We start from the raw sequence: 57,671 nt of genomic DNA, 5'->3' as shown, positions 1-57,671 counted from the left end.
CGTTCTGTGATTTCTAACAATATTTGTTTGGGTGAAACAGAATAATGTCGCACGAGCTTATAAAAGCGAGGGAAAAAGTTATCATCAGTAAAATGCAGTGCGCAAATGTTAAATGATAAATAGAAGGTAGGTTTGGTTTTTAAGATATTCTTAGCTTCTTTAAATGCTGTTTCAATAATTTGTAATGTTATTGGAACAATTAAGCCGGTGTTTTCTGCTTCTTCTATAAAAAGATCGGGCATAATGATTTCATCTTGATTATCTTGCCACCTTAAGAGAACCTCGGCACCAGAGCAGGAATTACTTTTTGCATCAAATAACGGTTGATAAACAGGGTAAAATTGACCGCTTCTAATCGCTTGCTTCATTGCTCCATGCAAAGAATAATACCGGTTAAATAGATTCCTGATTAAAAAATATAAGAAAGTTGAAAATACTAAAACATAAAGAAGAACTAAGATTTGGTTATGCCAAAGGTTATTAATTATGGTTTGATCGGGTTCTGTAACTGTAAGTAAAACACCATTAAGGCTGTTTAATTTTGCTGTAGCAAATATTTTTCTAAATGGATAGGATGAATCAAGAAACAATTTATCTATCCAAGAAGCTCCTTCTATTTTTCCTATTTGGATAATTTCCTTTTTCTGATTGATGTCATATAAGGTGATTATGCGCTGAGTATTTTCTGGGACATTCAATATGTTTTCAAGTGTTGATGTCATAATAATTATTTCTACCTGATAATCACCAATTTTTTTTTGGATGGCAATAACTGGGTGATTAAACATGGCTATTTTTAATGGTCCTATAATCGTCCGATGTATATCCTGACTTAAGAGAAAAGTTTGATTATGAGGCAGGGTAGAACATATAATCTGATGTTTTTTATCGCGAATTGCCAATCCAGAAATTTGTGCATGATTGATAATCATGTATTGCAAAAAAGGAAGAAAATTATCTTTACATGTTAGGGTTTCCTTCTGATAGGAAGGAATTTGATGCAAATCCTGAAGAATAACGTTAATAAAGTTATCAAGGTTATATGCGAGTTTATTGCTTACCTCGGTAACTAAAATAAAAGAGTTTTTAACGTTATTATGCCAATTAATGTAAGAAAAAATAAAAAGTAAAAAAATGGTGAAAAATATCCAGAATAATTTGAATTGCTTGTAGACAAAAAATGTCATGTTGCTGAATATTTTTCGCATGATTTAAGGTATTACATAAGCTCCCTTTATAGAGTGTAGTGTTATTTCCGCTAATTTCCCAATTACCTCATAATCCGTATTTAGTGGGGGAAGCCAATACAGCGTATTCCCTATAGGCCTAATTAAGGCTCCATGGTCTAATGCATGTTGATATACCTTATTGCCTATTCGGTATTGTCCTGTATCCTCGAGATCAGCGGCTACAACCGCTCCAATGCCTCGAATATTGCTTAATTTACCTGAAAGTTGAGCAACCTCAGTTAAAGCAGAAAGCATGTATTCACCTAAATTTTTTGCTTGTTCAATTATTTTTTCTTGATGCATAGTGCGGATGGTTGCTAATGCAGCGCTGACTGCCAGTGGGTTTCCGCTATATGTATGTGAATGTAAAAAGGAGTTACCCGGTGCATAATCTGCATAAAAAAGCTCAAAAATAGAGTTGTCGATCATCACACAACTTAAAGGAATAGAGCCAGAGGTTAATCCTTTGGATAAACAAATAAGATCAGGTTCAACTTCTGCATGATTTGAAGCCAACCATGTACCTGTTCGCCCCATTCCGGTCATTATTTCATCGGCAATAAGATAAATATTGTTGCTCTGAGCCCAGGATGATAACCTTTTAAGAAAATCAGGACTGTAACATAACATTCCTCCTGCTCCTTGAAGCAGGGGTTCAACAACAATGGCACAGACTTTATCCTTAATTGCTTCTAATTCTTTTTCAACAGTGGACCAATATGAATCACAATTGTGCCATAAAGAATCTTCTTTGCCGGAAATGTAAGGAATATTTTGTATGTAGTGGCAAGTCAGACCAAATGGGGTATAGGGAGCTTTATAAAGTCCCAAATCACTCACACTCATTGTGCCCAATGTTTCCCCATGATATCCATTTTTTAGAGCAATAAACTGTTTTTTATCTGTAAAACCCCTAATCTGATTGGCATGGATTGCCAATTTCATCGCAATTTCCACAGCACTGGAACCATCACTGGCAAAAAAAACGTGTTGTTTTTTAGTAATTTTCGCTAACTCTTCTGCCAACTCAACAAGAGCTGGGTGCGTAGTATTTGCTGTAATGACATGTTCAAAGCAATCCAATTGGTCTTTTATCGCTGCAATAACTGCAGGATGGCCATGACCCAATGATTTACACCACCAGCTGGAAATAGCATCAATTAATGGACCTTTATTGGTATAAAGATAACTTCCTTGCGCTTTTTCAATAATCAAGGGAGGACATGTTTCAAAGTCCTTCATTTGGGTACATGGATGCCAAAAATGTTTTAAATCCCGGCTGATTAATTGGTGTGTGTTGACCATTTTAAAAATTTTGGTTGACAAGATGGAAGGGCACTTTATCATGTCCATTAATTAAATAAAATGTGGATTATAAAAATGTATCTAATTTTCTTTAGAACAATTAGGCTACTTTTTAATATCTTAAATTAGGAGGTACTGTTGTGACTCAAGTTAAGAAACATTGGTCTGTTTCTGAAATTACAGCAATTTATGAACAACCTTTTAATGATTTATTGCACCAAGCCTCTACGGTGCATAGAGCAAATCATCAACCCAATTCTTTGCAATTTGCTTCTTTACTTAGCATTAAAACAGGCGCATGTCCTGAAGATTGCGGATATTGTTCGCAAAGTGGTCATTATAAGACTCATGTTGAAAAAGAAAAATTGATGTCTGTAGAAGATGTCTTGAAGAGTGCCAAAGAAGCCAAAGAAGGGGGGGCACAACGATTTTGTATGGGGGCTGCGTGGCGTTGCCCGCCAGATAAGGTCATGGGTGAGTTGAAAGAAATGATCCAAGGAGTTAAGGCATTAGGATTAGAAACCTGTATGACTTTAGGGATGCTGAATCAAGAACAAGCAGTTTCTTTAAAAGAAGCTGGTTTGGATTATTATAATCATAACATTGACACCTCGCCTTCATACTATGAAAAAGTAGTTACCACACGCAAGTTCAGTGATCGTTTAGATACATTAAATCATGTTCGAGATGCCGGAATTAACGTATGTTGCGGTGGCATTCTAGGTTTGGGTGAGACACGTGAGGACCGGATTGAATTCTTGTTAACTTTGGCAAATATGGAATCCCCTCCAGAAAGTGTCCCTATTAATCGTCTAATCCCAGTTGAAGGAACTCCTCTTGCAAAGGCAGCGGAGGTTGAAGGAATTGAATTAGTTAGGACTATTGCGACTGCACGAATATTAATGCCCAAAAGCATGATTCGACTATCAGCTGGTAGAGTTGGAATGAGTGATGAACTACAAGCTTTATGTTTCTATGCAGGAGCAAACTCTGCGTGGTTAGGTGATAAACTTTTAACTGAAGAAAATCCACAGCGGACTAAGGATAAGGTTCTTTTTGACAAACTTGGTTTAACTGAGATGGCCTAAATGCCTCTAAGTAATAAAATTAGAGATTATACGAATCAGCTGGCACATGAGGGCCTGCTAAGACATAGATTGGTGGCAGCTGAAAATTCATCTTTAATTCATTTTGACAGCAACGATTATTTATCTTTAACTCGAGATAAACGTATTTCTGAAGGATATCAACGTGGATATGCCTTGTACCCTAGTGGTAGCGGTGCATCTATGTTGCTCAGTGGTTATCATGCCAATCATCGTGCTGTGGAAGAAGCATTTGCTTATTTATTAGATGTAGATGACTGTATTTTATTTTCTTCAGGCTATGCTGCAAATCTTGCAGTGACAGCGTTACTTGGCAAATTGGAAGCTCATTGTTTTATTGATAAAGAAATACATGCTTCAATTTATGATGGTTTGGCTTTATCACAGATAAACTATACACGTTATTTGCATAATAATTTGGATGACTTAAGACGTAAATTAACCTCACATTTTGAAAGCGCGGCATTAATCACCGAAGGTATCTTTAGTATGAGTGGCCAATTGGCTCCCTTGGCAGAGCTATTTTCTCTTTGCAATATGAATCAAAGCGTACTGATAGTAGACGAGGCTCACTCTTTTGGTGTTTTAGGCAGTCAGGGGAAGGGAGCAACAGCCTATCATGGATTGACTCAAAATGAAGTGCCATTACGAATTATTCCATTAGGAAAAGCTTATGCGGCTCAAGGGGCGCTTGTGGCAGGGAAAGCAGACTGGATCGATGCATTATTACAAGCAGGTCGTTCTGTTATTTATTCAACTGCCGTAAGCCCGGCTTTAAGTTATGGCTTATTGAAAACTTTGGAATTTGTTGTAAATGCAGAAGAGCGGCGATTGAAATTAACGCAATTGATTGCTTTATTTAGATCTTATATTGAACAATCCCCACTAAATTGGAGTGATTCGATTAGTCCAATTCAGCAACTTCAATTAGGATGTCCGCATTTGGCTTTATATTACGCTCGCGAGTTAAAAAAACACGGTTTTAGTTGCTGTGCAATAAGAAAGCCTACAGTGAGCCTCAAAGCATCGGGATTGCGTATTATTTTAAATTATAATCATACTCCCGAACAAATTCGTGGGTTATTTGATATGTTAAGTGTAATTTATGAATATAAACATCCGTAGTTATGGCAAAGGTTTCCCTCTTGTTTTCTTTCATGGATGGGGATTTGATAGTCAGATTTGGTTACCACTGATACCCAAACTTTCTAGGGATTATCAGCTGATATTGGTAGATTTGCCAGGGTTTGGCCACAGTCCACTCATGAATTGGGATTCATTTAAAGAGCTTTTATTAGCCCAATTACCGAATCAATTTGCACTGGTCGGGTGGTCTATGGGTGGGTTATATGCCATGCGTTTGGCAATAGAGGAGGTGGGCAGGGTAGATTATCTTGTTAACATAACTTCATCACCGCGATTTTTAAACTCTGATCTGTGGTCAGGTGTTTCTCAGGATGTTTTTAAAAGGTTTTATAAAAATCTATCGGAAGAACCACATACAACTTTAAAAGAATTTTTGGAGCTTAATGGATTGGCCAGTAATGATAAACTGCACCATCTACCTGATAAACTCCCATCGCAAGAAGGCTTGGAGTTAGGCCTTAAAATTTTAGAAACATGGGATTTACGCGAGGAATTAAAACAGTTTGATAAACCTTCATGTTTTATGTTTGGTCGGCTTGATCCCATTGTTCCGATTAAAACGATGAATTCCATGCAACTATCATATCCAGAGTTTAACTATGTATTATTTAAACGAGCTGCACACATGCCATTTTTATCTCATGTGGATTTATTTATTGAAGAACTACGGGGATTCATCAGATGAAGCGTTTTTTTGTTACGGGTACCGATACTGATTGCGGTAAAACGTATATAACTACGTGCCTAATAAATTACTTTTCATCAGCAGTTGCAATTAAACCTGTAGCAAGCGGATGTATGGAAATAGAAAAAAAGCTGGTAAGCAGCGATGCACAAAATTTGCAAAAAAATAACCTCAGCTTGGATGTAATAAATCCTTGGCGATTTAAGCTGCCTGTATCACCTCATATTGCTGCACATAGAGAAGGAGTTTGTTTATCCATTGCCGAAATTGCAGAGTATTGTCTTAATTTACAATTAGATGGAATAGAAAAATTGTTTATTGAAGGTGCGGGTGGATTAATGGTTCCATTGAATGACCATGAAACCTGGATTGATTTTCTGCAGATTACCAAGATACCTGTCATCCTGGTGGTTGGAATGAAATTGGGGTGTATTAATCATGCTTTGCTGACGGAAACGGTTTTGCGCGCAAATAATATTCAGTGCGCAGGATGGATTGCCAATTGTATTGATCCCAATATGCAAGAATTATCAGCTAATATTACTACATTAAGCCAGCAACTTACTTCTCCACTTTTGGCAAAAGTACCCTTTGCAAGTGACCTTTCATCGAGTGATTTTTTCCTATGAGTAAGCATTAATATTGCTTTTTAATCTTTCACTTGTTGTTTTAGTAACTCTATTGTATTTTAAAGAAGAATTCATTTAATGTAAGGGAAAACAATGTTCACACGCGATAAGTTGATACAATCAGTAATGACTGCTTTTTTTGTTCTTGTTGCAACTGGAAGTTCAGCAGCAGACAATGATACTTCTGCTGCAACTGAAAAGTGTTATGGAATTTCTAAAAAAGGTATGAATGACTGCGCTACTGCTACTGCTTCATGCGCGTCTTCTGCTACTAAAGACAAACAAAAAGATGCTTTTATTTTGTTACCTAAAGGACTCTGTGATCGGATTGTCGGCGGAAGTCTCAAACCTGAGTAAAATATTAATATTAAAATTGATGTAAACTAATATTAAACATAAGGAAATTTATTATGAAGCAAATTCTAGGAAGATGGCTCTTATTATTGCTTGCAGCAATTACTTTTTCTGCTCCAATGTATGCTGCACCTGAAACATATACTTTGGATAAAAGTCATACTTATGTATTGTGGAGTGCTGACCATTTGGGTTTTACAACTCAATATGGAAAGTGGTATGCAACAGGACAGTTGATTCTTGATAAAGACAATCCAAGTCAAAGCAAGGTCAATGTAACAATTGATGTTAAGGATATGGTTACGGGTATTCCTGAGCTGGATAAACATCTGAAAAGTAATTTATTTTTTGATGCCGAGCATTATCCTACAGCAACCTTTGTGAGCACTAAAGTAACGCCGCAAGGGGATAATAAAGCAACAGTGGAGGGTACCTTAACATTACGCGGAGTAAGTAAGCCAGTCACGTTGCAAGTTACCTTAAATAAAGCGGGAATGAACCCGATTAGTAATAAAATGTCCGTTGGTTTTACTGCTACATCCTCTATAAATCGTTCTGATTTTGGAATCAATGCGTTCTTGCCTTCAGTGAGTGATAAAGTAAATCTTTCTATTGGAGCTGAGGCGTATCAGGATCAGAATAAAAAGCAAGAACAAGATAAAGGACAGGTGCAGGGTAAAGAATAGGATATCTTATGCAAATCAAAAACAGCTCAACTCATTTTGGTATCATTACCATAATATTCCATTGGGTAATCGCTTTATTAATTATAGGATTATTGGCACTTGGTTTGTATATGGTTTCTATACCCTGGAATGCCCAAAGGCTAAAATACTATGGCTGGCATAAAGAGTATGGTTTTTTAGTTCTGTTTTTAGCTATTTTAAGAATCATTTGGCGATTAGCTAATGAAAATCCTGAACTGGCTTTACCTTGGCTGGAAAAAATTGCTGCACGCAGTATGCACTGGGCATTTTATATATTTATGTTTGCCATGCCCATTACGGGTTGGCTCATTACATCAGCTGCAGGATTGCCTGCATCATTTTTTGGCTTATTTACTTTACCTGATCTTATCGCTCCAAATGAAAGTAATAGGGTTTTATTTGAATGGATCCATAAATGGTTAGGTTATGCTCTTATTGCAGCAATCTGTTTGCATGTAGCTGCTGCTCTAAAACATCATTTTATTAATAAGGACGATATATTACGGAGAATTTTCCCATGAAAATAATAAAGTATTTTTTCTTTCTATTTTTCTTGAATAGTATCTATGCAAATGCGGCTTCTTTACCTGAGTGGACGCTTGTTCCCAATGAAAGCAGTATAAGCTTTACAGCCACACAAAATAATGCGCCTGTAACGGGTACTTTTAAAGAATTTACCGCCACCATAGCCGCAGATCCCCAGAATTATCAAGACAGTACGGTTGTTGTAGTAGTGAACATGAATTCACTTACTACCTCCTATGCAGAAATAAGTTCAATACTCCTTGGTCCTGACTGGTTTAATGCTAAGGAGTTCCCAAAAGCTGAGTTTAAGTCGACTAAATTCACTAAAAAGGATGATAAAAATTATGAAGCTGCAGGGACACTAACCATAAAAAATAAATCAGTGCCTGTAACACTTACCTTCACGGCTGTTGAATCGCCTAAAAATCGTCTGCTTGTTGAAGGACATACTACAGTAAAACGGTTGGATTTTGGTATTGGCCAAGGTGATTGGTCGAGTACGAGTGAAATAAAAGATGAGGTAACTATAAATTTTAAAGCAGTTGCCACACGTAAGTAGTAATGCATACAATTGTTAATGAAAACTAACTATAGTCTGGTGGATTTGCTCCAGACTATACTTCATTCAACGCGAGAAATCGTTTTGAAGTCTTTTGATTAGCTGGTTTCTTTTGCGCGATAAACTCCATTCATTACTTAATTTTTAAATCATTATTGCCAATCGCTTGATAAGAATTCCTGATAGGAATTAATTATTATTTTGCGTCGAGTGCCAAAAACTATTGTTTTGCCTGGGAGATGAATATCAATAACAAATAGGCTAATTATGTATATTTTCACCCAATAAGATCACCAATTGGTCATTTTGCATATCTATAAAAGTGACCCTATACTTAGAAATGCATTTATTGTGACCGATCCCATAAGATTATCGAGTGCTTCAATATAATATAGGAGGTAACCATGCAATCCAAATCAGAAAATCGCTCAGTTATTTTCTCATCTGAAGTGAGTGCTTCAGTGGCTTGTTCGAAACTGGAAAAAAAAGGGGCAGCCGATAAACCTGACAAGTATGTGTGGCTCTTACGTGAAAGCTCTGTTCCCGGACTATTGACTATTACCTCTTATAATAATGAAAAAAACAACTATGTTCATCAAAGGATTGGCTTCGTAGGAGGAAAATGGGAGTTTGGCCCCAAGGACTTTCTTAAGGCTCAAGAGTTTGCAAAACGAGCTGAAGCTTCTTTTAGTCAAGCAATTCCTGAAAATAGTTTTGATAGTTTAGTCAAATTATTAACGGACAATGGTTTTAATATAGGAAGGCAGTTGTTGCCAAAATCAAATGAGTCTACCCAAAATAAAGTACTTTTGTCCTATACTGAGGATGTGTTTGAAGAATCAGCGAATCCTAATTCTGCGAAAAGATATACTGATTATGACCAATAACGAATAACCAATACATCATAAAGATGCAAAATAGAGTGGTTCGATATTATAAGCTAACAATTTCTGCCTGTTTTAAGGACAAATATTGATGGTCTACCTATTGCTGTTGCAAAAACCATTTTTCCTTTAATTCAAGAAATTTGGCTTTTTGTTGATTATTTAAAAGTGTAAACATTTGATGTTGTATCATTATTCTCGTTTTTAGCATAGAACCTCTTATTTTATTTACTTTTTCTATTAAAGCATCAAGTTTTGCTTCATCAATTTTCTCATTTTTTACTAAAGAATTTATTTGACTACGTAGTAATCTAAGCTGAGCATAGTCTTCTTTGAGAGAAGCTCTGGCTTTTTCTCGATATGCTTTAAGTTTGGCTTTTTGATCCGCATTAAGATTGAGTTCTTTTGCTAACCTATCAAATTGATGGTGGGAATTACACTGTTTTGAATCACCAATACAAGCAAAACTTGGTTGACCGAAGATTAGTGCCAATACAATTGTTGATAGCAAGATAAATTTTTTATTCATTTTCTATTCCCATAAGCATTTTGAGCAGCGTTCTTATTTTATTTTTTGACATCAGTACGGATCTCTAATGGAGTATAGACTATAGAATTAATAAATACAGTCCCTGACTAATTTTATCTTAACCATTTGAAAATTCGTAAAATATTTTAAGATTGTCCTATGTGAGAAGGGCGGTTTAATTTTATTTTTTTATCTTTTGCCAGGCTAAAAATTATTGCCTCATGGCAGAGATTTTCGAGATCTTCGATCAATTTTTGCGTATATTCATCGTGATGATGGATACTAAGTAAAATTTTTTTAAATTGGAGAATATTAAATTCATTTGTTTGACTAAAACAGCTTAATATAAGTTTAAGATCTTCTGTTAATTCGTGTTTTTCCTCGCTTGAAAAAGATTGATGAGGAATTTTTGTTATTTTGTGGATGTATTTTTCCACATCATTTTTTATTGCGGAAAAAGAAAGAGGCAAGCTCATCGCAAGTTCCTTTTGACGTGTAGTAAGTAGTTTTGTCCTTGAAGCCTGCAATTTTTTCCCGGAATCCAACCACGAAGAGTCATTTAATTCACCTTCATTAACACCAAGAAATTTGAGCATTCCTAAAACATTCTCATGCAGAGGAATAGAATTTTGTGAGCGAAAGGCATGCTGCAATCCATAATGATTAAATGAGAGAGGCTGAATTTCTCTAATAAATTTATCCGTATCTACCACATAGCCATTAAATAATGCATTCGATATTTGTATTGGACCTGTAGTGCATACAACGATTGATTTAAGATAAAGATCACACTCTTTTTTCATTAAATAAGTTAAAAACCTATCATCATTTTTTTCTAGAATTCGTTTAATTAAAGAATATTCTTTACTAAAAAAAAGATATTTTACCAAGTTTAGCTGTGCTTGGAGGTCTTTTCGCAATCTCTTTATTACCTCCTCATGAGTTTCTTGAGGAGTGATTTTGTTAAAATTCAAAAATTTGTTTTTATCAGTCATCACCTCAATAAGATATGCTCTAATTTTTAAGGAGGAATGCGCTATATCATGAGGAATAATTTCTTTGGATTTTGCTATATAAAGTGATTCAGAACGATTTTTCATAAATTTTAGTAGATGACGATTGATAAAGCTGTCTTCATTTAATTCAGTTTCAGTTCGCTCAATAAAATCGGTGTCATAATGGGTTAGTCTGGTGATAAGCCCTCTTTGCACCCGCTCGATTTCCTTTTTGGCTGCGATTGCGTCTATAATCGCGACAAAATCATTATTTGCAAGTATGAATTCTTTTCTACCCATTTTTAAACTGCCAATGTTAAGTAATATAGGCATTTCAGTGGTAATGAATTTGGGAAGAGAGGATGTATCAATTGGAAAATCAAAGTCTGTATAAGTACCTTTTTTAAATATTGGTGAAAGCCATCTTAAAATATCACTTGCAACAGCCAGATTCCCACCTGTTTTTAAATTATGAATTTCTTCTTTATAAAAACTATATAATTTTCTTTCATTTTCTGATTGGAGTAATGTATCGATTGCGTGTGCATCAATGGAAATAATTTGATGTTCTTTGCAAAATTCATGAAGCGTATTTACTGAGGTCTGGACCAGTAATTTAGAGTCATAGACCAAATGAATCGTGTCGTTAGGATTTTTTTCACGCATTTCAATAAGGCGAATTTGATTTTCCAAATTCATAAATACATTTGGATTATTGCTTAACCAGATTTTTACATGTAAGTTTGGATTATATTGATACATTTTTTTTCTTTATTTTGGTTTCAATAAATTACCGCACATAAAAAGCCAGTTCTTGTATGCTCCTAACCAATTAATTGGAGCACCTATAAAAAGCTTAGCACATTATAAAAAAAATGATTTGATGCTAAATTGATTGATGAATTTCATCTAATATGGTATAAAGGTCGCGCTTTAAATACACACACGTCTCGACACATACGATAGGGTCCCTGAAGGGGTTTCGTATGGGAGGCGTGGAGGAATAACCCTGGAGACAAATAATGAATATAAGTATGCGTGAGTTACTCGAAGCAGGTGCTCATTTCGGACACAGAACACGGTTTTGGAATCCTGAAATGGGTGAGTATATTTTTGGATCTCGTAACAAAATCCATATTATCAATCTTGAAAAAACGATGGTGATGCTAAATGACGTAATGAATTATGTTGGCAGATTGGCATCAAACAAAGCAAAAATTCTATTCGTAGGTACCAAAAGAGCAGCACAAGACAGTATTCGTGAACATGCGAAACGTTGTGGTATGCCTTATGTTGATCATCGTTGGTTAGGTGGTATGTTAACCAACTATAAAACAGTACGTCAGTCCATTTTTCGCTTAAAAGAATTGAAAGAAATGCAAGAAAAGGGACTGTTCAATGGTATGATCAAAAAAGAAGCACTGATGCTCACGCGTGAACTAGAGAAATTAGAAAGAGGTTTAGGCGGTATCGAACACATGGGTGGTTTGCCTGATGCTCTATTTGTTGTTGATGTTGGCTTCGAGCACATTGCTGTTGAGGAAGCTCATCGATTAAGAATTCCTGTTATTGGTATTGTCGATACCAACAACAGCCCAAGAAACATTGATTATATTATTCCTGGTAATGATGACTCCATGAGAGCAGTTGATATTTATCTTCGTTGTGTTGCTGATGCAATTTTAGATGCTAAGGGCAGTAACACAGTTGGAGTAGGTTCATCTGATGCTGAATTTGTAGAAGTAGTTGAACAAACTGGTGATGCAGAAAAATCAGGGGAATAATTAAAATTTAAAATACAGGGGGCAGGTGTCTGAACACCTAAATTTGCCCCCTTTTTGCTATACGGAGAAATGAAATGTCAATTAGTGCAAGTTTAGTCATGCAGTTACGTGAGCGCACCGGGGCTGGCATGATGGAATGTAAAAAGTTTCTAATAGCAACCAATGGTGATATAGAGGCTGCAATCATTGAAATGCGTAAAGCAGGTCAGGCAAAAGCAGATAAAAAAGCGGATCGTGTTGCTGCTGAGGGCGTAATCGTCATTGCACGTTCTATCGATGGACGTAGTGCGATAATGCTTGAAATTAATAGTGAAACAGATTTTGTTGCTCGAGATGAGAACTTTACTAACTTCGCTAATACAGTTGCAGAAACTGCACTAAACAGTTCGGCTACTACAATTGAGGCGTTGTCTGCCACTACTCTTTCTTCGGGAAGTACTGTAGAACAAGCACGTCAAGAATTAGTAGCGAAAATTGGTGAAAATATTAAACTAAGACGTCTAGAACGCATGCAGTGTGATTCTGGAGTAATTGGTTGTTACTTACATGGATCACGAATTGGTGTTATGGTTGCTCTTAAAACTGGTGATGAAGAGCTTGCTAAAGACATCGCAATGCATATTGCAGCAAGTAAACCAATTGTTGTAAGTAAGGATCAAGTATCTACAGAAGCAATTGAAAATGAGCGTGAAATTTTTACTGCCCAGGCAAAAGAAAGTGGCAAACCGCAAGAAATTATCGATAAAATGATTGAAGGTCGAATTAATAAATTTATTGATGAAGTGAGCTTGTTAGGCCAGCCATTTGTCAAAAATCCTGATATCAAAGTAGGACAGCTTTTAAAAGAAAAAAATACTGAAGTTCTGTCTTTTATTCGTTATGAAGTTGGTGAAGGAATAGAGAAAAAAGAAGATAACTTTGTTGAAGAAGTGATGGCTCAGGTTCGTACATGATGAATGAAAGTCACCCATTAAAATATAAACGTATTTTATTAAAATATAGTGGCGAAGCCCTAATGGGCAAGTCACAATTTGGTATTGATCCCTCGGTCTTAGATACATTAGCCAAGGATATTGCCGAATTAATCAAGATGGGCGTTGAGGTTGGGCTCGTTTTAGGTGGTGGTAATCTATTTCGTGGTAAAGCGCTTTCTCAAGCAGGGGTGGGGCGTGTAACTGGTGACCATATGGGAATGTTGGCTACAGTCATGAATGCTTTAGCGGTACGAGATGCTTTGGAACGCATTGATATGCCTGCACGTATTATGTCAGCCATTCCTATGCTTGGTGTAGTTGATCCTTATCATCGACGTAAAGCAATCACACATTTGCGAACTGGGCAGGTTGTAATTTTTGCAGCAGGAACGGGAAATCCGTTTTTTACTACCGATACGGCCGCTTGTTTAAGAGCTATTGAAATAGGCGCTGATGTGGTTTTAAAAGCAACTAAAGTAGACGGTGTATATTCGGAAGATCCCTTTAAGAATCCTAATGCCAAACGTTATGATTATTTAACTTACATAGAAGTATTAACTCAAGGTTTGGAAGTAATGGACTCAACTGCAATATGTCTTTGTCAAGATCAGGGTATGCCTTTGCAGGTTTTTGATATGACAGCCCCTAATGCATTGAGACGAATTGTATCTGGAGAACGCGTAGGAACTATAGTCGGAGCTAATCATGATTAATGAGATTAAGCAAGATTCAGAAAAGCGAATGAAAAAGACCATTGAAGCATTACAGACGGATCTAACCAAAATTCGCACTGGAAGAGCGAATGTTGGATTACTGGATCATGTGCAAGTGGATTATTATGGAACTATGACCCCTTTAAATCAAGTTGCCAATGTTTCTGCCAGTGACTCACGAACCATTTTAGTGACTCCTTGGGAGAAATCCCTAGTACCCGCCATAGAAAAGGCGATTTTGAATTCTGATTTGGGTTTAAATCCTGCTACAGCAGGCACTGCTATTCGTGTTCCTATGCCTCCATTAACTGAGGAACGCAGAAAGGAGTTAATCAAAGTCGTTCGTAATGAAGGCGAGCAGGGAAAAGTTTCCGTTCGTAATATTAGAAGGGATGCAAATAATCAATTAAAAGATTTGGTTAAAGATAAAACTATTTCTGAAGATGATGAGCGTAGAGCAACTGAAGTCATTCAAAAGCTGACTGATAAATATATCCAAGAAATAGATGCATTATTGGCCGAAAAAGAAAAAGATTTAATGGAAATTTAAGTCAAATTAATGCCTGAGGCAAAATAGCCTCGGGCAACAATCATCCTTTTGTATTTTTTTATCCTTCAAAGTAATAAATAGTTCATTAAATTTTCCAGCTTATTTATAAAGCTAAATAGGAGAATTTGTTGAAGATTTTCATTAGATTTAAGCACAATACAAATAATTTTTGAGGTTTCCCATGCAATACAAGGTTGTTTTTTTTGGTACACATAGAAGTGGTAAAACCCAGCTTAATCGTCGAATCGCTCTAAAAAATGATTTTGAATTTGACGAAAAATCACGTTCCACTGTAGGTGCTGAGTTTTTAACTCGAAGAATTGATTCTGACAATACTGCAATCTTATGGGATACAGCAGGGGCTGTGCGATACCAAGCGTTAAGTCAGGTATTTTATGCAGGAGCTGCGGTAGGTGTATTTTGTATTGATCTGACTGATGAAATTAATGAGCAGGAAATTATTAAAAGTATTCAAGAGTTTCGTCAATATGTCCCAAAGGCTCCTATTGTTTGCGTTGGAACAAAATCAGATTTGCCTGAGGCAGATCCGAGTAAACTGAACCTACTTAAATCCAAAGATTTATTTGTTCACTTCATTACTACTTCAGCAAAACAAGGAGATAATGTTGATGAACTTTTTGCAATAATTACTAAACTTTGCAAAGACAAACAAAATTCTCTTTGGAGCGAAGCGAAAGCTAGACTCATGGAAAGTTTAAAAGAACTGCCAAAAGAAAAAAAGCAATCAATTGAGAAGAAGTTGACTAAGTTATCAGATGTCTTATTAGTGAAAGCTGATAATCCCAGCGTTACTCCTTTACAAAAGGCAAAGGCAATTGAGGACTTTACCACGAATTGTAAAATTATTTTGGATGAGCAACATCCTAATGTTCTTAATGCAGTACTTTCGGTTGCCGCAGCAGCAATTGTACTCACTGTAACAGCCTTAATTGGTTTTGCAATTGGCGTTGCATGTAGCTGGTGGACAGGTCCAGGTGCATTTTTTGCTGGACTTCTAAGTGGTTATGCTGCTGCAGTAGCGGTTGCTTCAACAAGTACGGGATTAGGTAGCGTAGCTGGTGGTCTCACCGCGTATGGCTTATTTAAACCTTCCAAAGAAATGAATGCTCTTAATGAATTCGCTGCAGAAGTATCATCGTTGAATCCAGGAATTATTTTGTAGTCGGTTGAAGAATGTAGTTTAAAAAAAAGTTGCTCTGTTTCTGCCAGTTTTATTGAAGGTCGACCGGGATTTTGACAAAAAATGTTTTCTGTTTCTCACTCAGTTTTTCTCTATCCTTTAGGAGTAAGGTGATTTTCCTTTTCCTCATCATCACTTTCCCCCCAATCTATTTCGTCCAGTTCTTCTTCTTTTCTTTGTACAGGACGAGCAAATGTAGTATCTTTAATTTCGTCACATTTAAATTCAGCACTACACTCTTCCGCTTCTTTAGGAGAAATTGCTGATAATTGTTTATTATTTAAAAAATTTACTATTTCTGGATCATTATAGCTTAGTGTCTCACTGATATATTTTACATCTTTATATATACTGTGAGCTGCCGAATGTACCAAATCCATCTTCGAAACATCACTTTTTTTTAAAGCTAACAGTTCCTGCTCTTTAAAGCCTTTTTTTAAATCAAACAATTCCTGCTCCGAAAGATCACTGGAGAGCAGTTTTTTCTTCACACGCTCACGATCTTTTGCCACAGAAACAAGGGTCTCCAAATTACTAATAAGTTTATCAAAAGTTAGCATGAACATTGTGGCATTACTATTTGGAGATGCTTTGAGATCTTTTAATTTCTCTTTAAGAATATCTTTTAGCTTTACTAATTCCGAGACATCAACGGTAACCGTATAGTCAGTATATTTAGCTTGAGTCATGTTATTCTCCATCGACATTGATGATCTCGTGAAATACTTCGAGACCTCCCAGTCTTTGAAATCGACTTGATGCGATGTAAACTTCCTTGCTATATAATAAATCCGATATTTAATTAGTATAGATCATAAACAATCAATTTGCATTTAAAATGACCATACTTGGGTTGACTGGGACATGACTTCGATCTGTTTGAGACGTAGTAGTAGGTAACAAAAAAACCATTCTAGTCTTATTTTTTACGCCATTAATAACACAAAGAAATAAGTTCAAATAGGTCGATGGTTTTTGAAAAATACTCATTGGTTTGGTTGTGGAAGAATATTAGAGGGTATTACAAAAATCAATATTTGATTTGAAAACTTTAACCGACCTTATAATATTTTAGGACTTGAAAAAGATCGCAAAATCCATTTTTAAATATCCTTATTTTTTCCTAAAGATTTTGCCAATCGTTGCCAAATGCCTTCTTTATAATCCCCTACATAACCCCAGGAATCAACCCAAATAATTCGCTTAAAGGCTCCTGTTTCATTTATTTTATCCATGAATAGTTCTTTACTTTTACTTTTTGCGGCAATAATAACCATGTTCGCACTGTTTCTTATTGGAATAACCAAAGTATGTTTAAATTGATTTTTAACTAGTTGAAAAATTGGATACTGTTCTTTTATATTGGCTAAATTGATAGCTAAAAATCCATCTTCAGTGAGTATCCTATCGCATAAGATAAAAAAATGAGCATTAGCACATTCCGGTGGAAAATGATTCGCATTATAGAGATCAACAATGAGATGACTGAAATGTGACTCACACTTTTGTACATAATCCATCGCATTTTCATGGATAATTGTTAAATTTTTTAAGCGGTCTATCATAAAAAAACGCTTGGCTATTTCGATAACCTCTTCGCTGTTGTCTACAGCAACTAAAGGAGAGTCATTCAGCATTAATGCAATTCCTGCACCACCTAATCCTAACATACAAATAGTTCCTGGATTTGTACGGGCCATTAAAGTGAGTGCAGGAAGATAGTATAAAACGGGTTTATGAGGCTTATGACGGTTAATAACAGTCTGTAGTGCTTTACTACCCAAGGTTAACCAACGATAACACGCATTTTGATACACTTTATAACCTGAGGGTGAAGTATAGATGCAGGTTCCTAATTTTGTTTTCCACATTTTAATGTGTCGTCTCTAATTGGAAGGGATAAATTGATCCAAGCTTTAAAATTTGAGTTAACTCATCCAAAGCTGAAAAACTTTCATCAAGCAACTGAGGATCAGCCAAGTCTGTTGCAACTAACTCCGTACGATAGTGCTTTAATACCCACTTTTCCAAAGTGCTTAATAGTTCATTATCTATTAATACGCCTTGATGCATCGCTCGTAGTTCTTCGTCATTTAAGGGAACACGCAATCTCAGGCAAGCAGGACCACCCCCATTGCGCATGCTTTGTTTCAGATCAAGGAAGTAGACTGAGTTAATGGGATTGGATTCATCAGAAAGTATTCGCTCAATACACATATGAACTCGAGGGTTATTTTGACACTCATAAGGAGCAATGAGGATCATTGAATTTTGATTGGTTAAACTGATAACTTGTGAATTAAAAAGATAAGTTTCAACTGCATCGACTATACTAAGTTCTTTTTGTGAAATCTGAATAATATTCAAAGGAAAGGGGGCTTTTTCGCCTAACTCTTTAAGCACAGAGCTTTGTTGATAAAATGCTTGTTCATGAACTAAAAAAACTGATTCATTGCCTACAGATATAACATCATTATGAAAAACTCCCTGATCAATAGCGAAAGAATTTTGACAGGCAAATACAACTTGATGTTCCGGTAGTTGATGTTGACGAACGATTGCTTCAGATGCTTCGCGTGTCTGTCGGGCTGGATATTTAGTCGGTCCAATGTGAGTTTGACTTTTCCCTAAAGCTGTTTTCCCATAGACAAAAAGATGGATTCCAGATTGACTATGTTTTTGACAAAGGCGACTGTGGTTTGCAGCCCCTTCATCCCCTGTAATAATGGACCGAGGCAAAATAGGATGATGATGAAAATAATTTGGATTAGCGAATATAAATTCCAGTATTTTTTTGGAAAAATCAGCTTCATGGTGCCGGTGCAAATTACTTACAAGATTTGCAGCAGTAAAGTGAACTTTATGATCTTGGGTATCAATGCTTGGGGAAACAGTAGCTGCATTGGCAGACCACATGCTGGATGCTGAATAACAAGCCCCAAGAAGTTCTGGGGCTGTTTTAAATGCTTTATTAATTTGCTCTTTAGGTGTACCACAAAAACCTAGTTGATGAAGTAATTTAAGATTAGGACGTTGATGGGGTGGAAGTAAACCCTGTTTTAGCCCCATTTTATAAAGTAGGTGCATTTTTTCTAATCCTTGCAGGGCAGCCGCTTGGGGATTGGAAATTGCTAAAGCATTATAAGAAGATGCAATATTACCAGGTGCAAGGCCCGCGTAATTATGAGTAGGGCCAACTAGGCCATCCATGTTTAATTCATAAACGTTCATTTCAATCTTCCGTTATACATTTTACGCTAGAACGCCTGAGCGTTATAAGTCATATCCTGAGCAGGGCGAGACATCTCGTTTTTTTAGTCATACCCCCCAATAGTTATTCCAATACAATACCTGGCAAAATTTGTTCAGGCATCGTTAAAACAGGTTGCTCCATACTGGCTACCGGATAAGCGCAATAATCCGCAGCAAAATAAGCGCTCGGCCTATGATTCCCACTTAATCCGACTCCACCAAAAGGAAGGCTACTGGCCGCACCTGTAGTGGGTTTATTCCAGTTAATTAATCCTGCACGAACTTGTTCATAAAATTGGTGATAATGTTGCTCATCATTACTAAATAAACCTGCAACCAAACCATAGCGGGTTTGGTTGGCGAGATCAATCGCTTGTTCAAAACGAGTGTAACGATATATTTGTACTAAGGGTGCAAAAATTTCCTCATCTGGAGGGTTTTTAACGTGGGTCATATCAATAATGCCTGGCGAGAGCAGGCCTGTATGATCAGCAAGTAAGTTCATGTCTAATAAGGAAACGCCGCCCAATTCAATAAGTTTTTTTTGACTATGGATATGTTGAAGAGCTTGTGTATGACTAATAACCGGACCTATGAATGGTTCCGGTTTTTGATCAAAAGGGGCGACTTTAATTGATGCGCATGTTTGGATGAAACGATTTAAGAATTCATCACCTTGCTGTGAGTCAGGAATAATGATACGTCGCGCACATGTACAGCGTTGACCTGCAGTAATCACAGTTGACAGTAAGGTATGATAAACTGCGGCGTTAAGATCAGTAACTTTATCAATGATTAAAGGATTATTGCCTCCCATTTCAAGAGCTAAAATTACTTCAGGTTTGCTGCTAAAATGTTGGTGGATGCGCAAACCGGTCGCATAGCTTCCTGTGAAATATACACCTTGGACGTCTTGTGTCAGTAAGGCTTTCCCACATGTGGCATCGCCTTGCAAACAATTAATTACTCCAGGAGGTATGTCACTCTCATGCCAGCACTGCATGATCAATTCCGCCACTGCTGGCGCGTGTTCACTTGGTTTATAAAGTACGGTGTTCCCTGCCAGCAGAGCAGGAACTATATGCCCATTGCTTAAGTGAGCTGGAAAATTAAATGCACCAAGGACAACTACAACTCCTTGAGGTTTAAAGCGAAGGCAGGTATTTGCTTCAGCCGTTTGGGTTGTTTTTGTCCAAGTTCTTTCATGATAGGCTTGAATTGATAAATTGATTTTTCCTATAACAGCCTTGACTTCCGTATGTGCTTCCCATAAGGGTTTTCCTGTTTCTAAAGCAATTAAGTGAGCCAATTGCTCATGATTTTTTTCAATTTGCTGGGCAAATCTTTTGGTATAATTTGCACGCTGCTCGAAATCAAGAAAAGACCAAGAGAACAGTGCTTGTCGTGCTGCATGGCATGCAGCAGAAACATCCTGTTCTGTGGCACTCGTACCCTTCCAAAGTAACGTACCATAACCCGGATTTATGGATTCCAGGGTAGTTCCGTTTCCTTTTGTCCATTGGCCATTAATATATTGTCCTTTACCATCAATTACAGGTGATTTAGTCATTCAGCTCTCCCTCATCAAGCTCTAAAGGAGCAACACGCAATTGATCGCCGCATGTGACTTGCAAAAGATTGGCTGTATTTTTGCTGATGATACAGGTGCTTTTTTCCTTATTAACTAAAGCGCTATTAATAGTAGCTCGGAAGTCCAATTGAGTATTTGCTAATAAGTAATTCGTACTGCTTACTTCATCGCTAATATTTTTAATTGTTACAACGTGACTTTGTTCTATGGTTTTGATTTTTAGTCGGGGCACTTCAAGTGTAGGGCCAGCATCAAAAATATCAATGTACTTATTATAACGAAATCCTTCTTTCAATAAAATTTCCATGGCTGTTTGCGTAGAAGGATGAGGTTGACCAATTGCTGCTTGGGCTTGAAGGGACAGCAATTTAATATAGATAGGGTTACGGGGCATTAAGTCTGCTATAAACTGTTTATCAGTTGTCAGGGTCAGCCGATCTGCTTCTGCAAAAGACATATGAAAAAAATGACTTCCTACATTTTCCCAAAAAGGTGACTGACCATTTTCATCAGAGATTCCGCGCATTTCAGCAATTATTGTCGAAGTAAAGCGCATAGGATGCTGGGCGATAAAAAGAAAACGGGCTTTAGAAAGTAATAAACCATTTTTGTGTTTTCTATACTTAGGTTCTAAAAAAAGAGTACAGATTTCACTTCGTCCCTGATTATCATTTACAAGACTTAAAACCTCATAATCACTTCGTATATTTAATGAACGAGAAATTCGGGTACGTTTGGAGATTTTGTAAGAATAAAAGGGGGCCTCATATCCTGTACATGATTCAATTCCTGAAACACCTATTATTTTTTTATTCTTGGGATTTTCTAAGACAAATAAATAATATTCATTATTGGCTTTTTCCACATTTTTATGAAATGACTCAGTGGCCCAATGAAGTCGTTTTGCCAATATTTGTTTATCTTTAGAAAGCGTTGTTATTCCTACGCCGCTTTCTTCAGCTAAATGATGAATAGCATCTAAATCTGTATTGCGAGCGCTACGAAATAACATCATTTTTTAGATCCTCTAGACCGCCCTGAGCCAGGTCAAGCAAAAGTAAGGTACTTAGTGATGCACGTTCAGACAAACTATCAAGCAATATATATTCCTCTGCGCTATGAATATTACCACCCCTGACTCCAAGTGTGTCTATAACGGGTAAACCATGTTGGGCCAAATTATTTCCATCGCAACAGCCTCCACTATCTTTCCAATCTATTGCTAACCCAAGCTCTTGTCCCAAATGTTTAATACGATGAAATAGACGCTCTGTGCCCAAGCATACACGCTTTACTGGCCTCCCAAAAACACCATGGACATTCAAAGAATAACCCGTACGTTTTAGTTGGCGAATGATTTTATCCAATTCAGTTCGCACCCAAAATTCATCTTCCGGCAAACTAATTCGGATATCAAGCTGTGCTACTGCTCTGTCTGGAACTACATTGAGCGCCTCACCACCCGCAATTTTTCCTACATTAATTGTAACTCCATCATGTTTCCCATTAAGGGCATGTACAGCACATATCGCTTCAGCCAGGTAGGAAATCGCATTTCGGCCTTCTGAAAAATCTCGTCCTGCATGAGCTGCTTTTCCTGTTGCAATAAGCGTCAATTTGCCACTGCCTTTGCGATTTTTAGCTAAAGTACCATTAGGTGTCATAGCAGGCTCATAAACCAAAGCTGCTTGATAATTAGCTGCCAATTCATCGAAAAGCATGCTGGATGCCGGTGAACCAATTTCTTCATCCGCATTGATTAAAACATCCCAACCCAGTTCTGCTGCAAATTTACTTTCCTCAAAAACGGATAAGGCGTGTAACATCACAATAAGCCCGCCTTTCATATCAGTAACACCAGGGCCATTAATACAATTATCATTAATGTACTTTAATTTTTGAAATGGATTATCCGCAGAATAAACAGTATCCATATGTCCGCAAAGTAAAACTCGTCGTTTCAAGTGGGGTCGTTTTCTGATGAATAGAGCATCGCCACAGTTTTGCACTATCGTATTACCAGCCATATCAATAACAGATAAAGGAGCGGGTTTTCTTTTCTGCATTGTGTCCGCTATAGGCTTATAGATGGTTTGCAATAGATTGGTAATTTGTGCTAATCCAGCCAAATTGTTTGTGCCAGAATTTATCTCACACAATTGGTGGAGTTGCTTCACCATTGTTGCCTGATTGTTTTTTATTATATTTATCAGTTTATTGTATGCTTTAATCACGGCTGATATATGGGCTTATAGCTAAAAATACAGAATAGCTGAAATTAAAGTACTTCACAATGCATGATCCAAGTTGTACTAAGAAGATTACATTGGATTAGTAAATTTTTTCCTCCGGTTTTTTAAACTCGGAGGAAAAATGAAATGTAAAATTTATTCTTAAGGTTTTGATGTTGGTGGTGTACTTTGTTTGGGTGCTGAGTTATTTATTGGCCATATCTGCGGGATAGACATGATACCGAATTTACTAAGTAATCCTTCATGTTTTACGGGATCTTCACTTTTAGCTGAATATAATTCTGAATGGGTACTGAGGTCAACTCGCCGATCAAGGCCTTGCAAACGTTGAAGTTGTTTTTCCTGGAGCTCTAATAGCTTATTAAACCGCTCTGTACTGGCTTTTAACTCAGATTTTACTTCCGAAAGCTCTGACTCGGCTTTACTAATACGTTCTGCTACCTGGTCAAAACTGGTTGTTTTATCCATTAAAAAAGCATCTAGTTTTTCATGGAACGCTTGTCGTTGACTGGAGTCACTAATAGCCGCGCTGGTTAGAGCCTTTACAGTGTTTTCCAGTGTACTGGCAATGCTTTTTGCTTTCTCTACTTCAGTTCCCATGGATTTTCTAACTTCCCCTAACTCAGCGGTTTTTTGGGATAAAAGCAATAAGCTTCTCGAATGCAACTCTCGAACTTTTTCAAGCTCTTTTTGATTGGTGTCAAATTGTACACTTTGGTTCTCCAGATCGAGCTTAAGCGATGAGGCAATTTTTTCAAGATCTTCCTTATTCTTTCGAAGTAATTTTTCAGTTTCAATATAAACTTCTACCTGAGCACTTAACGTTTCAACCTCCTCATTAAGCCGTGTAATATTTTTAGCAAGTTTTTCATTTTCCTCTTTAAACTTATCGATTTCAGCGGATAATTTTTTACGAATTGAATCTAATGCGCCAATAGTCAGTTCAAGGATTTCTGCAACGCCAAAAATTCCTTCTTTTAATTTTTGAGCAATGTTTTTGGTATGGTAATGATGGTCGTCCAGAACAATACTGCTTGTAGTGTATGCTAAGGCGCTTACGCCACTAATCGTTACGAGAAACCCAATATGAGCTGCTGCACCTATGATTAGAGTCGGTCCTGATATGGCAACCCCACCGATGATTCTTTGCCAAAGAGGCAACTCACCCCAGAAAGCGGCAGCACGTGAAATGAGACTGGGGTTATCTTGTAGACTATCAACTATGGCGCCTAAACTTTTTTTGACCTGTGACAAATGCTCTTGAGTTAAAGCAATGCTTTGCAAACTATCGAGATCAGTTTCAGATGAATTTGGGTCTAATAATAATTCTTTTGCTGCATCGGAAAAATTCATCTGTGATAAAGCTTTTTCCACAATCACTCTATTTTTAGCAGGAGGATGTGTTTCTTTTATAATTACATCAAGTTCTTGTTCATTAGTAGACATGACACTGCTCCCTGTGTTTAAGAATCTCCCTGTAAATTCTATTTTTAACCACAAAACCATCAATAAGCAAGTAAAAAATTTGTTCCTATGCAGTTAATTAAGACAATTTGCTGAATGCAGCTTCTCTACTCAGGTTTGCTAGGATTAGGTCATAAAAAGTACTGTTTTTAAACTTCAAGAGGCGCTAAAACTGAAGTAATATGAATCATTTCATCGCTCAATTCTGTTCTGCGATAAGAAAAAAAACCGGTGTTAATTGCAGCACTTCCATGATCAATTAGCTTTTCGGAATATCCCAGGGAGGGAAGATAAAGTATAAAGCCTAATAATACCTCCATGATGCCGCCAATTATATATAATGAAGGATGATTAATTTTTAATTCATTGGCCAACCTCTTATATTTTTCAATCGATTCTTCGGATGAAGCATGCAGGAGCTCGGATGTACGTGAAACGACTTCCAATAAAAGTCTTTTACCACTTGCTTTTTGGGTATGAAGCTCTTTCACGGTATTTAACAAGTGAAGTCCTGTTGTTTTGATGTCGTTTTTTTCTTTTGGTAATGCATGAAATTGTTGAATGGTTTGTTTGAGTCTGTTTTTAAGAAGTTCCTCTGTCCGTATTTTAGGACAATTCATATCTCGCCAATAAATGAGCCATGATTTTTTCTCATGTGTAATTAACTGAGAATAATTTGCATTGACATAGGTGTTTAATGCATTCCAAATGATTTTTCGATGAAAATTCATCCCTCTCCCTTTGACATTAGCAGCGGGTGCATCAAGAGATCGTTCAAACTCTTCTTTTTTAATCGGTTGTTCCAGGTTAAAGGATTGTATCAAGTTATAATAAGTGGAAGATAGCGCCCCGCGATCTATTGCATCTTTGCATGAAAAATTAAAACTTTTTGGTTTTATTGTTTTTAGAATGTAATCGGTCAATTCATATTTTATGAAATGTACCCATACTGCTTGTTTTTCTGCAGAAGAAATGAAGCGTTTGTGAGCAAGTCCTTGCGCAAGAAAACTCTTCATAAGTAATTTTTTTAAGATTATCTCTTCATTTTCGGGTCCAAATAATAATTCTCTTGCTATGGGACTAATTCTGAAATCAGAAATGATTTTTTTGTCTGCTTTCTCTCTTGCTATATCCAGAAATTCATTAAATACAGAGCGAGATGACAGCCGGTTGTGTGTTATTTCATAATCAGATGAATCCATCAACCCTTCATTAGCAGGAAGAGTAATAACCAGTGTTTTAAGACTCGGATCATTCTCAAGTTTATGAAGTTCTAGAGTCAAATCTCTTTCTTTGGACCCTGCAATATCATAATCACTTCGATCTAATGCCAGATTATTAAAATAGATATGACAAATGGATTGATTCGGATCGGATTTTTGGGCATTTATTTGTAACCAACGTCTGAATAAAGGGCTTACCCGAGTTTGTCCCTCATGGCGTTGAGCTTGAGTGCTAAACCGATACTCTGTTGCATCTGAACTTTTTTTATAAGAAAAATTTTTTATTGTTGGCAGATTCGTTTCATATTGAGGCTTAAAGTTATTTGCAAATAAAGAATAAAGCCGGCGATAAATTCCACCTGAGTCATTTGGAGACTGCCTATTAACATTTCTTTTGGTATCTTTTATTTTATTTTGAATTTTTTTTTCGGTATTTGATTGTCGAGGACGTATTTCCGAATCAATACCATTTATCCAGGCTGAAGACTCTTCAAGGATCTTGTTGTCATTATGATAAATAGCCAGAACTAAATCATCTAAATCTTTAATGTTTTCTGTTGAATTCCTATCAATGAATTCTTCCAACGCAGCGATACAAGACGAATATAAATTCCCATAAGGGTAATTTTCATCATATTCTTGTTCCATTACAGTGTGTAATCTGGCAAATTCCGGTAGCAGCTTGGTGAGAAATTGTCTTTGAGTTTGAATTACAGGTTTTAATTGAAGAAAATAAGTATAGCAGTTACGATTATGTATTGCGTCACTGGTCAAGTTATCTTCGTTATTTACACTGGTGCTCATTTAATTTCCATATGTTTGTGTAAATTAAGTGCATTATAAGAAAAAAGGGGACAGAGTGGAAGTGTCATTGGAATATTCCTTACCGAGCATAAAAATGGAGCATCATTCCTTTTTAAATAATTGTCATTCTGATTGGAAAGAAATTCTAATCAAAGCACTAAAAACTGTGGATCAAGACTATTTACACCAGTTAATGAATGACAAATATTGGTTGCCAGGAGAGGAGCGGTTATTTGCATCGTTTAGTTTACCATTAACAAAAACCCAATATATTCTATTTGGCGAATCGCCTTACCCGCGCAAGGACTCAGCAAATGGATATGCTTTCTGGGATAATTCAGTGGGTAATTTGTGGAGTTTAAATGGATTGAGCAAAGAAGTTAATAGAGCGACTTCCCTACGTAATTGGATTAAAATGTTACTTGTTGCACGCGGTGATTTGGATTCCGATACATCACAAGCCAATATTGCATTGGTGGATAAAAATACTTTAGTAAAAACAGCACGACAATTATTTGAAGGGATGATGAATAAAGGGATTTTGCTGCTCAATGCCTCGTTGGTTTATAGCGAGGGTAAAGTTCCTTATCATGCACGTCAATGGAAGCCTTTTATGCAAAGCCTTTTGGCGCAATTGACTGTAATAAAACCTACTATTCAACTCATTTTGTTAGGTAAAATTGCAGAAACTGTTGCACAAGATAAATTACCTATAGGACTTATTGCGGAACATCCTTATAATGTAAGTTTTATCACGAATCAACGCGTTATCGATTTTTTTAAACCTCTGGATTTATTACACGATGAGTAATATTGAATCAACTGTTAATCCTCAAGAAATTAGTAAGTTTGCACAACATGCTAACTTATGGTGGGATACTGAAGGGCCGCTGAAAACTCTTCATGACATTAATGAAACACGGCTTAATTTTATTAAGCAGCATGTTGAGCTAACTGATCTAAATGTTTTGGATGTTGGATGCGGTGGCGGTATTCTTAGTGAGTCTATGGCAAGGTCAGGGGCAAAAGTTACCGGAATAGACGCAGAATCTGAAGCAATTTCTGTAGCCCAGGAACATGCAAATATTAATCATCTGCAGATTAACTATTTATGTACTTCAATTGAAGCATATAAAGATAAGAGTTTTGATGTAATTACCTGTATGGAAATGTTGGAGCATGTAGAACATCCTGAGTTAGTTTTTGAGCATTGCAGACGGTTACTCAAACCACAGGGCTTTTTATTTGTATCAACAATCAGTCGAACGATTAAAGCATACGCCACTGCGATTATTGCTGCAGAATATGTATTAAATTTATTACCGAGACAAACACATGATTATAAAAAGTTTATTAAGCCCAGTGAACTGCTTACCATGGCTCGATCTTGGAATTTCAACTTAATTGATTTGAAAGGAATGGATTATAATCCTTTTTTGAGGAACGCTTCATTAGGATCTGACGTTAGAGTTAATTATTTAGTAGCTTTGCAATAGGGAGTACATAGCTTAACTGATAAGGACTGGATGTCTGCTATGGAGTTATGATCAGCTCAGCACAACATTGGTGAGGAGCCGGGCTTTCGCTACGCGTCACCCTGGCTGCCATTATTTTTTTCCGAACTTTTTTTCTTATTATAACGCTCTAGGTAACGTTGATGCGCATATTTAGCTTGTTCTTGAGTTACCGTATCCACTTCATTACCGTAGATGTCGATTCGTGCCGCGTTTTCTTTTTGGCAATTTAGATACGCTGGGGATGCACTATAATAGCTTAATGCTTCTCGCAGTGATTTTTTGCTGAAAGGAGGAGAGTCCAGTCTCTCGTAAAAATCGATAATATCATCAAATATTCCAATTTTTAGGGGCTTAATCTGATTTCCTTTTTTAAAAAAAGCATTGGGGAAATGTTCAATAAGCCAATCAATAACGTGTAACTTATCTTTTTTTGCTGCAGTTAACGGTTGTTTGTCCATCATATTGCTCTAAAGCGTGATCTAGATGCTGAATAAACTACCATATCTTCTGACATAATCAAGCATTTATAACCAAACATAGTGATTACTCTGGTTATTTAAGGATATTCAGTACGTTTTTTGAGATAATCTTGAGTTAATGTATCAATTTTTATCATCAATGAAGATCAGATTTCATTTAGCAAAATGACATCAAATAAATTAAACTTGATAATCCTTGGGGTTGATTTATTGAGATTATCTGTTCTTCAAGTTGCGATTCGAGATGGATAAATTCGGTTGTTCTTGCTTCATATAATCCCCTTACCGCCGTTAGCTCGTTAATCACTAATTTGAGCCCCATGAGTGATGCCTCTTGCCACCCTGAGTAGTTGGACACCGCTCCCCCCGTGCCTGAACCTTTATATAATGCAAAAGCAATACCTAATTTTGAATCCACACAAAACCAATTTTCATGCTTTTCAGTTATCGTATTGTAAAATTGTTTTAATGGTTTGGGGCGCGGAGAGCTCAGCCATTGTTTTGATGGTTTAGTCTGTGGGGATGGGATGTGTGGAATGTGATAAAAAGGCTCATCAGAACAATATTCATAAACAACATGCATGGGAAGTAGCTTTTGGACACCGCCGACACCTTCTCTCCACTGCTTATTAATAGCATCCCAATTCTTATCTCCAGGTGCCTGTATCGAATCAACTTGCGTTTGCAGCTCTTTAATGAGGGTCTTTTCAAAGTTAAAGTGCTTCTCAGTGATTGTTCTTCCATTAAGCGTATAAGAAACCCCTTCTTTTTTTACTTTGTTGTATTGAGAAAGCAATTGTACTAATACCTTTTTACCTGCTTCGTTTTGAGGTATGCAATCAAGAACCATGGTCCACATGTGTTTATCCAAGGCCCAAAGCGCATATTCAAAACTGCTGATATGCTCAAAGGTTCGGCCCGAGCAGTCTGTTACTCGACCTTTTTTAAAGAGTAAATTGATATCTTTTTCGAGCATCGTTTTAACTGCATCATGTTCACCACGCGCCACATGATGTAATAATTTTCGAACATCCAGCATAGGCTTAAAGAATGCTCTATATTTTTTTGAAATCATAGAAAGCTTTATTAAATCAGGTGTCGGCAAATGTAGTGCCGTTTCAGTTTTGAGATCTTTTGCTAACTGATTAAAGAATTCAAATTTGTTTTGTATGCGTTCCATCTTGCGATCACAGTGAAATAAAAAAGGAATTATAGTTGATCTTTAAGGTCACTTAAATACCAGGTTGACCTCAAATCAATCCATAAAGGCTTTTGACTTATATTTTAATGTGAGGTGATATCTATGTTTTGCTCGATTTCTTGTAAGATATTTCTCAATTCAAGTGAAGACAATGGCTGTTTTTTGGGTGTCAATTTCATTGATTTAAATTAACTTATTGTTTTTTATATATATTTTATATGAGTGATTTTCGGTTTATCCGAAGTGAGTTAAGATAATCGTCCTGAAATAATCTTGCGCTTCTTATTTTCTGTTGCTACATTTTAAACATGACTTGTATGGATATAAGTCACACAAACGGAATTGTAATCATACGGATATGATTTATCATGGATGATCATAAGAACTGGAAGTTCTTATACGGATGACTGCGAAGCCAGGGTTTAAGCCCTGGCTTTTTTTATGCTGTTAAATAATTTGATTTAGATAAAAACTTTCTATCTGGAAAATAGGCAAAAATAACGGATCCATTTTTAATCGTATTAATTACAGGCTTTGCCAAAGTTTGAGCAATAGCTGGACACCCCCAAGACAGTCCGGCACGACCGGCCTGTTTGATAAAATTAGGCTCTACATACCATGCGCCATGTATTACAACGCGTCGGCTTAATGCATTGTCATTAAAGCCTTTATCTAAGCCCTGCAAGTTAAGTGAATATCCTTTATGCCCTATATAAGTATCTTTGGTAATGTACGTACCCAAACTCGATTGTTTACTTGAAGGCACGTTAGAAAAATGACTGGCTCTATTCACACCGGAGTTTTTGCCATGTGCCACAAAGGTATTATATAGGAGGCGCTCTCTACGAAGGTCAAATACCCACATACGCTGTTTGTTTGATGGTAAGGAATAATCAATTACTGTAAGAACTGGTTTTTTCACAGCCCCTTTTTTGCTCGCATTGTTATATGCAGTTAAAGCGAGTCTTAAAACATTTTTATTTAATTGAGGCGCTTTATTACTTAGATGCTGTAATTTAGTACTGATATCCGCTTCTGCTCGCGCTGCAAAAGAAGGTGTACTGGAAGTGATATTGCTAGTTAAAATCATGGTTGAGATTAGAGTTAATAAAGTATTCATACTTCCCCTTTCTACGTGTAAATCGTCATTACAATTTCATTAAAAAAATGATGATTATATTAACAATTCATGTAAATGTAAATTTAAAAGGATTTTAATTGACCATCAGGGAAAAATATTATTCAATTCAGAGGCTTGGATGAGTGTTAGAAAAAATATAGTAAAATCATGGATCTAATTGACTATATTTAGATCTATTTATCGGAGAAATATTAAATCAAATAGACTTAATATTATTCTAAAAAATTAAATAAAAAACAGAAAAATTACTTAGAATTAGGTATAATCAGTACGATTACAGCTCATTTACGCCATCTTCTATAGCAAAATAATGGATGGCGCATTCCATTTTATATGGCTCTAAATTATACTTGGCTGTTAGTTTTTAAACTCTTTTAAACCCAGCATTGACTTGTACTCCTTTGTGTTCAAGAGAGAAAGGGGAAAAAGATTCATTATAGATTTGATTCGGAGAATGCTATGCTGGAAAAGCAGATCATACAATTACCTGAAGGCATACGAGCTGCTATTAATCACGCCTATCGTGTTGATGAGTTATCGTTGATAACAGAACTTTGTGAAAAAGCGGCATTAGGGCAACAGCAAGTAACAGATATTAAGAACAGGGCAACAAAGTTAGTTGAATCCGTGCGAGCTGAACGAAAAAAAAGCACAGGTATCGATTCATTTTTGACTGAATACGCACTATCCAGTGATGAAGGAATTGCGCTCATGTGTTTAGCGGAAGCGTTATTACGTGTTCCTGACAGTGCAACAATAGATAATTTAATCAAAGATAAATTATCTGGTGGTGATTGGAAATCTCATAGAGGTCAAAGCGATTCATTTTTTGTAAATGCAACGACTTGGGCATTGATGCTTACAGGAAAAATACTGACTCCGGAAAAAGCTCAAACATCATTAGCTAAATCTTTAATGAAACTCGTTAATCGCAGCAGTGAAGCTGTAGTTAGAACAGCAGTGGATAAAGCGATGCGAATTATGAGCAAGCAATTTGTCAAAGGAAGAACTATTGAAGAAGCGCTAAACCGAGCCAAAAAGAAAGAAGCTCTAGGATATCGCTTTTCATATGACATGTTGGGGGAAGCTGCGTTAACCTCTGTCGATGCATCCCGTTATTTTGAAGCATATAAAGAAGCCATTGAAGCTATAGGCAAAAAGGCTGATAAAAACTCAGATGTATATAAGCGCCCGGGTATCTCTATAAAACTTTCTGCTTTGCATCCACGTTATAATGAAAGCCAGCATGAGCGAGTTATGGAAGAATTACCACCAAAGCTGCTTGCCCTTGCTCGTTTAGCAAAGAACTATGGAATTGCCTTAACTGTTGATGCCGAGGAATCTGAACGCTTAGAGTTATCACTTGATGTGATGGAGCGAGTTTTTAATGATGCGAGTTTAGATGGATGGAACGGTTTTGGTTTGGCAGTTCAGTCTTATCAAAAAAGAGCTTTTTATGTATTGGATTGGGTCGCTGCTCTGGCAAGAAGAAAGCAACGTCGAATCATGGTGCGCTTGATTAAAGGTGCTTATTGGGATAGTGAAATTAAAAAATCACAAATGCAGGGCTTTAAAGAATATCCTGTATTTACCCGAAAAGTGTTTACAGATGTTTCTTTTCAGGCGTGCGCGAAAAAAATATTAACCATGACTGATGCAATTTATCCTCAATTTGCTACTCATAATGCCTATTCGGTAGCAATGATTTTAAATATTACCGGCGATTATCGCGATTTTGAGTTCCAGTGTTTACATGGGATGGGTAATGAACTGTATCATCAGATAGTACCAGCAGCACGCCATGGGATCCCTTGCCGTATCTATGCTCCAGTGGGAAGTCATGAAGATTTACTTCCTTATTTAGTACGCCGATTGCTGGAAAATGGAGCAAATTCTTCATTTGTAAACCGTATCGTTGATGACAATGCACCAATTAGCACATTAGTTGAAGATCCAGTCGAAAAAGCCCAATCTTTATTACATAAGATAAATCAAAATATTCCATTACCCGAAGACATCTTTCAACCCAATAGGAAAAACGCTAAGGGGTTTGATTTTACTGATCGTACTGAGTGTGCTCTTTTACAAGAAAAAATGGGACAAATCAAATTGCGGCAGTGGACTTCAGGACCAATTATCGCAGGAAACCCAATACTTAAAGGTGAGAAACAACAAGTTAATTCGCCTCAACAAACTGAAAATATTGTTGGATCAGTCCAAAATGCATCACTAGATGATGTGGAACATGCATTGGTACAAGCTGAGCAAACGTTCCGACTATGGTCAGGCATGTCCGTTAACGAAAGAGCAGCATGTCTTAATCGCTTTGCTGACTCGTTACAGGAAAATCAAGCAGAACTCATGACCATAGCCTGTCTTGAAGCAGGTAAAACCATGAATGATTGCATTGCAGAAGTGCGTGAAGCAATTGATTTCTGCCGTTATTATGCCGTGCAAGCACAGCAAATTTTAGCTGCTCCCTTACGTTTAACGGGTTATACAGGAGAGTTAAATGAACTGAGTTTGCATCCAAGAGGCACGGTACTTTGCATAAGTCCATGGAATTTTCCCTTGGCAATTTTTACAGGTCAGGTCGCTGCCGCGTTGGTAACTGGTAACTGTGTTATTGCAAAACCTGCAGAACAAACCCCACTAATTGCTGCTTATGCTGTTAAATTAATGCATCAGGCTGGAATTCCTGTAGGTGCCATACAATTACTTCCTGGTCCAGGTGAAACAATTGGAGCTGCATTAGTTGCTGACAAAAGAATCAAAGCAGTTTTATTTACTGGTTCGACCGATACAGCGAATCTTATTAATCGTACCCTGGCAACACGTGGTGGAGAAATTATTCCCCTGATTGCTGAAACGGGTGGTCAAAATGCGATGCTCGTTGACTCTTCAGCTTTATTGGAGCAGGTTGTGGTAGATGCGGTGAACTCAGCCTTTGGTAGTGCTGGTCAAAGATGTTCTGCTTTGCGTGTATTATTTGTCCAAGAAGAAGTTTATCCAAGAACCATTGCTCTCTTAAAAGGAGCTATGGCGGAGCTGGTCGTAGGTGACCCGCGCTGGCTTATGACTGATGTAGGACCTGTAATTGACAAGGCGGCTTTATCTACATTAAAAAATCATGTGGATAATATGAAAAAGCGTTTTGAAATTATTTACCAATGCCCATTAGACGAATCATTGGAATCTGGATATTTTATGCCTCCAACCGCGATTGCCATTAATCATATTAGTGCATTAGAAAAAGAGGTCTTTGGTCCAGTACTGCATGTAATCCCATTTAAACGAAAAGATCTGAATAAAGTTATTGAACAAATTAACACGACAGGTTATGGCTTAACTCTGGGTATCCATAGTCGTATTAATGAAACAGTGGAATACATCAGAAAAAATATTCATGCAGGCAACTGTTATGTAAACCGAAATATGATAGGTGCTGTTGTTGGTTTACAGCCCTTTGGTGGAGAAGGATTGTCAGGTACAGGCCCTAAAGCGGGTGGGCCTAACTATCTCATTCGACTTTGCCACGAGCGAACTTATACTGTGGATACTACTGCAGCCGGAGGTAATGCAAGTTTAATGTCTTTGCCTGATTAATTAACTAAAACAAAGTTTAGGCGTAACTTCAATCAGTACACTTGATTTCTGTTACGCCTCTATATTTCTAGTGCAACAAGAGGTTGCACTTCTCATTTAATGGAGTAATTAATGAATAAAGAATTCTGTTTCATTTATGTTTTAATCTCTATTTTATATTGTTTTTTTAGTCATACTGCGCTGGCATCCACTATGGTACTTCCTCATACGAAGCAATTTATTTCTTACACTGACATAGGGGAGGGCAATCCTCTTGTATTAATTCATGCATTCCCAACGGATCAACGATTATGGCAACCCCAACAAGAAGTACTTAAAAAGTATTTTCGTGTGATTACTCTAGACTTATGGGGATTTGGTGAATCATCTAGTGTGGATGGAAAAGCAATTCCCATGACCGAATACGCTGATGAGGTAAAACAGTTATTAGATTATTTAAAGATTGATAAGGCGATCATTGGCGGTGAATCAATGGGAGGATATATTGCTCTTGCATTTTTAGACAAATATCCAAATCAAACACTTGGCTTAGTACTTTCAAATACCCAAGCCGTGGCAGATGGTCCGGAAACAAAAGCTACTCGCGAAAAAACGGCACTTGATGTGCTTGAAAATGGAACAGAAAATCTAATTGCTGGATTTATAGTTAAGGCACTTTCATCTGATACACCTCAACAAACTAAAGATTATCTTCGTCATATTTTAACGTTACAAAAATCAACCGCAATTGCATCTGCTTTACGTGGAATGGCACTCCGTAATTCCACTTCTGCTGTATTAGCCACGACAAAGTTACCTATTCTGATTATTACAGGCGAATTAGATAATGTAATTCCCCCTCAACAAAGCATTGATATGCATTCACTCTCAAAAAATAGTCAACTAATTATTTTACCTAATGCAGGACACTTATCTAATTTAGAGCAACCCAAACAATGGAATCAAGCGATTATTGAGATGTTTGCATAAATAACAAATGTAATCCTTATGGTGTAACAAAAGTAAACCAGGATTATATACTTGAATCTGCTTGCATCGTTGAAAAACCAGTTCTGCTAAACGCAGAACTCCTGGATCCCCGCGAGACGTCGGATCAGAGTTTTTTTACCCCAATCTGCACTCAAATTTATCTTTTCCCCATTCTTAACTTGTGACTAAGGGACAGGTTATATACGCGGTCTTTATAACTGAACCAGATGCTTCACTTTATCTGAAGCAGTATTCAATACTCTAGTGCTTTTTAGAAAGGAACCAGGGAATTAATACAAATAAAATTAACCCGCCAATTAAAAATGATTCAAAAATAAATACATTTCCAATAGGTATTTGTGTTGGAGGTACAAAACCAATAATAATTGCGGTAAGACAACAGAGAATGCCAAGGACACATAAAAACCACATCACTATATTTCCACCTGGAACTGTGTAACCCCGCGGTTGATCCGGTTTGCTATATCTCAATTTAATGGCCGCAGCAAACATAAAAAGATAAACTAACAGGGCCATTTGAGCGCACAGATCACTAAGCATCCAATAGGCTGCATTAATGGAATCCAACAAAATAAAAGCGGAACTTAATACAGTAAAAATAAGAGCCTGGGAAAAAAGAATGGTTGTTGGGGCCCCGTATTTATTGGTATATGCAAATTTTTCAGGTAAAGAGCCATCTCGGGCTGAGACCATCAATCCTTTTGTAGGGCCGATAATCCATGCGGAAACACCACTTAAACCGCCTAAAATAATTAGAATCGCAATGATTGAAGTCATCCAGTCCATATTATACGCTTTAAAAAAAACAGCATAGGCATCAATAAGTCCAGATACGACACTTAAGCTTTCATTAGGTACTACAACCACAATGGCTAACGAGCCTAAAGAAAGGGTAGATATAACTAAAATAGTTGAATAAAAAAGAGCCTTGGGATAATCACGCTTGGGATTTTTTACCTCTTCGGCATGTACCGCTGACATTTCCATGCCGAGTAGACCAAATAATACTACTGCAAAGAGCGATAAATTCCCTAAGGAACTGAAGTCAGGCAACCATGTTGAGGGATAACCAACCATCATAGGTTTTCCCTGGATAATCCAAAGTGCTGCTAAGACAATAATGAAAAGCATGGGAAATATTGTGCCTATTGTTGCGCCAATCGTACTCACTATGCTTGATATTTTCATTCCAAAGCAATTAAGTAGTGTAAACACCCAAAATAGAACAAGCACTGTGCCTAATAAATAGTATTTATTACTTCCTAATTCTGGGGAAATTAAATACGATAGGGTGGCTGCGATAAAAGCAAGGATTGTTGGATACCAAACTACATTATATATCCACTGAAGCCAAATAGTGATGAACGCAGCACGCTTACCAAATGCTTCACGAACCCATACGTAAATGCCCCCCGTTTCGGGATAAGCTGTTGCTAATTCAGCTGCTACTAAAGATACAGGGATAAAAAAAGCAAGCGCTGCTACAACATAATAAGAGACTAATGTAAGGCCAAGTTTGGCGCTTATGGGAAGGGTACGTAAGCTATCAACAGCAATGACATTAATCATTACTAAAGAAAATACACTTAGAACCTTTTTGGGTTGATTCATGATTAATCCTTAACAAATACGGTATAAGCGAGCAGCCGATAACTTTGGATGTGTAGTATTATTGCTATTTAAGAAATTTAAACAAAAAGCAGATTGGGCTTTTAGCCCAATCAAACGATGATGATCATAGGTATGATCTAATTGGATGACACTGCAGTTGGACCAAGGGTCCAACCGAGAGTATATTATTACCATATCAAGCACACAGATTTCTGAGAACGTATTGTAGAATACCACCATTTCTATAATATTCTAATTCGTCAGCAGTATCGATACGGCATAGTGCTTTAATTTGTTCTACTTGACCATCAGCACGCTCAATAGTTACTGGAACCATTGAGCCTGGTTTTAAGGAATCAGATATGTCGATACTGACACGCTCATCTCCCTTCAGGTTTAAGGTCTTACGGGTCATACCATCACAGAATTGTAATGGTAAAACACCCATACCGATTAAATTAGAGCGGTGAATGCGTTCAAAACTTTCAGTAAGTACTGCTTTAACGCCAAGTAAATTTGTCCCTTTTGCCGCCCAATCTCTTGAAGAGCCTGTGCCATATTCTTTGCCGGCAATCACTACGAGTTCATGATGTTTTTGTTGATAAAGCATTGCTGCATCATAAATAGGCATTACTTCCCCTGAAGGGATGTAACGTGTAATGCCGCCTTCTTGACCAGGAGTCATTTCATTACGAATACGAATATTAGCAAAGGTCCCTCGCATCATCACTTCATGATTACCGCGGCGAGAACCATACGAGTTAAATTCTTTTTCATCAACTCCCTTGGATTTTAAATACAAGCCTGCAGGAGAGTTAGCCTTAATTGAGCCCGCTGGAGAAATATGATCTGTGGTAATTGAATCACCAAATAAAGCTAAAATATAAGCGTGTTTGATCGGTTTAATTGAATCAGGTTTAGCTTTTAAATTATCAAAAAATGGCGGGTGTTGAATGTATGTTGAATGTGCATCCCATTCATAGGTTTTCCCACTACTTGTTTTAATTGCTTGCCAGTGCTCATCACCAAGAAAAACCTCAGAATATTCTTTACGGAACATTCCTCCAGTCACTTTAGATACTTCAACAGCAATTTCAGCATTAGAAGGCCAAATGTCTTTCAGATATATATCATTACCTTTATCGTCCTTTCCTAGAGGGTCCTTGCTTATATCAATGGTGGTGGTTCCACATAAAGCATAAGCAACAACTAAAGGAGGAGAAGCCAGCCAGTTTGCTCTGACTTGTGGATGTACACGACCTTCAAAATTACGATTTCCTGATAAAACCGCTGAAACAACAAGATCATTATCACTGACACAGTGAGAAATAGCATCAGGCAACGGGCCAGAGTTACCAATGCAGGTAGTACACCCATAGCCAACTAAATTAAAACCCAATTGGTCCAAATAAGACTGTAAGCCGGCTTTTTTGAGATAATCTGTTACTACCTTAGAGCCTGGAGCTAAGGAAGATTTAACCCAAGGCTTACGTTGTAATCCTTTTTCAATTGCTTTTTTAGCGACCAAGCCTGCTGCCATGAGTACACTTGGATTTGATGTGTTAGTACAACTGGTAATGGCTGCAATAACCACATGGCCGTGTTTCATTTGGAAATCATGATTTTTAACCGGGAAAGAAGTATTTTTTTCCTGTTCTTTTCCTGCTTCTTTAAGGAACGAATCAAATTCTACGGGCAAAGTATTTAACGTTACTTTATCTTGTGGTCTTTTAGGTCCTGCTAATGAAGGGACAATTGTACTCAAATCAAGTTCCAGAGTATCAGTAAATACTGGATCTTCGCTGTCTTTATCATACCACATGCCTTGCGCTTTAGAGTAGGCTTCAACCAACGCAATAGTGTGTTTGTCACGTCCAGTCAATTCAAGATAGCGAATGGTTTCTTTGTCTACTGGGAAAAAGCCACATGTAGCGCCGTACTCCGGAGCCATATTAGAAATTGTGGCACGATCAGCAAGGGGTAAGTCACTCAAGCCAGGACCATAAAACTCAACAAACTTGCCCACTACGCCTTTCTTTCTGAGCATCTGTGTTACAGTAAGTACCAGGTCGGTTGCAGTAATACCTTCCTTCATTTTTCCATGTAATTTGAATCCAATTACCTCTGGAATCAACATCGATACAGGTTGTCCGAGCATAGCTGCTTCTGCTTCGATACCGCCAACTCCCCATCCAAGTACACCTAAGCCATTAATCATGGTTGTATGAGAGTCTGTACCTACTAGAGTATCGGGATATGCATATAAATTTCCATCATCAGTACTGCTCCATACTGTTTTCCCTAAATATTCCAGATTTACTTGATGGCAAATGCCTGTTCCAGGTGGAACAACCTGAAAATTATTAAATGCTTTTTGCCCCCAGCGTAAAAACTCATAGCGCTCATTGTTTCGCTTCATTTCAATTTCTGTATTTACAGCTAAAGAATCCTTACTACCAAATTTATCAACCATAACTGAATGATCAATGACCAGATCAACAGGAGACAATGGCGAAATTTTATCAGGATTACCACCCATCTTAACAATCGCCGCACGCATTGCTGCTAAATCAACCACAGCGGGGACGCCCGTGAAGTCCTGCATCAGCACACGTGCTGGTCTAAATGCAATTTCATGTTGTGATGTTTTATTATGTAACCAGTCAGCAATTGCTTTAATGTCTTTCGTGGTGACTGTATTGTCATCTTCAAAACGTAGTAAATTTTCAAAAAGAACTTTAAGCGAGTAAGGAAGACGACTGATTCCTTTAAAATTTTTTTGTTCGGCTTCTTTAAGGCTGAAATAATGATATGTTTTCCCATCTACCTGTAATTGAGATTTTGTTGATAAGCTGTCACGACCCGCTTTCATAAGGAGCTCCTGAAAATCAAAAACTGAATGATAGCTCAATTTTAAGAAAATTCCATGAGTTCTTATGAAATTAGGTTCATAACTTTTAGATTACCCTCAAATGAAGCTGTCCTGTATGCTCTTGGGTTTCATTAAAAGATAAAGAAGGATCAATTAATTTGGCACCAGTTTGAAAAAGTATGTTCTCTTCAAATTTTTTGGGCTCTGTATTAAAAGGATCTGGAGTTAACAAAGAAGCCACAGCGGGGACTAATAATGCAATGCCAATTGGAAGCAAAATGGCGCCTATCAACGGATTAAACGCAAACGCGGCAAAAGACGCCAAAATGAGTGCTGCTCCTAAAATAGCACCAGCAAGTGATATCTTATGCCGAACAGGCTCTTCGATTACCTCGCTAATTCCTACAGGATAATATTTTTGATTATGATAACTGCTTATATAAAAAACTGTATGATTTGGGTGAGATAAACATGAGTATAAGGTTTGGGCAAAGCGATTATATTGTTCTAATATCAGTTGTTGTTCACCAAGATCTGAATTTTCCTTAAGTGCTAATTCAAAGTCCTCGATGCGAAGCCGAAGCATCTCAAGAAAAAAAGATTTTTTTTCTTTCCCTATGTCAGCCAATAAATCTTTAGCCTCTTGGATTTTATTTAAGACTGATTTGTGAGTATATTTTTTAGGAAAAAAAGGCATGAAAATTGCTCTTAAAATTTACGTGGAAGCAGCTTAGCATCATTGATAAGAGTAAAGAATAGACCTCTTATGTAGCTTTACACTTAGGTAAAGTATATTAACAAAAATTTAATTGTTTTAGCATAAACTTCTCAATTGGTACGGATATTGCTTTTTTAAGTAAGTAAAATTAAGGAGAATGGGAATGACCGACTTGAGTAAAGCAATATCAAATCCATCGGGTGTTATTGACCTTTTCCCTAATACCCTAGACGGCGAAATTTTGACGAATTCTATAGAAAAATCACAAAATGAGGTACAAAATGTTTTGCCATCTATTGAACTCAAAGATCCGAATGCTTTTGTTTCTTTATTAACTCATGTCGTGGCTAAGAAGGCTAATCCTCAAGAAGAAAAACAGAATTCAACTCAAATCCTAGATGAAAATCAAAAAATTAGCGAAGACCCCATTAAGCCAACAATTGGTTTCGAATTTGAAGCCTTAAAAGAAAAAAGGGAAGAACTATCAACAAACGAGATGGAAAATAATGTTGCCGTCTCTTGGATTAATTCTCAATATTATCAGCACGAAGTTAAAATAAATCAGATAAACAGCGAGCAAGAATGCAATTTGACAGATGTGGTCAATAGAAATGTAACCTTGGAACAAAATGAAGAAAAAACAGTATCTAAGAAGTCGCAATTCAACGAAACCCAGGTGCAAGCTAATGAAGATCAGAGTGTTTTAGAAAGTATTTTGGCTCGAAATGAGCAACAGCCTGAACCTGAAATCAAAGATAAAAATAATTTGCTGCATGATGCAGCATATGTTCACAATCCTGACACGCAACACATTATAAAAAACACATCACTAAATCCTCTCGAAACCGTTAAAAATAATAAAAAATATCCGAGCAGTACTTCATCGCCTACAAAGGATATACAATCAAAAGAATTATTTGTACCCCAACTCAGATCTTCAGAAAATAAAGGAGGAGAAAAAGAGGCAAGTCCAACTTTTTTATTTCAACCTCTGCCTATTGAAATAGAGAATCAAAAAGAAAATGCATCAACTTTTCTCGTACCTGCTACCATAAGTGAAAATACCGACTGGGGAAAAGAGCTGCCAATGGATAATCCATTGAATAGTATATTGACTCATGAAATGTACAGAAATGTACCCAATCATACGCCTAATTTAGGCACAGCACCTAAAACCCTGGAGATACCAATAGAAATAAATCGACCTGAATGGTCAAAACAATTTTCAGATCATATTATCTGGCTTGGTCAACACGAGGTTAAAAGTGCAATAATTAAGATAAATCCTGAGGATTTAGGACCATTGGAAATCAGTATTAAGGTGATAAATGACTCAGCTTCAGTAAATATAACGACCAACACCCATCAAATACGAGATATCATTGATCAATCGCTGCCAAAATTACAGGCGATGATGGCGGAACAAGGTTTAAATTTATCTGAAGTACACATTGACTCTGGTGACAGCGCACACCAAAGTCCCCAAAAAAATAGTGGTTCTCAGGAAGAAGCAGCCCTTGCATTAGAAAACGAAACGGGCATAACACCCTTAAAAAATAAGAAAGCGCCTAAAGGCTTGGTTGATTATTTTGCCTGAGCTCAGCATGGAGAAATCCTAGGAACTTTTTTTACGTACTTCGCTTTATACCTGGTATCCAGAATTATCTTCAGCTGTTTTAAGAATCTTTCCTACATTGTACTCTGTAATAGATACGGCGTATGAGGCGCGGCACTTGGATATGTTATAGAATTTACTATTTAGCGACAAATTCTTTTACACTTAATGGCGCGACCACTCCAACGATCAATGAGACAGCTGCTGCGGCAGCCATATCCTATATACCTCCAGCCTGTCCAATAAGCTTTTTTGTAGTGACGATGATAGTAGTAGGGAGGTGATCCATAATAATAGCCTGAATGATATCCAATAAAATAGGCAAGTTGCTGGCCCGGAGATTGTGATGATTCTGAATTGGCTTTAGCTGGGCCACTGTATAAAAAACCTATAAGCAGTACCGAAGATAGAATAATAAGTGGAAGAATTTTATAGCTTCGAATGCTAATTTTTTCCATGATGCAACCCCATATTATGTTGTTACATTAAGAATTATAGATTATAAATAATTTTTCTGAGCAATTTGGATGGGATTTATGAAGGATAAAATTATTTTAATTACCGGATGTTCCAGTGGAATTGGCTTCGATGCTGTTTTTTCTTTAAAGGAAAGAGGACATCGAGTCATTGGATCATGTAGAAAAATAGAGGACGTCCAAAAACTATTAGCTAAGGGAATAGAAGCAGTCCAACTGGATGTTTCTGATTCATCTTCCATTCAAAATGCGTTTGCAGAAGTATTGGCTAAAACAGAAGGACGGCTGGATGTTTTAATTAATAACGCAGGGTATGGTCAAGCTGGGGCATTGGAAGATATCTCTCGGGATGTATTGCGTGCTCAATTTGAAACGAATGTTTTTGGGTTGGTTGAGCTCACTAATCTGGTTATACCGGTCATGCGTAAGCAAGGATATGGCCGTATTATCAATCTAAGTTCTATTTTGGGTGTTATCAGTATGCCTTTTCGGGGTGCTTATAATGCATCAAAGTATGCAGTAGAAGGTGTAAGTGATACGCTAAGACTTGAATTGAAATCATCAGGTATTAATGTCATCACTATAGAACCAGGCCCTATAGAAAGTCGTTTTCGAGATAATTGTGTTGATAATTCTTTAAATAACATTGACATGCAAAATAGCTATTTCAGCATGCAGTATGAGCGGATGCTCAAAACCTTTAAGCAGAAAAAAACTGACTCTATTTTTACTCGAAAAGCGGATGCAGTAACTCAGAAATTGATTCATGCAATCGAATCTCAAAGACCTAAAGCCAAGTATCCTATTACTTTTCCAGCTCATTTCATGCTCTTTTTAAAATGGATTTTAAGTACAAAAATGCTGGATAAGTTTTTTTTACTGGTTTCAAAAAAGGAATTATCATAATCCATTTTTAGCTTTTTATAGAATAATTACAGTGAAATCAATATCTTATTCTTTTATATCAATAAAATTAGTCAATTGAAATGAAATTCAATGTATTCTAGTATGTCGCAGAAAGTTTAATTTTATGGCTTTTTTTGCAAAAATAATTGCATTATAGGGAGTGAGTAGTATGTTTTCACGAATTGTTTCATCAGGTTGGTCATCGATTAATGCTTTATTTTCTTCAGAAACCCGTTCTGAAACCAGTAGGGAAGAAAAATCGAACTATCAATATGCACTAAATGCTGATGAAAAGAAACAATTAAGGCATTCAGAAGAGAAACCAAAAATTGTCGCTCTATATGATGAAAATGATGGTGCTGCTAACGCTGACCTAGCGATTCAGCATTTTAAAAATGATGGGCTAGAAGTTATCCGAGTTTCTCCAGATGAGGGATTAAATCATCCTACTTTTGCAAATACTTCTATTGACGGTATTTACTTACCCGGGGGGTCAGATATCGATATCGACAATGATCATGATCCGCGTAAGAAGTTTGAGGGCCAACTGACACAGCTAGCACGTACCCAGGATATTCCACTTATTGGAGTATGTCGCGGAGAACAAGCTATTGGGTATCATAATGGTTTAGAGGTAAGGGATTTGGCAGACTATGAGAAGCATTATACTCATTCTAGTGCTAATAACACGGCCAATCCGGATTTAAATAATACTGTTGTCGTTGAAAAAGGTAGCCAATTGTATGCCGCGTTACAAAATGAATTTAAGGATGAGGGTAAAGATGGGCCTTTGGAGTATTCTGTTACTTGCCTTCATCATCAACATACACCAGATAATTCAAGCAATAGTAAAGTACAAGTAACAGGACGTAATAAATTTGATAACACCATCGAGAGCGTTGAAATAAAAACAGGAAAGTATTATTCATTTGGTGTACAACATCACCCAGAAGTCGTTATAAGTTCTTTTGAGGATACAAGAAAAGAGAAAATTAGCAAAGCTGAAAAAGAGGCTGAAGAGGCACGATTGACCGCAAATTTTTTTGATCCAGATATCGCTGCCTATTTGGAATACAAAAACGCTCATAAAATAGGGGCAGCTTATGTAAAATCAAGAGATGAAAGAGCCGCTAGGGCAGAAATGGGCTTTTTTACCAATCAAGCCAAGAAACATTTTCTTGAGCAAGAATCGCAACAGAAAGAAAAACAGTCAAGTGATGTAGATGTAAGAGAGCATCATATTATATTTGATCTTTGAGGTTAAATATTACGCAAGATCTCTCAGATGCCAAGGATGGCTATGAGCGCATGCAGAGATATGGGTAAATCCATATTTATAATTACTAATCTCTTAGTAAGGTTTCTATAAAAAGTATTTTCAAAGTACTTACTCTATATCAGTAACCACTTATATTAATCAAGTCGAAGCGTCACACTCTACGTAAAGGTTTGAAAATTTCTCGAAGATAACTTTTAACTTAAGTTTCACATTCTTAATACCCATTTAAAATACAATGCTGAACAATAATATGCATAATTTATATGCATATAATAAATATTATAGGTTCAATTAATATTACATTAAGGCTGCCAGATTACAATTTGAACACTGAGTGATAATTTTATTCATTGTGTCAATTAAAAATTAAGGTATGCCATCATGTTTCAGAAATTTACAGACTATTTGTTCAATTCCAACAATACAAAAAGTAATACGAGTGACGAGAAACCAAAATTTGAATATGCTTTAAAGAAGGATGAAAAAAAACAATTAAAGAGTTCAGAAGAAAAGCCAAAAATTATCGCACTTTATGATAAATCGGGCGGTACTACTTATTGTGACCTTACAATTAATTACTTAGAAAGTAAAGGGATTGAAGTCACCCCAGTTACCCCCGAAGAAGGATTAAACCATCCCGCTTTTAATGGCAAGTTTAATGGCATTTATTTACCAGGAGGACCAAATATTCCTGTAGATGATCCTAGTGATCCGCGTAAGAAATTTGAGGGCCAACTTACGGAATTAGCTCATACCCAAGATATACCTCTTTTGGGCATATGTCGGGGAGAACAAACGATTGGACATCATCATGGTCATCCAGTAAAAGATATACCAGAGACTACTGATCAGCATGAAGTACATTACGAGTATTTTGATACGGTTTATAGGGAAACTCAAGATCCTACCTATAATAGTAAAGTAGTCGTTGGTAAAGGAAGCCAATTATATAATGCGTTACATCATAAACTTAACTATAAGGAAGGAAGTGGTGGTATAGAATATAACGTTACTTGTCTTCATCATCAACATGTAGAAGAACATCCGGAAAATAGCGATCTTCAAGTTTCAGGGCGTGGTAAATTTGATAGTTTGATTGAGAGTGTTGAAAAAAGGACGGGGAAATATTATACCATAGGCTTACAACACCATCCTGAAGCAGTCATAAGTTCTTGCGCAGAGACACGAAAAGAAAAAATTAGTCGAATAAAAAGCGAAGCAGAAGAGGCACGATTTAATGCGAATTTTTTTGACCCGGATGTAGCCATTCATACTGAACTAACCTACTCTCAAAGAGTAAGGGAAGCTCATATAAAATCAAATGATGAAAAAGCAGCACGAGCGGAGTTGGGCTTTTTTTCAACCCAAGTCAGACAACATCATCTTGAAAGATTAGTAAAAAAAGAAGACACGGAAAATACAAGAGATAGTTATTTCTTGTCTGACCCTTGGGGTTATTAATTTTCAATTTATGGCATATCTCCTGCACCAAGGAAGGTTAGCATGGGGATCGTACATAAACCTGTTCCGATGTGAATCTTTAAAAAAAAGATTCACATTTTTGCTCATAATACACCATCCGTTTCAAAAGCTTCCCTGGCACGTATAGCCGGTCTAATACTTAAAGCCCAAGCATACAACAGTAATTTTCAGGTTATCCTGACTTTTTAGAATTGGATTTTTAACTAGTAAAGGCAGATAAATTTTCCTAAAAAGTACTGTAATTCTTCATGTATTAAGGTTTTCTGGCTTTATTGGATGCGATAAAGAATACATGAAAAGGGTAACTTTTTTTTTTTAAAAGAAGAAAAAACCAAATTTCTTTGCTAATATCTAAATGGGTTAAAAAATCATTAACTATCAAGGAAGTAAAATTATGAAAAAATCAACAATAGCTGTAGCTGCTCTATTAACTGTATTAGCAGCTCCTGTAGCATCCGTTGCTTATGCAGATGATGCATCTACTACATCAAGTTCTTGTAATGGTTGTAAAGGCTGTAAAGGCTGTAAAGGATGTAAAGGATGCAAGGGCTGTGCTGGTTGCAAAGGCTGCAAAGGCTGTGCTGGTTGCAAAGGCTGTGCTGGTTGCTCTGGCAACTAATCTGTAGCTTTAATCCTACAAAGAGGTAGTTTTTACTACCTCTTCTTTTTTGCTTTTCTTTATTAAGTAAAAGACATGATGACGCATTCAGAATTTAAATTACCACAATTGAGCAATTGGCATAAGAAGATTTATTTGAATTATGCCCAACAAGTTTTAGAATCCCAGCAGTTGATAATGACACATAAAGGGAAAAGCATCCTTCATTACACTTTAAAAAAGAAACGACGTTTTGAACGAATGAGCCATTATCCTCACGGGGATCGCATTGATCATAAAACCGGTGCTCAATATTTTTATCATTGTCATCGAGAAAATTATGAAAGTACAGAGCATGGTCATTTCCATTGTTTTTTGCGTTATAAATATATACCTAAATCCATTAAACCAGCGCCTTTAGCAGATTGGGATAAATATATTGATAACCCTATGACTCATTTAATCGCTATTGGAATGAATCAACTAGGACAACCCATACGCTTATTTACAGTCAATCGCTGGGTAACTTCTGAAATTTGGTATAACTCAGAACATAGTGCCCGTTTACTTAAGCGTTATAAAATGACTTTGAATGATGATCCTTATTGGCAAGTGCTTGATCGATGGGTTGAGGGGATTATTCATTTATTTAAGCCGCAGATTTTATGGCTACACCAGGAGCGGGATAAAAAAATCATCCAGCATCAAACAGATAATAGTGCCATTGAAAACCCCTATATGGATTATGATCTTGAAGAGTTGTCAGAAATTTCAATTGATTTGAAACAGCAAATTGAATGGGTTATTAGTTAATTAGGGTGCGCTCTTGTTATTTTGAAGATTAACCCCATCCATTTCGAATTAAGCAATTTGAAAACGGGTAGGGTTTTTATTTAAAATAAAGTACTTGGATCCGAGTTAAATTCCATATACAAATCACATATAAGATTAATTTAAATGTAGGTACTGATGATTACTCAGTATAAAAATCAAAATAATTAATCTGTACTATAATTTACATGCAAAATAAATAATTCTTGGAGTATTTGCATGCCTTCCCACACTAAAAACAGGACTCAAGAAGATATTGATTCCATACATCAATATTATATGGAAATTATCAATTCAATGCCCAATATTGTTTATTGGGTGGATACTGAATGCAATCTTAAAGGATGTAATAACAATTTCATCAAATTATTAGGGGTAAATACACACAGCGATTTAAAAGGCACTCCTTATCAGCAAATGGAACGTTTTGTTCATTGGAATAAGGAACGAATCGAAGAATTGAAATTAGATGATATGAAAGTAATTTTTTCGGGCGTCCCTCAAAATAATGTAACAGAAAAACCGATTGAGGACAGCTCAGGTAAGACCTTTTACTTTCTCTCATCTCGCATACCGATGCACGATCGTAATAACAAAATAATTGGTTTGATCGTTATTTTAAACGATATAACTTTAAATAAGGAACTTGAAATCCATCTTGATGTTTTACAACAAAACAATGATAGGATTAAGCATTCATTGAAAAAAGAGGGATATTTACCGACAGTCCTCATGGTAGAAGACAATATCATTGCGCAAAATGTTGAGAAGGCTCTATTAACCGCGTTACATTGCCAAGTCGATATAGCAGATTCCGCTGATAGTGCCATAAAATTATTTCATCCAGGAAAATATGATTTAGTTTTGATGGATATTGGATTGGAAGACTCTTCAGGTTATGTAGTTGCAAAGAAGTTGCGTCAAAAAGAAAAAAATACGCAACATCATGTTCCTATTATTGCTTTAACTGGTTTTGAGGCTGATGTAGTAAAATACGATTGTCAGCATTACTTTATGGAAGGGGCGATTAGTAAACCATTAACCTGTGAACAAGCAGAACAAATCATCAAACACTACGTATATCATATGGATGTTCCAGTACGTGGTTTGAAGACGACCTAGTATCCTGATATGATCTTTGTTTTTTAAAGAAGATTCTATGAGCAGTAATTCAGCTGAGACCAGCCGTATATTATCTTTAGATGTTTTTCGTGGATTGACCATGGCATTAATGGTTTTGGTCAACAGCTTGGGGACCCGCACTTCCTACCCTATATTGACGCATGCTGAATGGAATGGTTGTACTTTAGCGGATTTAGTTTTCCCGTCATTTTTATTCATAGTAGGAATCACTACCGTCATTAGTTTGAAACGACATGTAAAAGAAGAGAGCAAAACATTATTATATCGAAGTATTTGCACTCGTACCTTTCTTTTATTTTTCTTTGGAATGTTTCTCAATATGTTCCCAGTTCATTTTGATTTATCAACAGTACGGATTTATGGCATTCTACAACGTATCGCTGTGTGTTATTTTATCTGTGCTCTTCTCTATCTTCATACATCAGTTAAAACACAAATTTTTATTTTCCTGGGTATTCTTATAGGCTATTGGTATTTTCTGACTCAGATTCCAATTCCTGCCCCTGGCGTTGATCAATTAAGCATAATAAGAAATTGGCCTGGGTATGTGGATCAGATGTTGCTTACTCCCACACGTTTATTATCGAAAACATTTGACCCTGAAGGTTTATTAAGTACTCTACCAGCGATTGCTACTACTCTATTTGGACTTTTAGTCGGACATTTTTTGCTGACATCAATCAGTAAGCAAAAGAAAAGTATCATCATGATTTTAACAGGAATATTATCTCTCTTATTAGCATGGATATGGAATTATAATTTTCCAATTAATAAAAATTTATGGACAAGCACCTTTGTCTTATGGAGTGGTGGTTTTTCACTTATTGTTTTTGGCTTGTGCTTTTTTGTTATTGACGTATTAGGTTATAAAAAATGGTCATTGCCATTTAAGATTTTTGGCATGAATGCATTATTTATTTTCATTTTCCACGTCATTTTACTGAAAATTCAATCCCTTTTTGTTGTTCCTTTGCCGAATGGATCACAAGATGTCTTGCGAGTTGCAATTGCAGAATATTTGTTTGGAGGGTTTAGTCCACAAAACACGGGACTATTTTATTCATTACTTTTCCTTTTCTTAAATTTTTTAGTGGCTGCATTTTTATACCGACGAAAAATATTTATTAAAATTTAAATGTAAACAGACCCTAATAATCTGTACTCAGAGGCATGATCCGGTCTTTGTCCAGGCTTACATATTGTTCATCTTTCCTGAGTTAGCTATAATGCTAGGTTAGATTAAACTATCTGAAGTTAATGGAGTCGTTTTCGATGCCAATTTATGAATATCAATGTACAAGTTGCAATCATCATTTTGATTTAATGCAAAAAATCAGTGATGAGCCGGTAACGCAGTGCCCCGTATGTTATCAAAATACTGTAGTTAAGCTTATTTCTGCGGCTGGTTTTCAACTTAAAGGTAGCGGTTGGTATGCTACCGATTTTAAAAATAAAAACAGCAAATCCCAGGAAGCAGCCAAAAATGATGATTCTGCCTCAGCGGAAAAAACAAAAGACACCTCATCTTCTAAAACTACCGAAGATGGTGATACCAAGTGAAAACGATGTCATTAAGAAGCTACTTACTCGCTGGATTGGTGGTATGGTTACCCATACTTATAACCATAGGCGTACTACGCTTTATTATTGACTTACTCGACAATACTGTGGCTTTAATCCCCAAAGCATATCAACCTGAACAACTCATTGGGCATTATATTCCAGGCATTGGAGTAATCTTATCACTTATCATTTTACTCGTTACCGGCGTAATTGCTACCAATTATTTGGGGCAACGCTTAGTAGGGTGGGGAGAATCTGTTCTGAGCAGAATTCCTCTTGTTCGCTCAATTTATAAAACAGTAAAACAAGTAATTAATGCGGTATTATCTACAAATAGTGAGGCTTTCCGTAAGGTAGTTTTAATAGAGTATCCTCGTAAAGGATTATGGACTATCGCTTTTCAAACAGGTACAGCAAATACTGCAATAAATAATAAAACAAAAGAGGAAATGATATCGGTATTCATACCTACTACTCCTAACCCCACATCAGGTTTTCTTATAATGCTTCCTAGAAATGATGTTATTGAGTTAGATATGAGTATTGATGAGGCACTAAAATTTATAATTTCTTTAGGAGTAATGCCGCCACCTTCAGAGGCAGCATTAGCAAACAATCTGTAAAATTAAATAGGCGGTTTTTATATGCGTACACACTACTGTTTGGGTGTAGATGAGTCAAGTTTAGGCAAAGAGGTTACTGTATGTGGTTGGGTACATCATCGTCGCGATCATGGTGGTGTCATATTTCTTGATATTCGTGATAGTTCTGGATTATTACAAGTAGTATATGAACCTGAAAATAAAACATCTTTTTCAGATGCGGAAAAATTACGCTCTGAGTTTGTTGTGCGAATTACCGGGGTTGTTCGTAAAAGACCTGATGGAATGATTAATGAAGCCATGACTACGGGTAAAGTTGAAGTAGTCGGTTCCAAATTGGAAATTCTTAATCAATCACCTACACCTCCATTCTTACCTGACGATTTCCAAGTCGTAAATGAAGACCTACGCTATAAGTATCGTTATATCGATTTACGGCGGCCTTCTATGAAACATAAATTAGTCGTAAGGCATCAGTTGAATAGTTGTATTCGCAGTTATCTCAATCAGCATAACTTTCTTGATATTGAAACACCAATGCTTACAAAGGCAACTCCAGAGGGAGCTCGCGATTACTTGGTTCCTTCTAGAGTTCATCCAGGATCATTTTATGCTTTACCTCAATCCCCACAGCTTTTTAAACAACTATTAATGATTTCGGGCTTTGACAAGTATTATCAAATTGTTCGTTGTTTTCGTGATGAAGATTTACGTGCTGATAGGCAGCCTGAATTCACACAACTTGATATTGAAATGGCTTTTATTGATGAAGAAAACATTTTAAATCTTATTGAAGGCCTGTTAAAAATAGTCTTTAAGCAAATTCTTAATGTGGATTTACCTGAAAAGTTACATAGAATGCCTTATGCTGAAGCTGTGCGACGATTTGGTAGCGATAAGCCTGATTTACGTAATCCTTTAGAGCTGATTGATGTAGCAGACCTAGTTAAAGAATGTGATTTTAAAGTATTTTCTACTGCTGCCAATGATTCAGAATCCAGAGTGATCGCCTTGCGACTCCCTGATGGTTGTGATCTCAGCAGAAAAGATTTGGATGATTACGGTCGTTTTGTAGGTATTTATGGTGCTAAGGGTCTTGCCTACATTAAGGTAAATAATCTTGATGAGGGAATGGCTGGGTTACAATCACCTATTTTAAAGTTTCTCTCTACAGAAGCAGTAGAAGCAATTCTACACCGTACAAAAGCTCAAACAGGGGATGTAATTTTCTTTGGCTCAGATAAAAATCATATCGTTAATGAATCTATGGGTGCCCTAAGAATAAAATTGGGACATGATAGAAAACTACTCAAAGAGGGCTGGGAATTATTATGGATTGTTGATTGGCCGATGTTTGAAAGGGATTATGAGACCAACAAATTAAATCCAATGCATCATCCATTTACTTCGCCTAAGGATTTATCACCAGAAAACCTACGTGCTAATCCAACACACACATTGGCGAAAGCTTATGATATAGTGATTAATGGTTATGAAATCGGTGGAGGCTCCATCCGTATTCACCAATCTGATTTACAGAAAGCAGTTTTTGAGTTACTCGGAATTAATGAGCAAGAGGCTCAAGAAAAGTTTGGCTTTTTGTTGGATGCCTTACAATATGGAGCACCGCCACATGGAGGGATTGCCCTGGGTATCGATCGTTTAGCTATGCTACTTACGGATTCAACATCAATTAGAGATGTTATTGCTTTTCCTAAAACTCAAACAGCATCGTGCCTTTTAACGAGTGCGCCATCGCCTACGGGTAACGCACAACTAACCGAATTGGGAATAAGACTTGCTCCAACTACTCAGACTAAATAACATATTAAAGCTTGGTAGACATTTTGCTAACCTGGTAAAAAAATCGATTATACCTGCGATGTCAAGGATTTGCTCTCCGGTTGGTACTAGAGCCAATTTGGAAGAGGATCGTTGTATTCGCAGCAGGAGTGGTGCCTTCTTAGGGAAAGGAAGCGTATTTGCTGTAAATCGAAAATATTGGGCATTTTTATTTTTGCTCTTTTGCTCTTCCTTTGCCACAGCTGCTCATGTTTCTGCTCCTCCTGTAAGAAAGCAGGCTACATTTACTGAATACTTAACTCAAGAAAAAGCACATTTAACAACCGCCATTCAGGATGCAAAACAGCCAATACTGCTTAAAAGTGAGAAAGAGTTCAGTGCTAAAATGAAACAAGTATCAGCGATACTTTCAATGTCGAGTGTTAAAATTGCAAGTTTGGAAAGCTTTCTCGATCATCAATATAAAGAGCAAAACAGTTTAAATCAACGTTTAAAGCTGCTTCAGCAGATGCCTATCGTCAAGGAAAATACAACCATCCCTGAGCGAGTAAAAAAAGTAGAAAATTTGCTGGCCATTAACAAACAAACGACTGAACTCGTAATTGAAAATCTGAAGCTTGCCAAGGAATTTCAAGCCACTATCAATGATGAAATAAAGCATTTGGAGTTGTGGCATTCAAATTTTGTACTTGAACAAAAACTCGTACACATTAGATCATTAAAAGAGCAGCTCAATAAACGCTTAAATCTCCTTTATGAAAGCAATGGTACGGTTCAACCAATTAAAAAGTCAAAGTCATTAACACCACTTACAGTAGCAGATCATGAAGCGATGCTGTTGATTAACAATCAAAATATTGCGGCAATTCAAAACCATTTGAACGCTTTAAATATACAAAGAACCGTGGTCAAAGCCGATATTATTTATCTTAAAAATCCAGATACAAAAAATTTACAGCTCATTACAGACATTTATAAAGATGCATTAAATCAATATGTTAAGGTTGAAAAAAACATTGGGCAAATTGGGAATTTTCTTACTAATGAAACCAAACTTGTTGTAGCGCCAAGTTTAAAGAGAGAAATAAGTTCTTTACAAAAAACATTGGCCCAACAACTTAAAGAATCGAGCATCCAAAAACAACTTCTGGTCAAAAGTTTGTCTGATTATCAAGCCCAGCTCAAAAAGTTGATGTCCTCTCGACAAACCCTTGCTGATTACAGTATAAGCAGTTGGCCAATTATTCTGAAGAAAATAGCGGCCATTCCAAGTCTGTTTTATAAATACATAAAGACGTTAAGCTTAAAGGTTTATGACAGTTATTTGTGGCTAAGTCCTTTATCCATGGTAATTTTATGGGGTGGTTTTGCTTTTATTGCGATTTTTTTCTTTATGATAAGTCGTATATTAAAGATACTGCGACGGGAAAAAGAGCGATCACGTTTAACAGGGTACCTATATGATGGAGCGCTTGTTTTAATTCAAAGAAACCTACCTTATTTTTGTATTGCGACTATGTTGTGGGCACTGCTGTACATAACTCATATTTCTTTTTCTAATTATCAATTATTCTTTAAATTAATCGCTGTTTGGTTTACTTTTAGAGTTTTAATCTTAATAGGGCGCTTGGTATTACTAGAACGTATCTCTGACTCATCGGGTAAGGACGTCAAACTTTATTACCGACTAAAATGGCTATTGCTATTCGGTGGATGGACTACTGCTTTAATGACTATAGGCCATTTACTCCCTTTATCGATACTACTTCAAGATATATTTAATCGCTTATTTATGCTCTTTATTCTCACAGTCTCTTTGGTGGCATGGAAAAGTAAAGATGTTATTCCTTATCTTCTGGGTCCCATGTTAAAGAGCCAAAAAGGGTATGTCAAAAACGCTATATACTTGTTGGTTATTCTAGTTCCTACAACATTGTTTACGACAGCAGTAATTGGGTTATTAGGATTTATTAGTTTGGCATGGAGTATGAGCCAATATCAGGCTTATGTACTACTTGTACTTGTAGGATATATTTTTGCTCGAGGTTTATTGTTCGATGCACTGGAATTATTTTCTGAATTGATGATTTCTTCATTACGTAATGGGTGGTTATGGATAGAAGTTTTTTTAAAACCATTAGATAAAATTTTAAGAATCCTGCTACTCCTGGCAAGCATTCATGTTCTTTTCCAATTGTTCGGTTGGTATTCCGATTCATTAGTGATGGTCAACTTAGGTAAATTTGCACAATATACTGTTGTAAATATCCCAGGGATCCACATTACTGTTACCAGTACCATCGAGTTTTTTATTCTGCTTGCTGTTTTTGTTTGGGCTTCTAAATGGACGAGGGAGTTTTGTTATCGCTGGGTATTTAAAAATGCTAAAGATGTAGGCATACGTAATAGCCTTTCCGTTTTTAGTCAATATGCAATTGTTCTTTTAGGTGGTTTTGTTTCTCTTCATATACTTGGATTTGATTTTAGCGGTATGTCAATGATTATTGGAGGACTTGCCGTAGGTATGGGATTTGGTTTGCGTGATTTTGCCAGCAATGTTGTAGGTGGGCTGATGCTGCTTGTTGAAAGACCCGTGCGTGAAGGCGATTTAGTGACCATTGGTGAACACGAAGGACGAGTTGCTCATATTGGCATCCGTTCCATGAGAGTTTCTTCCTGGGACAATATGGAAGTGCTGATTCCCAATGCGGAAACATTTAATAAACCATTTACCAACTGGACACATCAGGACGGTATTGTTAGAACAGTTGTTCCTATCAAAGTGAGTCGCTCTGATGATGCGGTTATGGTCCAGCAACTCATACAGGATATTTTGGCTACAACTCCAGAAATCGTTGCAGATCCACCTGCTCAAGTTTTCCTTAAGAAGATTGATGAAGCGTTACTTGAGTTTGAGGCTCGATATTTCATTAACGTCCAAGTACATACTCGTTTTGAGGTACGGTCTAAGGTATTGTTTGCTATTATGGCTCAGTTTAAAGCAGCAAATATTAAGCCTCCAATTGAACCACTTGCCATTGAAATTAAAGAGGGACAAGGTGATTTCACTGTTAAAAAACAGACCACCACCGAAAACTGAAGCTGAATTGCTCGAGCGCTGTACCCGTATTGCAGGCCTTAGTTTTGCACAATTAGGTTTGAGCTTGGGGTTGCTTATTCCCACTCAGCCGAACCAACGAAAAGGGTGGGTTGGTCAAGCAATTGAATTAGCCTTAGGCACTGATGCCCAGAATAAGTCATTACCTGATTTCCAAGGCTTAGGTGTAGAACTAAAAACACTTCCGCTAAATAAGTCGGGTAAACCCGCCGAATCAACATTTATTACCTCTATTCCATTGCTTACAATTCATCAGCAGCAATGGAAGTCATCGCAGTGTTATGCCAAATTAAAACGAATTTTATGGGTTCCTGTTGAAGGGGATACTGATATTTCTTATCTGCAAAGAAGAGTTGGACAAGGATTTTTATGGTCGCCTAATGCAGAACAGGAGTGTATTTTGGAAGCTGATTGGAACCATTTATCCTTTCAAATCAGTACTGGTCATCTTGAAACGCTTAATGCGCAAGCAGGCGAATATTTACAGGTTAGACCTAAGGCAGCAAGTGGAAAATCATTATGTTACGGGTATGATAACCATGGCAATAAAATTAAAACATTACCTCGAGGATTCTATTTAAGAAGTAGTTTTACTGCAACAATTTTATCGTGCTCTATGTAACAAAAGTGCACGTTGCGTGCTGAATTTCAGAATTAAGAAAAATGCAAATTGACTCTTATCAAACCTCAGTTGGTACATCATTCTAAAGAGTTGAACTTTGTTCCCTTTTAAAATTGCCCTAGTGGCGCATTTGTCAAACTCCAACTCTGTAATTTAAATCCTACCTCGGACTAGCGGGTGCAGGGCTTACCGTTTCAGTTACTGGGGTAATTTTGTGTGGTAAATATTCGTCTTTACTATGTCCAAGCCCTAATTGACCGTTTTTATTTTGACCAAAAGCATAGGCGATTCGTTGTGTAGAAAGACACAGTGTGTGGTAGTCACCGGCGACGATCTTGATAATTTTATCTGGCAATGAACTAATTGGCATTGGAATATTCGTTTCCTTACACTCCAAACCAAGCTGCCCTCGTTCACAATTACCAAAACCAAACACTTGGCCATTATCCGTTAGACATACGGTATGGGCATCACCTGTGGCTACCATAACTATTTTATAGTGTGCCAAGTGAGAAATTTGCGTTGGTCTCTCTGGATCTTCAAAATTACCTAAACCAAGTTTGCCAGTAGAGTTTTCTCCACAACTGTACATTATTCCTGTTTGGCTAAGAAAAATTGTATGATTAAAACCAAGGGCAATATCAGTGATTATTTCCTTCCCAAATGCCTCAATAGGCAGGGGGGTATATTGACTCCGTGCAGTGGTTTTTGTCCCCAATTGTCCAAACTCGTTCCAGCCAAACCCGTAGATTTCATTATGGTCACTAATGCAAAAAGAGTGATCACCTCCAGCAAAAATAGACATAATTTTTTTGTCCGCAAGTTCTTGGATTAATTCAGGAGTACTCGCATTTTCTAGAAAGTTACCTAATCCTAATTGCCCATGACGATTATTTCCAAAGCTATATACTTTACCGTTTTTAGTTCGTAATAAAAAATGATCACAACCCGCGCATATATCTGCTACATCTTTTATAGAAAGTTTTTCCAAAACAAGTTTCGCAAATCCGAAACACCAACTTGAACTCGCTTCATTT

Annotated in this window: 51 protein-coding genes (2 of these 51 cut by a window edge); 31 read left to right on the top strand and 20 right to left on the bottom strand. The window is 36.8% G+C overall.

Features of this window, described 5'->3' with window-relative positions:
- A protein-coding gene (locus LXO92_RS11530; protein WP_232891018.1) for an EAL domain-containing protein crosses the window boundary here: on the bottom strand, window positions 1-1,187 show its 5' portion. It extends 385 nt beyond the left edge of the window; the window shows 1,187 of its 1,572 coding nt (coding positions 1-1,187); the start codon lies at window positions 1,185-1,187; its stop codon lies beyond the left edge, outside the window.
- A 24-nt stretch (window positions 1,188-1,211) separates the two neighbouring features.
- Window positions 1,212-2,534: an adenosylmethionine--8-amino-7-oxononanoate transaminase gene (bioA, locus tag LXO92_RS11525; protein WP_182352823.1), complete on the bottom strand. Its 1,323-nt coding sequence runs from the start codon at window positions 2,532-2,534 to the stop codon at window positions 1,212-1,214.
- 140 nt (window positions 2,535-2,674) lie between these two features.
- On the opposite strand from bioA, the gene bioB reads away from it, so the two are divergent.
- The 9 genes from bioB (at window position 2,675) to LXO92_RS11480 (ending at window position 9,132) form a co-directional block, all read left to right on the top strand.
- Window positions 2,675-3,622, top strand: coding sequence for a biotin synthase BioB (bioB, locus tag LXO92_RS11520; protein WP_182349732.1), 948 nt, complete (start codon window positions 2,675-2,677; stop codon window positions 3,620-3,622).
- Window positions 3,623-4,765 carry an aminotransferase class I/II-fold pyridoxal phosphate-dependent enzyme gene (locus LXO92_RS11515; RefSeq protein WP_182349731.1) on the top strand — a complete coding sequence of 381 codons (1,143 nt, stop codon included), beginning with the start codon at window positions 3,623-3,625 and terminating at the stop codon, window positions 4,763-4,765. It abuts the gene before it with no gap.
- On the top strand, window positions 4,746-5,471 hold the full coding sequence (locus LXO92_RS11510; RefSeq protein ID WP_232891017.1) for an alpha/beta fold hydrolase: 726 nt from the start codon (window positions 4,746-4,748) through the stop codon (window positions 5,469-5,471). The genes LXO92_RS11515 and LXO92_RS11510 overlap by 20 nt, the downstream gene beginning before the upstream one ends.
- Complete coding sequence (bioD, locus tag LXO92_RS11505) at window positions 5,468-6,100, top strand: dethiobiotin synthase (protein WP_182349729.1); 633 nt, start codon at window positions 5,468-5,470, stop codon at window positions 6,098-6,100. Before LXO92_RS11510 ends, bioD begins: the two co-directional genes overlap by 4 nt.
- Before the next feature lie 93 nt (window positions 6,101-6,193).
- Window positions 6,194-6,457 carry a BufA1 family periplasmic bufferin-type metallophore gene (locus LXO92_RS11500; RefSeq protein WP_182349728.1) on the top strand — a complete coding sequence of 88 codons (264 nt, stop codon included), beginning with the start codon at window positions 6,194-6,196 and terminating at the stop codon, window positions 6,455-6,457.
- Window positions 6,458-6,510: 53 nt separating this feature from the next.
- Window positions 6,511-7,140: a YceI family protein gene (locus LXO92_RS11495; RefSeq protein ID WP_182349727.1), complete on the top strand. Its 630-nt coding sequence runs from the start codon at window positions 6,511-6,513 to the stop codon at window positions 7,138-7,140.
- 8 nt (window positions 7,141-7,148) lie between these two features.
- Entirely contained in the window at window positions 7,149-7,682 is a 534-nt protein-coding gene (locus tag LXO92_RS11490; protein WP_182349726.1) for a cytochrome b, read from the top strand.
- Entirely contained in the window at window positions 7,679-8,245 is a 567-nt protein-coding gene (locus LXO92_RS11485) for a YceI family protein (RefSeq protein ID WP_182349725.1), read from the top strand. The genes LXO92_RS11490 and LXO92_RS11485 overlap by 4 nt, the downstream gene beginning before the upstream one ends.
- A gap of 404 nt (window positions 8,246-8,649) precedes the next feature.
- A complete protein-coding gene (locus LXO92_RS11480) occupies window positions 8,650-9,132 on the top strand; it encodes a hypothetical protein (RefSeq protein WP_182349724.1) in 483 nt (160 codons plus the stop codon).
- Between the two features lie 97 nt (window positions 9,133-9,229).
- On the opposite strand, the gene LXO92_RS11475 is transcribed toward LXO92_RS11480, so the two are convergent.
- Both LXO92_RS11475 and LXO92_RS11470 read right to left on the bottom strand, forming a co-directional pair.
- A complete protein-coding gene (locus tag LXO92_RS11475; protein WP_182349723.1) occupies window positions 9,230-9,658 on the bottom strand; it encodes a Spy/CpxP family protein refolding chaperone in 429 nt (142 codons plus the stop codon).
- Window positions 9,659-9,804: 146 nt separating this feature from the next.
- A complete protein-coding gene (locus tag LXO92_RS11470) occupies window positions 9,805-11,415 on the bottom strand; it encodes a glycosyltransferase family 88 protein (RefSeq protein WP_232891016.1) in 1,611 nt (536 codons plus the stop codon).
- Window positions 11,416-11,672: 257 nt separating this feature from the next.
- On the opposite strand from LXO92_RS11470, the gene rpsB reads away from it, so the two are divergent.
- The 5 genes from rpsB to LXO92_RS11445 all read left to right on the top strand — a co-directional run bounded on the left by rpsB (window position 11,673) and on the right by LXO92_RS11445 (window position 15,857).
- The gene (gene rpsB / locus LXO92_RS11465; protein WP_182352822.1) at window positions 11,673-12,437 is read left to right on the top strand and encodes a 30S ribosomal protein S2; all 765 of its coding nucleotides are present in this window, start codon (window positions 11,673-11,675) and stop codon (window positions 12,435-12,437) included.
- Window positions 12,438-12,511: 74 nt separating this feature from the next.
- Entirely contained in the window at window positions 12,512-13,390 is an 879-nt protein-coding gene (gene tsf / locus LXO92_RS11460; protein ID WP_182349721.1) for a translation elongation factor Ts, read from the top strand.
- Window positions 13,387-14,124 carry a UMP kinase gene (pyrH, locus tag LXO92_RS11455; protein WP_058518308.1) on the top strand — a complete coding sequence of 246 codons (738 nt, stop codon included), beginning with the start codon at window positions 13,387-13,389 and terminating at the stop codon, window positions 14,122-14,124. The genes tsf and pyrH overlap by 4 nt, the downstream gene beginning before the upstream one ends.
- The gene (gene frr / locus LXO92_RS11450; protein ID WP_182349720.1) at window positions 14,117-14,674 is read left to right on the top strand and encodes a ribosome recycling factor; all 558 of its coding nucleotides are present in this window, start codon (window positions 14,117-14,119) and stop codon (window positions 14,672-14,674) included. The genes pyrH and frr overlap by 8 nt, the downstream gene beginning before the upstream one ends.
- Before the next feature lie 181 nt (window positions 14,675-14,855).
- Entirely contained in the window at window positions 14,856-15,857 is a 1,002-nt protein-coding gene (locus tag LXO92_RS11445) for a Rab family GTPase (RefSeq protein WP_232891014.1), read from the top strand.
- A gap of 110 nt (window positions 15,858-15,967) precedes the next feature.
- Here the strand turns inward: LXO92_RS11445 and LXO92_RS11440 are convergent, their stop codons facing one another.
- The 8 genes from LXO92_RS11440 to LXO92_RS11405 all read right to left on the bottom strand — a co-directional run bounded on the left by LXO92_RS11440 (window position 15,968) and on the right by LXO92_RS11405 (window position 26,461).
- Window positions 15,968-16,564: a hypothetical protein gene (locus LXO92_RS11440; protein ID WP_182349718.1), complete on the bottom strand. Its 597-nt coding sequence runs from the start codon at window positions 16,562-16,564 to the stop codon at window positions 15,968-15,970.
- 414 nt (window positions 16,565-16,978) lie between these two features.
- Window positions 16,979-17,746 (bottom strand): spermidine synthase, encoded by a 768-nt coding sequence (locus tag LXO92_RS11435; RefSeq protein WP_182349717.1) that lies wholly within the window; start codon window positions 17,744-17,746, stop codon window positions 16,979-16,981.
- A 1-nt stretch (window position 17,747) separates the two neighbouring features.
- Window positions 17,748-19,106: an N-succinylarginine dihydrolase gene (gene astB, locus LXO92_RS11430; protein WP_182349716.1), complete on the bottom strand. Its 1,359-nt coding sequence runs from the start codon at window positions 19,104-19,106 to the stop codon at window positions 17,748-17,750.
- Between the two features lie 103 nt (window positions 19,107-19,209).
- Window positions 19,210-20,697 (bottom strand): succinylglutamate-semialdehyde dehydrogenase, encoded by a 1,488-nt coding sequence (gene astD / locus LXO92_RS11425; protein ID WP_182349715.1) that lies wholly within the window; start codon window positions 20,695-20,697, stop codon window positions 19,210-19,212.
- Window positions 20,690-21,733 carry an arginine N-succinyltransferase gene (locus LXO92_RS11420; protein WP_182349714.1) on the bottom strand — a complete coding sequence of 348 codons (1,044 nt, stop codon included), beginning with the start codon at window positions 21,731-21,733 and terminating at the stop codon, window positions 20,690-20,692. Before LXO92_RS11420 ends, astD begins: the two co-directional genes overlap by 8 nt.
- Entirely contained in the window at window positions 21,717-22,952 is a 1,236-nt protein-coding gene (locus LXO92_RS11415; protein ID WP_182349713.1) for a hydrolase, read from the bottom strand. The genes LXO92_RS11420 and LXO92_RS11415 overlap by 17 nt, the downstream gene beginning before the upstream one ends.
- A 159-nt stretch (window positions 22,953-23,111) precedes the next feature.
- Window positions 23,112-24,416: a LegC2/C7 family Dot/Icm T4SS effector gene (locus LXO92_RS11410; protein WP_182349712.1), complete on the bottom strand. Its 1,305-nt coding sequence runs from the start codon at window positions 24,414-24,416 to the stop codon at window positions 23,112-23,114.
- Between the two features lie 167 nt (window positions 24,417-24,583).
- The gene (locus tag LXO92_RS11405; protein WP_182349711.1) at window positions 24,584-26,461 is read right to left on the bottom strand and encodes a hypothetical protein; all 1,878 of its coding nucleotides are present in this window, start codon (window positions 26,459-26,461) and stop codon (window positions 24,584-24,586) included.
- Between the two features lie 94 nt (window positions 26,462-26,555).
- Between LXO92_RS11405 and LXO92_RS11400 the strand changes: the two genes are divergently transcribed.
- A complete protein-coding gene (locus LXO92_RS11400; protein WP_182352821.1) occupies window positions 26,556-27,272 on the top strand; it encodes a uracil-DNA glycosylase family protein in 717 nt (238 codons plus the stop codon).
- Window positions 27,265-27,957 (top strand): bifunctional 2-polyprenyl-6-hydroxyphenol methylase/3-demethylubiquinol 3-O-methyltransferase UbiG, encoded by a 693-nt coding sequence (gene ubiG, locus LXO92_RS11395; RefSeq protein ID WP_182349710.1) that lies wholly within the window; start codon window positions 27,265-27,267, stop codon window positions 27,955-27,957. Before LXO92_RS11400 ends, ubiG begins: the two co-directional genes overlap by 8 nt.
- 89 nt (window positions 27,958-28,046) lie before the next feature.
- On the opposite strand, the gene LXO92_RS11390 is transcribed toward ubiG, so the two are convergent.
- The 3 genes from LXO92_RS11390 to LXO92_RS11380 form a co-directional block, all read right to left on the bottom strand.
- A complete protein-coding gene (locus tag LXO92_RS11390) occupies window positions 28,047-28,436 on the bottom strand; it encodes a ProQ/FINO family protein (RefSeq protein WP_182352820.1) in 390 nt (129 codons plus the stop codon).
- A gap of 178 nt (window positions 28,437-28,614) precedes the next feature.
- Window positions 28,615-29,637 carry an F-box protein gene (locus LXO92_RS11385; protein ID WP_232891013.1) on the bottom strand — a complete coding sequence of 341 codons (1,023 nt, stop codon included), beginning with the start codon at window positions 29,635-29,637 and terminating at the stop codon, window positions 28,615-28,617.
- Window positions 29,638-30,097: 460 nt separating this feature from the next.
- Window positions 30,098-30,778 (bottom strand): murein L,D-transpeptidase catalytic domain family protein, encoded by a 681-nt coding sequence (locus tag LXO92_RS11380; protein WP_182349709.1) that lies wholly within the window; start codon window positions 30,776-30,778, stop codon window positions 30,098-30,100.
- 480 nt (window positions 30,779-31,258) lie between these two features.
- Here LXO92_RS11380 and putA point away from each other — a divergent pair, with 480 nt between their 5' ends.
- A complete protein-coding gene (putA, locus tag LXO92_RS11375; RefSeq protein ID WP_232891012.1) occupies window positions 31,259-34,405 on the top strand; it encodes a bifunctional proline dehydrogenase/L-glutamate gamma-semialdehyde dehydrogenase PutA in 3,147 nt (1,048 codons plus the stop codon).
- Window positions 34,406-34,516: 111 nt separating this feature from the next.
- Window positions 34,517-35,374: an alpha/beta fold hydrolase gene (locus tag LXO92_RS11370; protein WP_182349707.1), complete on the top strand. Its 858-nt coding sequence runs from the start codon at window positions 34,517-34,519 to the stop codon at window positions 35,372-35,374.
- Window positions 35,375-35,635: 261 nt separating this feature from the next.
- Here LXO92_RS11370 and LXO92_RS11365 read toward each other — a convergent pair whose 3' ends face one another.
- The 3 genes from LXO92_RS11365 to LXO92_RS11355 all read right to left on the bottom strand — a co-directional run bounded on the left by LXO92_RS11365 (window position 35,636) and on the right by LXO92_RS11355 (window position 40,575).
- Window positions 35,636-37,006, bottom strand: coding sequence for an APC family permease (locus LXO92_RS11365; protein WP_182349706.1), 1,371 nt, complete (start codon window positions 37,004-37,006; stop codon window positions 35,636-35,638).
- 196 nt (window positions 37,007-37,202) lie between these two features.
- Complete coding sequence (gene acnA / locus LXO92_RS11360; protein ID WP_232891011.1) at window positions 37,203-39,878, bottom strand: aconitate hydratase AcnA; 2,676 nt, start codon at window positions 39,876-39,878, stop codon at window positions 37,203-37,205.
- Between the two features lie 85 nt (window positions 39,879-39,963).
- Complete coding sequence (locus LXO92_RS11355) at window positions 39,964-40,575, bottom strand: lpg1689 family Dot/Icm T4SS effector (RefSeq protein ID WP_182349704.1); 612 nt, start codon at window positions 40,573-40,575, stop codon at window positions 39,964-39,966.
- A gap of 184 nt (window positions 40,576-40,759) precedes the next feature.
- On the opposite strand from LXO92_RS11355, the gene LXO92_RS11350 reads away from it, so the two are divergent.
- Complete coding sequence (locus tag LXO92_RS11350) at window positions 40,760-42,193, top strand: flagellar hook-length control protein FliK (RefSeq protein ID WP_232891010.1); 1,434 nt, start codon at window positions 40,760-40,762, stop codon at window positions 42,191-42,193.
- 161 nt (window positions 42,194-42,354) lie between these two features.
- On the opposite strand, the gene LXO92_RS11345 is transcribed toward LXO92_RS11350, so the two are convergent.
- Window positions 42,355-42,669, bottom strand: coding sequence for a hypothetical protein (locus LXO92_RS11345; protein WP_182349702.1), 315 nt, complete (start codon window positions 42,667-42,669; stop codon window positions 42,355-42,357).
- Window positions 42,670-42,747: 78 nt separating this feature from the next.
- On the opposite strand from LXO92_RS11345, the gene LXO92_RS11340 reads away from it, so the two are divergent.
- The 12 genes from LXO92_RS11340 to mutH all read left to right on the top strand — a co-directional run bounded on the left by LXO92_RS11340 (window position 42,748) and on the right by mutH (window position 56,634).
- Window positions 42,748-43,593, top strand: coding sequence for an SDR family NAD(P)-dependent oxidoreductase (locus LXO92_RS11340; protein WP_182349701.1), 846 nt, complete (start codon window positions 42,748-42,750; stop codon window positions 43,591-43,593).
- A gap of 169 nt (window positions 43,594-43,762) precedes the next feature.
- Window positions 43,763-44,851 (top strand): gamma-glutamyl-gamma-aminobutyrate hydrolase family protein, encoded by a 1,089-nt coding sequence (locus LXO92_RS11335; protein ID WP_232891009.1) that lies wholly within the window; start codon window positions 43,763-43,765, stop codon window positions 44,849-44,851.
- Window positions 44,852-45,253: 402 nt separating this feature from the next.
- Complete coding sequence (locus tag LXO92_RS11330) at window positions 45,254-46,333, top strand: gamma-glutamyl-gamma-aminobutyrate hydrolase family protein (protein ID WP_182349699.1); 1,080 nt, start codon at window positions 45,254-45,256, stop codon at window positions 46,331-46,333.
- Between the two features lie 415 nt (window positions 46,334-46,748).
- The gene (locus LXO92_RS11325) at window positions 46,749-46,973 is read left to right on the top strand and encodes a hypothetical protein (protein WP_232891008.1); all 225 of its coding nucleotides are present in this window, start codon (window positions 46,749-46,751) and stop codon (window positions 46,971-46,973) included.
- Between the two features lie 75 nt (window positions 46,974-47,048).
- Window positions 47,049-47,765: a DUF6969 family protein gene (locus tag LXO92_RS11320; protein WP_182349697.1), complete on the top strand. Its 717-nt coding sequence runs from the start codon at window positions 47,049-47,051 to the stop codon at window positions 47,763-47,765.
- Window positions 47,766-48,002: 237 nt separating this feature from the next.
- Window positions 48,003-48,905 carry a response regulator gene (locus LXO92_RS11315; protein WP_182349696.1) on the top strand — a complete coding sequence of 301 codons (903 nt, stop codon included), beginning with the start codon at window positions 48,003-48,005 and terminating at the stop codon, window positions 48,903-48,905.
- Window positions 48,906-48,942: 37 nt separating this feature from the next.
- A complete protein-coding gene (locus tag LXO92_RS11310; protein WP_232891007.1) occupies window positions 48,943-50,061 on the top strand; it encodes an acyltransferase family protein in 1,119 nt (372 codons plus the stop codon).
- Between the two features lie 137 nt (window positions 50,062-50,198).
- Window positions 50,199-50,486, top strand: a complete 288-nt coding sequence (locus LXO92_RS11305) for an FmdB family zinc ribbon protein (RefSeq protein ID WP_182349694.1) — start codon at window positions 50,199-50,201, stop codon at window positions 50,484-50,486.
- Entirely contained in the window at window positions 50,483-51,112 is a 630-nt protein-coding gene (locus LXO92_RS11300; RefSeq protein WP_182349693.1) for a DUF502 domain-containing protein, read from the top strand. The genes LXO92_RS11305 and LXO92_RS11300 overlap by 4 nt, the downstream gene beginning before the upstream one ends.
- 21 nt (window positions 51,113-51,133) lie before the next feature.
- Window positions 51,134-52,915: an aspartate--tRNA ligase gene (aspS, locus tag LXO92_RS11295; protein ID WP_232891006.1), complete on the top strand. Its 1,782-nt coding sequence runs from the start codon at window positions 51,134-51,136 to the stop codon at window positions 52,913-52,915.
- Entirely contained in the window at window positions 52,890-55,994 is a 3,105-nt protein-coding gene (locus LXO92_RS11290; RefSeq protein ID WP_232891005.1) for a mechanosensitive ion channel domain-containing protein, read from the top strand. The genes aspS and LXO92_RS11290 overlap by 26 nt, the downstream gene beginning before the upstream one ends.
- Window positions 55,954-56,634: a DNA mismatch repair endonuclease MutH gene (gene mutH, locus LXO92_RS11285; RefSeq protein ID WP_182349690.1), complete on the top strand. Its 681-nt coding sequence runs from the start codon at window positions 55,954-55,956 to the stop codon at window positions 56,632-56,634. Before LXO92_RS11290 ends, mutH begins: the two co-directional genes overlap by 41 nt.
- A 160-nt stretch (window positions 56,635-56,794) precedes the next feature.
- On the opposite strand, the gene LXO92_RS11280 is transcribed toward mutH, so the two are convergent.
- A protein-coding gene (locus tag LXO92_RS11280) for an RCC1 domain-containing protein (RefSeq protein WP_232891004.1) crosses the window boundary here: on the bottom strand, window positions 56,795-57,671 show its 3' portion. The gene runs 494 nt beyond the window's last position; the window shows 877 of its 1,371 coding nt (coding positions 495-1,371); the start codon falls outside the window, past its right edge; its stop codon occupies window positions 56,795-56,797.

The organism is Legionella resiliens, assembly GCF_021344005.1.
In the GTDB taxonomy this organism is placed as follows: Bacteria; Pseudomonadota; Gammaproteobacteria; order Legionellales; family Legionellaceae; genus Legionella; species Legionella resiliens.
Note: the sequence above shows the minus strand (reverse complement) of the source record. Positions and strands in the feature narration are given on the sequence as shown.

What these genes read in the sequence shown, in the direction of transcription:
- LXO92_RS11320 (WP_182349697.1), top strand. Translation starts at nt 47,049, where the DNA reads ATGATGACGCATTCAGAATTTAAATTACCACAATTGAGCAATTGGCAT.
- LXO92_RS11335 (WP_232891009.1), top strand. Translation starts at nt 43,763, where the DNA reads ATGTTTTCACGAATTGTTTCATCAGGTTGGTCATCGATTAATGCTTTA.
- LXO92_RS11470 (WP_232891016.1), bottom strand. Translation starts at nt 11,415, where the DNA reads ATGTATCAATATAATCCAAACTTACATGTAAAAATCTGGTTAAGCAAT.
- LXO92_RS11405 (WP_182349711.1), bottom strand. Translation starts at nt 26,461, where the DNA reads ATGAGCACCAGTGTAAATAACGAAGATAACTTGACCAGTGACGCAATA.
- LXO92_RS11500 (WP_182349728.1), top strand. Translation starts at nt 6,194, where the DNA reads ATGTTCACACGCGATAAGTTGATACAATCAGTAATGACTGCTTTTTTT.
- LXO92_RS11345 (WP_182349702.1), bottom strand. Translation starts at nt 42,669, where the DNA reads ATGGAAAAAATTAGCATTCGAAGCTATAAAATTCTTCCACTTATTATT.
- LXO92_RS11480 (WP_182349724.1), top strand. Translation starts at nt 8,650, where the DNA reads ATGCAATCCAAATCAGAAAATCGCTCAGTTATTTTCTCATCTGAAGTG.
- astB (WP_182349716.1), bottom strand. Translation starts at nt 19,106, where the DNA reads ATGAACGTTTATGAATTAAACATGGATGGCCTAGTTGGCCCTACTCAT.
- LXO92_RS11495 (WP_182349727.1), top strand. Translation starts at nt 6,511, where the DNA reads ATGAAGCAAATTCTAGGAAGATGGCTCTTATTATTGCTTGCAGCAATT.
- frr (WP_182349720.1), top strand. Translation starts at nt 14,117, where the DNA reads ATGATTAATGAGATTAAGCAAGATTCAGAAAAGCGAATGAAAAAGACC.
- tsf (WP_182349721.1), top strand. Translation starts at nt 12,512, where the DNA reads ATGTCAATTAGTGCAAGTTTAGTCATGCAGTTACGTGAGCGCACCGGG.
- LXO92_RS11435 (WP_182349717.1), bottom strand. Translation starts at nt 17,746, where the DNA reads ATGTGGAAAACAAAATTAGGAACCTGCATCTATACTTCACCCTCAGGT.
- LXO92_RS11325 (WP_232891008.1), top strand. Translation starts at nt 46,749, where the DNA reads ATGAAAAAATCAACAATAGCTGTAGCTGCTCTATTAACTGTATTAGCA.
- LXO92_RS11400 (WP_182352821.1), top strand. Translation starts at nt 26,556, where the DNA reads ATGGAGCATCATTCCTTTTTAAATAATTGTCATTCTGATTGGAAAGAA.
- LXO92_RS11490 (WP_182349726.1), top strand. Translation starts at nt 7,149, where the DNA reads ATGCAAATCAAAAACAGCTCAACTCATTTTGGTATCATTACCATAATA.
- LXO92_RS11355 (WP_182349704.1), bottom strand. Translation starts at nt 40,575, where the DNA reads ATGCCTTTTTTTCCTAAAAAATATACTCACAAATCAGTCTTAAATAAA.
- LXO92_RS11385 (WP_232891013.1), bottom strand. Translation starts at nt 29,637, where the DNA reads ATGGAACGCATACAAAACAAATTTGAATTCTTTAATCAGTTAGCAAAA.
- LXO92_RS11420 (WP_182349714.1), bottom strand. Translation starts at nt 21,733, where the DNA reads ATGATGTTATTTCGTAGCGCTCGCAATACAGATTTAGATGCTATTCAT.
- LXO92_RS11370 (WP_182349707.1), top strand. Translation starts at nt 34,517, where the DNA reads ATGAATAAAGAATTCTGTTTCATTTATGTTTTAATCTCTATTTTATAT.
- LXO92_RS11445 (WP_232891014.1), top strand. Translation starts at nt 14,856, where the DNA reads ATGCAATACAAGGTTGTTTTTTTTGGTACACATAGAAGTGGTAAAACC.
- LXO92_RS11310 (WP_232891007.1), top strand. Translation starts at nt 48,943, where the DNA reads ATGAGCAGTAATTCAGCTGAGACCAGCCGTATATTATCTTTAGATGTT.
- LXO92_RS11315 (WP_182349696.1), top strand. Translation starts at nt 48,003, where the DNA reads ATGCCTTCCCACACTAAAAACAGGACTCAAGAAGATATTGATTCCATA.
- astD (WP_182349715.1), bottom strand. Translation starts at nt 20,697, where the DNA reads ATGACTAAATCACCTGTAATTGATGGTAAAGGACAATATATTAATGGC.
- LXO92_RS11510 (WP_232891017.1), top strand. Translation starts at nt 4,746, where the DNA reads ATGAATATAAACATCCGTAGTTATGGCAAAGGTTTCCCTCTTGTTTTC.
- putA (WP_232891012.1), top strand. Translation starts at nt 31,259, where the DNA reads ATGCTGGAAAAGCAGATCATACAATTACCTGAAGGCATACGAGCTGCT.
- LXO92_RS11390 (WP_182352820.1), bottom strand. Translation starts at nt 28,436, where the DNA reads ATGGACAAACAACCGTTAACTGCAGCAAAAAAAGATAAGTTACACGTT.
- LXO92_RS11350 (WP_232891010.1), top strand. Translation starts at nt 40,760, where the DNA reads ATGACCGACTTGAGTAAAGCAATATCAAATCCATCGGGTGTTATTGAC.
- LXO92_RS11365 (WP_182349706.1), bottom strand. Translation starts at nt 37,006, where the DNA reads ATGAATCAACCCAAAAAGGTTCTAAGTGTATTTTCTTTAGTAATGATT.
- LXO92_RS11440 (WP_182349718.1), bottom strand. Translation starts at nt 16,564, where the DNA reads ATGACTCAAGCTAAATATACTGACTATACGGTTACCGTTGATGTCTCG.
- LXO92_RS11475 (WP_182349723.1), bottom strand. Translation starts at nt 9,658, where the DNA reads ATGAATAAAAAATTTATCTTGCTATCAACAATTGTATTGGCACTAATC.
- ubiG (WP_182349710.1), top strand. Translation starts at nt 27,265, where the DNA reads ATGAGTAATATTGAATCAACTGTTAATCCTCAAGAAATTAGTAAGTTT.
- LXO92_RS11515 (WP_182349731.1), top strand. Translation starts at nt 3,623, where the DNA reads ATGCCTCTAAGTAATAAAATTAGAGATTATACGAATCAGCTGGCACAT.
- bioA (WP_182352823.1), bottom strand. Translation starts at nt 2,534, where the DNA reads ATGGTCAACACACACCAATTAATCAGCCGGGATTTAAAACATTTTTGG.
- pyrH (WP_058518308.1), top strand. Translation starts at nt 13,387, where the DNA reads ATGATGAATGAAAGTCACCCATTAAAATATAAACGTATTTTATTAAAA.
- bioD (WP_182349729.1), top strand. Translation starts at nt 5,468, where the DNA reads ATGAAGCGTTTTTTTGTTACGGGTACCGATACTGATTGCGGTAAAACG.
- LXO92_RS11410 (WP_182349712.1), bottom strand. Translation starts at nt 24,416, where the DNA reads ATGTCTACTAATGAACAAGAACTTGATGTAATTATAAAAGAAACACAT.
- LXO92_RS11380 (WP_182349709.1), bottom strand. Translation starts at nt 30,778, where the DNA reads ATGAATACTTTATTAACTCTAATCTCAACCATGATTTTAACTAGCAAT.
- LXO92_RS11340 (WP_182349701.1), top strand. Translation starts at nt 42,748, where the DNA reads ATGAAGGATAAAATTATTTTAATTACCGGATGTTCCAGTGGAATTGGC.
- aspS (WP_232891006.1), top strand. Translation starts at nt 51,134, where the DNA reads ATGCGTACACACTACTGTTTGGGTGTAGATGAGTCAAGTTTAGGCAAA.
- LXO92_RS11330 (WP_182349699.1), top strand. Translation starts at nt 45,254, where the DNA reads ATGTTTCAGAAATTTACAGACTATTTGTTCAATTCCAACAATACAAAA.
- acnA (WP_232891011.1), bottom strand. Translation starts at nt 39,878, where the DNA reads ATGAAAGCGGGTCGTGACAGCTTATCAACAAAATCTCAATTACAGGTA.
- LXO92_RS11305 (WP_182349694.1), top strand. Translation starts at nt 50,199, where the DNA reads ATGCCAATTTATGAATATCAATGTACAAGTTGCAATCATCATTTTGAT.
- LXO92_RS11485 (WP_182349725.1), top strand. Translation starts at nt 7,679, where the DNA reads ATGAAAATAATAAAGTATTTTTTCTTTCTATTTTTCTTGAATAGTATC.